Source organism: Roseomonas populi, assembly GCF_024594815.1.
In the GTDB taxonomy this organism is placed as follows: domain Bacteria; phylum Pseudomonadota; class Alphaproteobacteria; order Acetobacterales; family Acetobacteraceae; genus Roseomonas; species Roseomonas populi.
On sequence record NZ_JANJOU010000016.1, the window covers coordinates 1 to 55,435 of the forward strand.

Annotated in this window: 52 protein-coding genes and 1 pseudogene (1 of these 53 cut by a window edge); 23 read left to right on the top strand and 30 right to left on the bottom strand. The window is 70.9% G+C overall.

Going from position 1 to position 55,435, the window contains the following annotated elements; all coding sequences use genetic code 11:
- Both NRP21_RS16940 and NRP21_RS16945 read left to right on the top strand, forming a co-directional pair.
- A partial coding sequence (locus NRP21_RS16940; RefSeq protein ID WP_332844181.1) for an ABC transporter substrate-binding protein occupies positions 1-537 on the top strand: 537 nt, incomplete at its 5' end.
- A 116-nt stretch (positions 538-653) separates the two neighbouring features.
- A complete protein-coding gene (locus tag NRP21_RS16945) occupies positions 654-1,154 on the top strand; it encodes an amidohydrolase family protein (protein WP_257717409.1) in 501 nt (166 codons plus the stop codon).
- A gap of 201 nt (positions 1,155-1,355) precedes the next feature.
- Here NRP21_RS16945 and NRP21_RS16950 read toward each other — a convergent pair whose 3' ends face one another.
- The 4 genes from NRP21_RS16950 to rutA form a co-directional block, all read right to left on the bottom strand.
- The gene (locus NRP21_RS16950; protein WP_257717410.1) at positions 1,356-2,117 is read right to left on the bottom strand and encodes an ABC transporter ATP-binding protein; all 762 of its coding nucleotides are present in this window, start codon (positions 2,115-2,117) and stop codon (positions 1,356-1,358) included.
- Between the two features lie 19 nt (positions 2,118-2,136).
- Entirely contained in the window at positions 2,137-2,982 is an 846-nt protein-coding gene (locus NRP21_RS16955; RefSeq protein WP_257717411.1) for an ABC transporter permease, read from the bottom strand.
- A gap of 4 nt (positions 2,983-2,986) precedes the next feature.
- A complete protein-coding gene (locus tag NRP21_RS16960; RefSeq protein WP_257717412.1) occupies positions 2,987-4,042 on the bottom strand; it encodes an ABC transporter substrate-binding protein in 1,056 nt (351 codons plus the stop codon).
- Positions 4,043-4,131: 89 nt separating this feature from the next.
- Entirely contained in the window at positions 4,132-5,211 is a 1,080-nt protein-coding gene (gene rutA, locus NRP21_RS16965) for a pyrimidine utilization protein A (protein WP_257717413.1), read from the bottom strand.
- A 130-nt stretch (positions 5,212-5,341) separates the two neighbouring features.
- Between rutA and NRP21_RS16970 the strand changes: the two genes are divergently transcribed.
- A complete protein-coding gene (locus tag NRP21_RS16970) occupies positions 5,342-5,548 on the top strand; it encodes a hypothetical protein (RefSeq protein WP_257717414.1) in 207 nt (68 codons plus the stop codon).
- Entirely contained in the window at positions 5,545-6,936 is a 1,392-nt protein-coding gene (locus NRP21_RS16975) for an amidase (protein WP_257717415.1), read from the top strand. The genes NRP21_RS16970 and NRP21_RS16975 overlap by 4 nt, the downstream gene beginning before the upstream one ends.
- A 17-nt stretch (positions 6,937-6,953) precedes the next feature.
- Here the strand turns inward: NRP21_RS16975 and NRP21_RS16980 are convergent, their stop codons facing one another.
- The 6 genes from NRP21_RS16980 to NRP21_RS17005 all read right to left on the bottom strand — a co-directional run bounded on the left by NRP21_RS16980 (position 6,954) and on the right by NRP21_RS17005 (position 14,455).
- On the bottom strand, positions 6,954-8,567 hold the full coding sequence (locus NRP21_RS16980) for an ABC transporter substrate-binding protein (RefSeq protein ID WP_257717416.1): 1,614 nt from the start codon (positions 8,565-8,567) through the stop codon (positions 6,954-6,956).
- 103 nt (positions 8,568-8,670) lie between these two features.
- Complete coding sequence (locus NRP21_RS16985; RefSeq protein ID WP_257717417.1) at positions 8,671-9,648, bottom strand: isopenicillin N synthase family dioxygenase; 978 nt, start codon at positions 9,646-9,648, stop codon at positions 8,671-8,673.
- A gap of 112 nt (positions 9,649-9,760) precedes the next feature.
- Positions 9,761-10,642 (bottom strand): alpha/beta fold hydrolase, encoded by an 882-nt coding sequence (locus NRP21_RS16990; protein ID WP_257717418.1) that lies wholly within the window; start codon positions 10,640-10,642, stop codon positions 9,761-9,763.
- 34 nt (positions 10,643-10,676) lie between these two features.
- Positions 10,677-12,080: a CobW family GTP-binding protein gene (locus NRP21_RS16995; RefSeq protein ID WP_257717419.1), complete on the bottom strand. Its 1,404-nt coding sequence runs from the start codon at positions 12,078-12,080 to the stop codon at positions 10,677-10,679.
- On the bottom strand, positions 12,080-13,507 hold the full coding sequence (locus NRP21_RS17000) for an amidohydrolase family protein (protein ID WP_257717420.1): 1,428 nt from the start codon (positions 13,505-13,507) through the stop codon (positions 12,080-12,082). The genes NRP21_RS16995 and NRP21_RS17000 overlap by 1 nt, the downstream gene beginning before the upstream one ends.
- 42 nt (positions 13,508-13,549) lie before the next feature.
- A complete protein-coding gene (locus NRP21_RS17005; protein ID WP_257717421.1) occupies positions 13,550-14,455 on the bottom strand; it encodes an ABC transporter substrate-binding protein in 906 nt (301 codons plus the stop codon).
- Between the two features lie 144 nt (positions 14,456-14,599).
- On the opposite strand from NRP21_RS17005, the gene NRP21_RS17010 reads away from it, so the two are divergent.
- Positions 14,600-15,571, top strand: a complete 972-nt coding sequence (locus NRP21_RS17010; RefSeq protein ID WP_257717422.1) for a Bug family tripartite tricarboxylate transporter substrate binding protein — start codon at positions 14,600-14,602, stop codon at positions 15,569-15,571.
- Between the two features lie 12 nt (positions 15,572-15,583).
- Here NRP21_RS17010 and NRP21_RS17015 read toward each other — a convergent pair whose 3' ends face one another.
- Complete coding sequence (locus NRP21_RS17015) at positions 15,584-16,564, bottom strand: Bug family tripartite tricarboxylate transporter substrate binding protein (RefSeq protein ID WP_257717423.1); 981 nt, start codon at positions 16,562-16,564, stop codon at positions 15,584-15,586.
- Positions 16,561-17,544: a Bug family tripartite tricarboxylate transporter substrate binding protein gene (locus tag NRP21_RS17020; protein ID WP_257717424.1), complete on the bottom strand. Its 984-nt coding sequence runs from the start codon at positions 17,542-17,544 to the stop codon at positions 16,561-16,563. Before NRP21_RS17020 ends, NRP21_RS17015 begins: the two co-directional genes overlap by 4 nt.
- 165 nt (positions 17,545-17,709) lie before the next feature.
- On the opposite strand from NRP21_RS17020, the gene NRP21_RS17025 reads away from it, so the two are divergent.
- Positions 17,710-18,633: an ABC transporter substrate-binding protein gene (locus NRP21_RS17025; protein WP_257717425.1), complete on the top strand. Its 924-nt coding sequence runs from the start codon at positions 17,710-17,712 to the stop codon at positions 18,631-18,633.
- 55 nt (positions 18,634-18,688) lie between these two features.
- Positions 18,689-19,612: a LysR family transcriptional regulator gene (locus tag NRP21_RS17030; protein WP_257717426.1), complete on the top strand. Its 924-nt coding sequence runs from the start codon at positions 18,689-18,691 to the stop codon at positions 19,610-19,612.
- A gap of 4 nt (positions 19,613-19,616) precedes the next feature.
- Here the strand turns inward: NRP21_RS17030 and NRP21_RS17035 are convergent, their stop codons facing one another.
- The 4 genes from NRP21_RS17035 to NRP21_RS17050 all read right to left on the bottom strand — a co-directional run bounded on the left by NRP21_RS17035 (position 19,617) and on the right by NRP21_RS17050 (position 25,477).
- Positions 19,617-20,615 carry a Bug family tripartite tricarboxylate transporter substrate binding protein gene (locus NRP21_RS17035; RefSeq protein WP_257717427.1) on the bottom strand — a complete coding sequence of 333 codons (999 nt, stop codon included), beginning with the start codon at positions 20,613-20,615 and terminating at the stop codon, positions 19,617-19,619.
- 8 nt (positions 20,616-20,623) lie between these two features.
- Positions 20,624-21,589, bottom strand: coding sequence for a Bug family tripartite tricarboxylate transporter substrate binding protein (locus NRP21_RS17040; RefSeq protein ID WP_257717428.1), 966 nt, complete (start codon positions 21,587-21,589; stop codon positions 20,624-20,626).
- A 104-nt stretch (positions 21,590-21,693) separates the two neighbouring features.
- Positions 21,694-23,814, bottom strand: coding sequence for an acetate--CoA ligase family protein (locus NRP21_RS17045; RefSeq protein ID WP_257717429.1), 2,121 nt, complete (start codon positions 23,812-23,814; stop codon positions 21,694-21,696).
- A gap of 25 nt (positions 23,815-23,839) precedes the next feature.
- On the bottom strand, positions 23,840-25,477 hold the full coding sequence (locus NRP21_RS17050; RefSeq protein ID WP_257717430.1) for a thiamine pyrophosphate-binding protein: 1,638 nt from the start codon (positions 25,475-25,477) through the stop codon (positions 23,840-23,842).
- 201 nt (positions 25,478-25,678) lie between these two features.
- Between NRP21_RS17050 and NRP21_RS17055 the strand changes: the two are divergent.
- Together NRP21_RS17055 and NRP21_RS17060 are read left to right on the top strand one after the other, a co-directional pair.
- A pseudogene (locus tag NRP21_RS17055) lies at positions 25,679-25,933 on the top strand (IS3 family transposase); the annotation flags it as partial.
- 230 nt (positions 25,934-26,163) lie between these two features.
- Positions 26,164-27,081, top strand: a complete 918-nt coding sequence (locus NRP21_RS17060) for a Bug family tripartite tricarboxylate transporter substrate binding protein (RefSeq protein WP_257717431.1) — start codon at positions 26,164-26,166, stop codon at positions 27,079-27,081.
- A gap of 38 nt (positions 27,082-27,119) precedes the next feature.
- Here NRP21_RS17060 and NRP21_RS17065 read toward each other — a convergent pair whose 3' ends face one another.
- Genes NRP21_RS17065 through NRP21_RS17075 form a run of 3 tightly spaced genes read right to left on the bottom strand, consistent with a single transcriptional unit; the run spans position 27,120 to position 30,101 of the window.
- Complete coding sequence (locus NRP21_RS17065) at positions 27,120-28,322, bottom strand: FAD-dependent oxidoreductase (RefSeq protein WP_257717432.1); 1,203 nt, start codon at positions 28,320-28,322, stop codon at positions 27,120-27,122.
- The gene (locus tag NRP21_RS17070; RefSeq protein ID WP_257717433.1) at positions 28,322-29,518 is read right to left on the bottom strand and encodes an amidohydrolase family protein; all 1,197 of its coding nucleotides are present in this window, start codon (positions 29,516-29,518) and stop codon (positions 28,322-28,324) included. The genes NRP21_RS17065 and NRP21_RS17070 overlap by 1 nt, the downstream gene beginning before the upstream one ends.
- A gap of 1 nt (position 29,519) precedes the next feature.
- Complete coding sequence (locus NRP21_RS17075) at positions 29,520-30,101, bottom strand: amino acid synthesis family protein (RefSeq protein WP_257717434.1); 582 nt, start codon at positions 30,099-30,101, stop codon at positions 29,520-29,522.
- Positions 30,102-30,182: 81 nt separating this feature from the next.
- On the opposite strand from NRP21_RS17075, the gene NRP21_RS17080 reads away from it, so the two are divergent.
- Both NRP21_RS17080 and NRP21_RS17085 read left to right on the top strand, forming a co-directional pair.
- Positions 30,183-30,857 carry a DUF4286 family protein gene (locus tag NRP21_RS17080; RefSeq protein WP_257717435.1) on the top strand — a complete coding sequence of 225 codons (675 nt, stop codon included), beginning with the start codon at positions 30,183-30,185 and terminating at the stop codon, positions 30,855-30,857.
- Positions 30,857-31,522 carry a GntR family transcriptional regulator gene (locus NRP21_RS17085; RefSeq protein ID WP_257717436.1) on the top strand — a complete coding sequence of 222 codons (666 nt, stop codon included), beginning with the start codon at positions 30,857-30,859 and terminating at the stop codon, positions 31,520-31,522. Before NRP21_RS17080 ends, NRP21_RS17085 begins: the two co-directional genes overlap by 1 nt.
- A gap of 90 nt (positions 31,523-31,612) precedes the next feature.
- Here NRP21_RS17085 and NRP21_RS17090 read toward each other — a convergent pair whose 3' ends face one another.
- From NRP21_RS17090 to NRP21_RS17115, 6 genes are all read right to left on the bottom strand, one after another.
- Positions 31,613-33,871 carry a xanthine dehydrogenase family protein molybdopterin-binding subunit gene (locus tag NRP21_RS17090; RefSeq protein WP_257717437.1) on the bottom strand — a complete coding sequence of 753 codons (2,259 nt, stop codon included), beginning with the start codon at positions 33,869-33,871 and terminating at the stop codon, positions 31,613-31,615.
- A gap of 4 nt (positions 33,872-33,875) precedes the next feature.
- Positions 33,876-35,651 (bottom strand): thiamine pyrophosphate-binding protein, encoded by a 1,776-nt coding sequence (locus NRP21_RS17095; protein WP_257717438.1) that lies wholly within the window; start codon positions 35,649-35,651, stop codon positions 33,876-33,878.
- A 7-nt stretch (positions 35,652-35,658) separates the two neighbouring features.
- Positions 35,659-36,786: an alpha-hydroxy acid oxidase gene (locus NRP21_RS17100; RefSeq protein WP_257717439.1), complete on the bottom strand. Its 1,128-nt coding sequence runs from the start codon at positions 36,784-36,786 to the stop codon at positions 35,659-35,661.
- The gene (locus tag NRP21_RS17105) at positions 36,783-37,766 is read right to left on the bottom strand and encodes a Bug family tripartite tricarboxylate transporter substrate binding protein (protein ID WP_257717440.1); all 984 of its coding nucleotides are present in this window, start codon (positions 37,764-37,766) and stop codon (positions 36,783-36,785) included. The genes NRP21_RS17100 and NRP21_RS17105 overlap by 4 nt, the downstream gene beginning before the upstream one ends.
- 96 nt (positions 37,767-37,862) lie before the next feature.
- On the bottom strand, positions 37,863-39,371 hold the full coding sequence (locus tag NRP21_RS17110; RefSeq protein WP_257717441.1) for a 4-hydroxyphenylacetate 3-hydroxylase family protein: 1,509 nt from the start codon (positions 39,369-39,371) through the stop codon (positions 37,863-37,865).
- 25 nt (positions 39,372-39,396) lie between these two features.
- Positions 39,397-39,879, bottom strand: coding sequence for a flavin reductase family protein (locus tag NRP21_RS17115; protein ID WP_257717442.1), 483 nt, complete (start codon positions 39,877-39,879; stop codon positions 39,397-39,399).
- 168 nt (positions 39,880-40,047) lie between these two features.
- Here NRP21_RS17115 and NRP21_RS17120 point away from each other — a divergent pair, with 168 nt between their 5' ends.
- From NRP21_RS17120 to NRP21_RS17145, 6 genes are all read left to right on the top strand, one after another.
- Positions 40,048-40,644: a MarR family winged helix-turn-helix transcriptional regulator gene (locus NRP21_RS17120; RefSeq protein WP_257717443.1), complete on the top strand. Its 597-nt coding sequence runs from the start codon at positions 40,048-40,050 to the stop codon at positions 40,642-40,644.
- Positions 40,645-40,823: 179 nt separating this feature from the next.
- Entirely contained in the window at positions 40,824-41,903 is a 1,080-nt protein-coding gene (locus tag NRP21_RS17125) for a TRAP transporter substrate-binding protein (RefSeq protein WP_257717444.1), read from the top strand.
- The gene (locus NRP21_RS17130) at positions 41,900-42,448 is read left to right on the top strand and encodes a TRAP transporter small permease (protein ID WP_257717445.1); all 549 of its coding nucleotides are present in this window, start codon (positions 41,900-41,902) and stop codon (positions 42,446-42,448) included. Before NRP21_RS17125 ends, NRP21_RS17130 begins: the two co-directional genes overlap by 4 nt.
- Positions 42,449-42,454: 6 nt before the next feature.
- Positions 42,455-43,732: a TRAP transporter large permease gene (locus NRP21_RS17135; protein WP_257717446.1), complete on the top strand. Its 1,278-nt coding sequence runs from the start codon at positions 42,455-42,457 to the stop codon at positions 43,730-43,732.
- Positions 43,733-43,742: 10 nt separating this feature from the next.
- Positions 43,743-45,074, top strand: a complete 1,332-nt coding sequence (locus tag NRP21_RS17140) for an amidase (protein ID WP_257717447.1) — start codon at positions 43,743-43,745, stop codon at positions 45,072-45,074.
- On the top strand, positions 45,074-46,051 hold the full coding sequence (locus NRP21_RS17145; protein ID WP_257717552.1) for a Bug family tripartite tricarboxylate transporter substrate binding protein: 978 nt from the start codon (positions 45,074-45,076) through the stop codon (positions 46,049-46,051). Before NRP21_RS17140 ends, NRP21_RS17145 begins: the two co-directional genes overlap by 1 nt.
- Before the next feature lie 242 nt (positions 46,052-46,293).
- Here NRP21_RS17145 and NRP21_RS17150 read toward each other — a convergent pair whose 3' ends face one another.
- Both NRP21_RS17150 and NRP21_RS17155 read right to left on the bottom strand, forming a co-directional pair.
- Complete coding sequence (locus NRP21_RS17150; protein WP_257717448.1) at positions 46,294-46,686, bottom strand: GFA family protein; 393 nt, start codon at positions 46,684-46,686, stop codon at positions 46,294-46,296.
- Positions 46,687-47,194: 508 nt separating this feature from the next.
- Complete coding sequence (locus NRP21_RS17155; protein WP_257717449.1) at positions 47,195-48,157, bottom strand: GlxA family transcriptional regulator; 963 nt, start codon at positions 48,155-48,157, stop codon at positions 47,195-47,197.
- Between the two features lie 117 nt (positions 48,158-48,274).
- Between NRP21_RS17155 and NRP21_RS17160 the strand changes: the two genes are divergently transcribed.
- The 5 genes from NRP21_RS17160 to NRP21_RS17180 all read left to right on the top strand — a co-directional run bounded on the left by NRP21_RS17160 (position 48,275) and on the right by NRP21_RS17180 (position 52,414).
- Positions 48,275-48,946: an HD domain-containing protein gene (locus NRP21_RS17160; protein ID WP_257717450.1), complete on the top strand. Its 672-nt coding sequence runs from the start codon at positions 48,275-48,277 to the stop codon at positions 48,944-48,946.
- Positions 48,947-49,180: 234 nt separating this feature from the next.
- A complete protein-coding gene (locus NRP21_RS17165; RefSeq protein ID WP_257717451.1) occupies positions 49,181-50,218 on the top strand; it encodes a catalase family peroxidase in 1,038 nt (345 codons plus the stop codon).
- Positions 50,215-50,766 (top strand): cytochrome b, encoded by a 552-nt coding sequence (locus tag NRP21_RS17170; RefSeq protein WP_257717452.1) that lies wholly within the window; start codon positions 50,215-50,217, stop codon positions 50,764-50,766. Before NRP21_RS17165 ends, NRP21_RS17170 begins: the two co-directional genes overlap by 4 nt.
- Positions 50,767-50,863: 97 nt before the next feature.
- Positions 50,864-51,898 carry a ketopantoate reductase family protein gene (locus NRP21_RS17175; protein WP_257717453.1) on the top strand — a complete coding sequence of 345 codons (1,035 nt, stop codon included), beginning with the start codon at positions 50,864-50,866 and terminating at the stop codon, positions 51,896-51,898.
- 39 nt (positions 51,899-51,937) lie between these two features.
- Positions 51,938-52,414, top strand: a complete 477-nt coding sequence (locus NRP21_RS17180) for a cupin domain-containing protein (RefSeq protein WP_257717454.1) — start codon at positions 51,938-51,940, stop codon at positions 52,412-52,414.
- Positions 52,415-52,699: 285 nt separating this feature from the next.
- Here the strand turns inward: NRP21_RS17180 and NRP21_RS17185 are convergent, their stop codons facing one another.
- Together NRP21_RS17185 and NRP21_RS17190 are read right to left on the bottom strand one after the other, a co-directional pair.
- Positions 52,700-52,939 (bottom strand): hypothetical protein, encoded by a 240-nt coding sequence (locus NRP21_RS17185; protein ID WP_257717455.1) that lies wholly within the window; start codon positions 52,937-52,939, stop codon positions 52,700-52,702.
- 324 nt (positions 52,940-53,263) lie between these two features.
- The gene (locus tag NRP21_RS17190; protein WP_257717456.1) at positions 53,264-54,010 is read right to left on the bottom strand and encodes an SDR family oxidoreductase; all 747 of its coding nucleotides are present in this window, start codon (positions 54,008-54,010) and stop codon (positions 53,264-53,266) included.
- Between the two features lie 89 nt (positions 54,011-54,099).
- Here NRP21_RS17190 and gcvA point away from each other — a divergent pair, with 89 nt between their 5' ends.
- Positions 54,100-55,089, top strand: a complete 990-nt coding sequence (gene gcvA / locus NRP21_RS17195; protein ID WP_257717457.1) for a transcriptional regulator GcvA — start codon at positions 54,100-54,102, stop codon at positions 55,087-55,089.
- A gap of 83 nt (positions 55,090-55,172) precedes the next feature.
- Here gcvA and NRP21_RS17200 read toward each other — a convergent pair whose 3' ends face one another.
- On the bottom strand, positions 55,173-55,435 hold the final stretch of the coding sequence (locus NRP21_RS17200) for an anti-sigma factor family protein (RefSeq protein ID WP_257717458.1). Its footprint extends 511 nt past the window's final position; the window shows 263 of its 774 coding nt (coding positions 512-774); the start codon falls outside the window, past its right edge — the gene reads right to left on this strand; its stop codon occupies positions 55,173-55,175.

Below are 55,435 nucleotides of genomic sequence, written 5' to 3' on the forward strand. Positions count from 1 at the left end.
CCCAACCCGGAGACGGCGCGCCGCCTTCTGGCCGAGAGCGGCTATCGCGGCGAGCCGCTCGTCCTCACCACCTCCTACGACATCGCGCCGATCGGCCGCATGGCGGAGGTGGCGGCGGAGCGGCTGAGGCGGGCCGGCTTCAACATCGACCTGCAGGTCTCGGACTGGGGCACGGTCACCACGCGGCAGCAGAACCGCAACCCGCCCTCCCAGGGCGGCTACAACCTCTTCGTCACCTACTCCTCAGGCGCCACCATGCAGTCGCCCCTGACCAACATCGGCACCAACATGGGCTGCGACCGCGCCTGGGCGGGCTGGCCCTGCGACGCGGAGGCGGAGCGGCTCCGCGGCGCAGTGGTCGAGGCGGCGGACGAGCCCGCGCGGCTGGCCGCCGTGGAGGCCCTGCATCGCCGCCTGGCGGAGGTGCAGCCCTACCGGGTGCTCGGCCAGTTCGACCAGCCCTATGCCCGGCGCGCCAACGTCTCCGGCGTGCTGGACGCGCCGGTGATGCTCTACTGGAACGTCGAGAAGCGCTGAGCCCGGGAGCCCGGGAGCCCTGCGGGACAGCGGGGCTGGGTGAAGAGGCGCATCGCCGGCCGGCTCCGTCAGCTGATCTCCAATCCCCAGGCTCTGGAGCCGTCAGGTCAGAGTTGATGGCCAGCAGGGGGTCAACTCCCCTTGTCCGCTCGCACGGCATCGTCGCCCAGGTGCTCGCAGACCAGCCGCACCGCCTGTCCGGCACCGAGGCCCCCTGCCCCAGTCCATCCGCCGTGCTGCGCATGGCAACCGAGCATGGCGCCGGCAGGACGCCCTTCGCCGGGCGGATCGGCCAACTTCGGCCCGGCATGGCGGCGGACCTGGTCATACTCGACTGGAAGGCGATCACATGGCCCCACCAGAGCGCCGACATCTCGCCGGTGGACGTGCTGGTCCAGCGCGCGAAGACCTCTGCGGTGCGCACGGTGATGAGCAACGGGGACGTCGTGTACCGGGACGGCTGCTTCACCCGCGTTGACCGCGAGGCGGTGCTCGCCGAGATAGCTAGGTGCCTCAGCCGTCCCTTGATCCCGCACGAGGAGAAGAGGCGGTCCGTGGCAGATGCCGTCCTCCCCATCGTCTCTCGCTTCTACCAGGGCTACCTTGCCTGCGATTGACCGCTCTATCTCCCTGTCCCGTGATGACCGATCACGTTGTCAGCCGATCATCGCTCCTTCCCCCTCCTCGTCCCGCTTGGGGCACGGGAATGAGGACCGTCACAGCTTCCGAGGTGAAGCGCAGGTGCTCGCGGTTGACGGCCACAGTCTCGGAGCGACGCAGCGCACCTGCAGGAGGGACGGCGCAGCAGGACACCGCGTTCAGGTCACGCCGAGCTTCTGCACCTCGGCGCGAACCAGTTCCTTGATGCGGCGCTCCAGCGCCGTGAAGGCCGGGTCACTGCGGTCTCGCGGGCGGGGCAGGTCAAGGTCGATGACCTCCTTCACGGCGCCGGGCCGTGTGGCCATCACAACGATCCGGTCGGCCAGGAAGATGCTCTCCGAGATGCTGTGGGTGACGAAGACCACCGTCTTGCGGTGCCGTTCCCAGATGGCCAGCAGCTCCTCCTGGAGCACCTCCCGGGTCTGGGCGTCCAGCGCGCCGAAGGGCTCGTCCATCAGCAGCACGGAGGGATCGTTCGCCAGGGCGCGCGCGATCGCCACGCGCTGCTTCATGCCGCCGGAGAGGTTGCCGGGATACTTGTCCTCGTGCCCGGCGAGGCCGACCAGGGCGAGGTAGCGGCGCCCGATCTCGCGCTGCTCGGCGCGGCTGCGGCCCCGCAGCATCGGCCCGAAGGCTACATTGTCCAGCGCCGTGCGCCAGGGGAACAGCGCGTATTCCTGGAACACCACGCCCCGGTCGGCGGAAGGGCCGTGCACCGGCTGCCCGTCCACCAGCACCTGCCCGGCGCTCGGCTCGGCGAAGCCGGCGATCATGTTGAGCAATGTGGACTTGCCGCAGCCCGAAGGGCCGAGCAGGCAGGTGAAGCTGTTGGGCGCGAGGTCCAGGCCCACGTCCTGAAGCGCCACGGCGTCTCCGAAGCGCTTGCTAACTCCGCGGATGCGGATCTTGGCCGTTGTCACGACATTCCCGTCCACCGGATCAGCTCCGCCCGGTCTGACGCCAGCGGAGAAGCCAGTTCTCCGCCGCGCGCAGCAGGATGTTGAAGAGGAAGCCGATCAGCCCGATCACGACGGCGCCGAGCAGCATGTTGGAGACCATGAAGAAGGTCCGGGCATCGTTGATGAGATAGCCCAACCCGGAATCGGCGGCGATGAACTCGGCGGCCACGATGACGAAGAAGGACAGGCCGAAGCCGAGCCGCAGCCCGGTGATGATCCCCGGCAGGGCCGCGGGCAGCACCACGTAGCGGAACAGCTCCGTCCGCGTGGCACCGAGGCTGGCCGCGGCGCGGAGTAGCACGGGATCGACGTGCTTGATTCCCTCCACTGTGGTGGTGAAGACAGGGAAGAAGGCGGCGTAGGCGATGAAAACGATCTTGGAGGTCTCGCCAATGCCGAACCAGAGCACCATCATCGGCAGGAAGGCGAGTGGCGGGATCGGGCGAAGCAGCTCGATCATCGGCTCCACCAGCTTCTCCAACGGGCGCCAGGTGCCGACCGCGAGGCCGACGGCGACGCCGGCGATCGCCGCGATGGCGAAGCCCTGAAGGACGCGGGACAGGCTGGCGAAGATGTCGCGCTGCAGCTCGCCGGATTCGGCGAGGTCGATGCCCGCCTTCAGCACCGCCAGCGGCGAGGGCAGAAGGATCGGGTTGAAGAACTTCCAGACATAGGCGTTGCCGAGGCTGACCGCCGTCCAGATCGCAAGGAAGAGGAGAATGGCGAGGACGCGCATGCCCCCGTTCGCGAAGGCCGCGCGCCACCGGGTGGACGGGCGCCGGGCCGCGGGAATGGCCGCGGCCGGCAGGGGTATGGCCTCGCTCACGCGCTCAGGCGCTCGGGCGCCAGCTGGCGAGGGACGGATCGACCATCTCGGCGATCCTGGTGGTGAAGCAGTCCTCCGGCGGCGGGGCGGAGGGGATGCGGTTGATGTTCATCGCCCACTCCGTCTGGAAGCGGTGGCTGGCGATCAGGCCCGGGGTGATGCCGAGGCCGTACTTGTTCGCCGTGGTCATCACCTCCAGAGCCTCATTGTCGATCCGCAGCGTGCGCTGCAGGGCGGCCATGGCGCGAGGCTTGTCGGCCGTCATCATCTCCGTCGCCTTCATCAGGCCCCGCAGCAGGGCGGCCAGGGTGTTCGGCTTCGTGTCGATCCAGCTCTGCGTCGCCATCAGGGTGGAGTGGTTGTAGAGGAGGCGATCGTTCTCCGGCTGCACCTCCGCCTTGCCACCGTTCACGAAGAGCGTGCCGCCGGTGCAGTACATGCTGCCGCCCATGGCGACGAGGCGGTAGAGGTTGGGCTGCCAGCCCAGCAGCCCGTGCACGTCCCCGCGGGAGGCGGCGACGATGCCCTCGCTCTGGTTCATGTTCACGAGGGTGATCTTCGATTGGTCGAAGCCAAAGGTCTTCGCGAGCTTGGCGAGCAGCAGCACCTGGGAGTTGCCCTGGGTGAAGGCGAGGCGCTTGCCCTCCAGTTCCCGCGGGTGAGAGAGCCTCACGTTCGGGCCGAGGGCGAAGCCCTGGGTTTCCGCGATGTCGGCCAGGGCGGAGATGGTGCGGATGGGCAGTTTCTGGCCACCGAAGACCACCTGCGTGAAGCTGCCGCCCACGCCGACCGGCGCGGCGCCGCCCCCCATGACGGTGAGGGTATCGGCGGCCGATTGCAGCCAGCGGACCGTGACGTTCAGCCCCTGCTCCTTGAACAGGCTATACTGCTCGGCGATGGCGAATTGCGCGCCCAGCTGCGGATCGCGCACCACCACGACTTCGAAGGCCGGCGTCTCGATCTCCGCCGCCCGGGCGCGGCTTGCCGCCCCCATGACGCCGAAGCCGATCCCGCCGAGCACGGCGCGACGGGTGGGAAGGGCACGGAGCATGTCGGTCATGGCCACCTCGGGGAGCAGGCTGCGGACCGGATCGGACCCGGGCCGAAGGAGAGCTGGGCAGGCGTAGCAAATTCCATGCCGATGACGCATCAAGCGGGCAGCATCGCGCCCGTGCGGCTGCGCATCAGGGGCTGGATCCGCTCGCCGAAGTCGTCCATCCCCTGCACGAAGTCGTCGAAGGTCAGCATCACCCCGGAGAGGCCGGGCACCTCCGCCATCTCGTCCAGCAGGCGCGCCACGGTGGCGTAGGAGCCGACCATCACGCCCTGGTTGGTCGGGTACTCGGCCCCCTGCTTCTTGTGGCGGTTCGGCTGGGCATAGGGGTCCTTGCTCGGGTCCGCGCCCGCCGCCTGGTCTCGCCAGGCCAGGGCCTCGCGATCCACGCCGTCGCAGTAGAGCTGCCATTTCGCCATGGCAGCCTCGTCGGTCTCGTCCGCGATGACCATGGTCATCACCAGTGCGCCGACATCCCGGCCGCTAACCTTCGTGGCTTCCACCAGCCGCGCGATGCTCGGCGCCACGCTGTGGGGCTGGTTCACGCCGAAGCCGACGCAGAAGTTGTAGTCCCCGTACTCGGCAGCGAAGCGAGTGCCGCGGTCGCTCTGGCCCGCGCAGATGATCGGCAGGCGGGCGGACGGCTTCGGCAACAGGCGGCAGTCGTCCATCGTGAAGAACTCGCCCTTGCGGTCGGAGCGGCCTTCGTCCCAGAGCTCGCGCATGATCTCCACGTACTCGGCGCAGTACTCGTACCGGCGTGCGAAGTGCGCGGAACCCGGCCAGATGCCCATCTGGCTGTACTCCGCCTCCTGCCAGCCGGAGACGATGTTCACGCCGAAACGGCCGGGCGCGATGGAATCGATGGTGACCGACATCCGCGCCGTGATCGGCGGTGGCAGGGTCAGCACGGCCACAGAGGCGAAGAGCTTGATGCGGGTGGTGACGGCCGCGAGCCCGGCCATGAGCGTGAAGCTCTCCAGCCCGTAGTCCCAGAACTGCGACGGGCCGCCGAAGCCGTGCAGCTTGATCATGGAAAGGGCAAAGTCGAAGCCGTAGCGCTCCGCGCGCTGCACGATCGCGCGGTTCAGCTCGAAGCTCGGCAGGTACTGCGGCGACGTCGTCGAGATCAGCCATCCGTTGTTGTTGATAGGAAGGAAGACGCCGACCTGCATACCGCGCTCTCCGTCATCGCTGCACGCCGGCAGTGCCCGGCCATGCCGTCCGTGCAACGCAGCAAGCCCTGTGCCATGCTCGCATCCGAGGATCGCGGGAAGGAGCCACGATGCCATTCGAGGCCCGGCCATGAGCGGAAGCGCGGAAGGTCCCGATGTCCAGGAGCGCGCCCAGATCGCCGCCGCCGGCCTGGACGCCACCTTTGCCGCCCACCCCGCCGAGGTGCTGACCGCGCTGCGCAACGTCCGCTCCATGCGGGACCGCCTGCAGCGCCCGGAAAACCCGTCGCTCGAGCCCGCCACAGTCTTCCGGACGCCGGCAGAGACGACCCCGTGACGAACCCCGTCGATCTCACCCTAGCCGGAGCGGCAGCGGCCATCGCCGCGCGCCGCCTCTCGCCGGTCGAGTACCTCGAGGCGCTCCTGGCGCGGATCGCGGAACAGGATCCGGGGCTGGACGCCTTCATCCGGATGAACGAGGCGGAAGCGCGCGACGCCGCCCGCCGGGCAGAGGCGGAGATCACGGCGCGCGGCCCCCGCACGCCGCTGCACGGCATTGCCGTGGGGATCAAGGATATCATCGACCTGGAGGGCCACCCGACGACCTGCCACTCGCGGCTGTGCCTCGACCGGGTGGCAGACGCGGATGCCCGCGTCGTGGCGATGCTGCGGGCGGCGGGTGCCCTGTTCCCCGGCAAGCTGGCGACACATGAGTTCGCGGTCGGCGGCCCGGCCTTTGACGGCCCCTTCCCGCCGGCGCGCAATCCCTGGAACCGGGATCACCATCCCGGCGGCTCCTCCTCCGGCTCCGGCGCGGCCGTCGCGGCGCGGATGCTGCCGGCGGCGCTGGGCACGGATACGGGCGGGTCCGTGCGGCACCCGGCCAGCCATTGCGGCATCGTCGGGCTGAAGCCGACCTACGGGCTGGTGTCCCGCCGCGGCGTCTTCCCGCTCGCCTTCAGCCTCGACCATGTCGGGCCGCTGACGCGTACCGTGGAGGACAGCGCCATCCTGCTGAACGCCATCGCCGGGCCGGACGCGGCCGACCCCGGCAGCGCCATGCGGCCTGCGGAGGACTATGCCCGCCTGTTGCCGGGCGGCGCGAAGGGGCTGAAGATCGGGTTCGTCCGGCACTTCCACGAGCGCGACGAGCCCGCCGAGCCCCGCATGGCCGCCGCGGTCGAGGAGGCCGCGCGCACCATGGCGCGCGAAGGCGCGGAGATCCGTGAGGTGGTCCTGCCCTCCCTTGGTGACTTCTCCGTCGTCAACCGCACGATCATGGGGGCAGAGGCCGCTTCCGTGCACGCGCGCTGGCTGCGCGAGAGGCCCGGCGGCTACGCCAACATCACGCTGCGCCGCCTGTTGCCGGGCCTGTTCATCGCCGGTGAGGACTACGTGGCCGCCCAGCGCCGCCGCGCCGCGCTGGTCGCGGCGGTGGAGGCCGCCTTCCAGGAGGTCGACCTGCTGCTCACCGCCTCCTCAATGGACCCGGCCTGCCGGATCGACGATCCGGAGGCGGTGGAACGCACCTACCCCCGCCAGGCGCGCACCGTATTCAACGTGACCGGCCATCCCGCCATCACCCTGATGTGCGGCCTGGCCGAGCCGGAGAACCTGCCCCTCGCCTTCCAGCTCGCCGGCTGGTACTTCGGGGAAGCGGAACTGCTGCGCGGTGCGGCGGCCTATGAGCGTGCGTCGCCCTGGCGGGACCGGCACCCGGACTGAGACGGTGCCCGCGCGGCCTACTGGCGCTCCACGTTCCAGAAGACCGGGATGGCGAAGGGAACAAGGCCCTTCAGGTTGGCCCGATGCGCTGAGGCAGCGGAGAACTGCCCGCCGAAGATGACGTTGACGTGGCTGTGGAACTCCGCCTGGATCTGCCCGGCAAGGTCGCGCTGCTCCTCAGGCGTGGGTGCCTCGGAGTAGCGGCGCAGCAGCTCCGTCATCTTCGGGTCGCAGTAGGAGCCGGGGTAGCCAGGCACGCAGTTGTTGCCGGTGCCGAAATTGCCGATTGGGTTGATCAGGTCGATGCCGTTCCAGATCACGGCCGCCGCGCTCCATCCGCCCTGGTCCACGGGATTCGTGTTCAGGCGGCGCTGGGCGACGGTGGCATAGTCGGAGGTTCGGAGATCCACGTTGAAGCCGGCCTTGCGAAGCTGGTCCGCCATGACGAGGGCGGTGGGGTTGAGCGTGACGGAGTCCTGCGCGTGCAGGAAGACCAGCGGCTCGTTGTTGTAGCCGGCCTCCTTCAGCAGGGCCCGCGCGCGCTCCAGGCTGGGCTCGCGAAGTGCCTCCGTGCCCGCATCCGTCGAACCGGGCGCGTTGCACATGTAGATCGACCCGCACCAGGGCAGCGTCAGGTTCTCGGGCAGGCCGAGCGAGGCCATCACCTCGGACTGGCGGATCGCCTGCTGGGCCGCGCGGCGCAGCAGCAGGTTGTTGAAGGGTGGCTGCGCGTGGTTGATCTGGAGGATCGACATGATCTGGTCCGTCCCCTGCGGGCGGGAGACGGTGATGTTGCGGTCGCGCAGCAGCGCCGGGATGAAGTCGCCCGGCACGATCTCCAGGAAGTCCACTTCCCCGGTCTGAAGGGCGGAGAGGCGCGTGGCGGCGTCGGGGATGCTGATCAGCTCCACGCGGTCGAAGCGCACCACCTTGCCGCCGGCCAGCGCGTCGGCGGGCTCGGTGCGCGGGCGGTAGCGCGGGTTGCGGTCGAAGATGGCGCGCTCGCCGGGGCGCCACTCACCCCGGCGGAAGGTGAAGGGGCCGGACCCCATCACCTCCGGCACCGGGGCACTGGCGGGCAGCGAGGCAAGGCGCGCGGGCATCATGACCGGGATCTGGTTGCCCGGGCGGCCGAGCGCCTCGACCACGAAGGCGAAGGGGCGGCTGAGGCGGATCTCGAAGCTTTTCGAGTCCACCACGCGCATCTCGGTGGTGGCGCGCATGAGCTGGGTGCCGAAGGAGTCGCGGGCGGCCCAGCGGCGGATGGAGGCGACGCAATCCTCGGCGGTCACGGGCGTGCCGTCGTGGAACTCCAGCCCGTCGCGCAGGCGGAAGGTCCAGGTCAGGCGGTCCTCGCTCACCTGCCAGCCCTCCAGCATCTGCGGCCTGTACCCGCCATGGCTGTCGAGGGAGACCAGCGTGTCGAACACCATGTAGGCGAAGACGCGCGCGGCATTGGTGGTGGTGACGATAGGGTCGAGGACCTGCAGCTCGGTATTCAGTACCGCCCGCAGGACCTGCGGCTGCGGGCGGGTTTGCGCCTGGGCCTGGGCGGCGCCCAGGGCCATCAGGCCGGGGATCAGCAGGGCGCGGGAAAGATGGCGAAGGATCGTCTCGCGGCGCGATGGCATCCGGCGGGCTCCTTTGGGGGGCAGGCGGGGTGACAGCCGCGTGGGGCGGGTTCTTCTTGGGCGGTGCCAAAGGGCCGGCGCCGCCGCCACGGCGACGCGGGCGCTACTCCGCCGCGGCGGGCGGCTGGGCCTTGCGGAGGTGGTCGTAGTTCTGGCCGCGGAACCAGGCCATGTACTCGGCCACCGTCTGCTCCGGGAAGCGAGGCGGGTTGTTCGCGTCCACGCAGGTTGGCAGGGCCTTGATGAGCGTGTCCGGGTTCGGGTGAAAGAAGTACGGGATGGCGTAGCGGGGCGTCGGCGTCGTGTTGAAGGCGCGGTGCGCGGTGGAGAGGAAGCGGCCATTCGTCCAGCGGTGCAGCACGTCGCCGGTGTTCACCACGAAGGTGTCCTCGATCACCGGGGCGTCGATCCACTCCCCCTCCTGGGTGCGGATCTGCAGGCCCGGCACCTTGTTCTGGGCGAGAAGGGTGATGAAGCTGGAATCCGTGTGCGGCGCGATGCCGTACTCGTTCGCGCTGTAGCTGGCCGAGGGGTAGTGGGTCAGCCGCAGTGAGCTGAAGGGCTGGTTACAGAGGGCGTCGAAGTAGTCCGCCGGCAGATCCAGCGCCCGCGCGTAGATCGGCAGCATGCGCTTAGCCAGCGCTTCCAGCGCGCCGAAATAGGCCAGCGCGGTCGCGCGGAACTCCGGCAGGTCCTCGGGCCAGCGGTTGGGCGAAGTCTCCGCGCCGGGTGTCTCGCGCTTGACGAAGAAGGCCTCGTTCTCATTCGGCTTGTTGCCCTGGGCGATGGTGGAGCTGCGCGTGGTGCTGCCCCGCATCGGCAGGTAGCCCTGCATGTTGGCGTCGACCTTCAGCGCCAGCTTCCGCTCCAGCGGCTGCGCGTGGAAGCGCGCGGTCTGGGCGAAGGTCGCCTCGATGAGATCGGCCGGGACGCCGTGGTTCGCGATGTAGAGGAAGCCCACCGTTTCGTTGATATGGCGGAGCTTTGCCGCGGTCTCCTCCAGGGCGCCCGGGATCCCGGCGAAGGCTGGGCCGAGGTCGAGGACGGGGATGGCGGCCGCCGTGTCGGTTCGCGAGGACATGCGGGAACTCCGTAACGATCGACAGGGAGGGAGCGTCCCGCCCGTCGCGCGCCCCGTCAAGCCAGATCTTGCGGGGCGCACTCGTCGCCGTCGGGGCGCGATGCCGGCGGGGCTACTTCATGCCGGTAATGGAGGCCGCCATGCTGCGCGGGTCCCGCATCGGCCAGCGGCCGCAATCCACCTGCACGATGAAGTCCGACACGATGCGGTTGAAGCCGTCGGGATCCTCCCGGTTGATGCCGTGTCCGCAGTTCGGCATCACCGCCAGGGCAGCGCCCGGGATGGTCTGCTTCATCAGCACGCCCGGCAGGAGGCAGGGCCAGTCCTCGTCCCCGGTCAGGACGAGGGTGGGCACGGTGAGGGCCCGCATCTCGTCCACCAGGTCGTAGAGCGAGGGCCTCTCCCGCTGCACGCCGAGTTGGGTGTTCGCGGCGCCGACCGGGTCGTGAGCGGCGAAGGCCTCCTTGAACGCGGCGAAGCCGCGGGGATCCTTGTTCTCGAACTGCACGCGGGTGGGGCCGTAGGCGTAGCGCTCCGCAAAGGCGGCCATGCCCTTCTCGCGGATGGTGCCGACGATGGCATCGGCCTCCCCACGGAACTTCTCGCGCTGCGCCGGCTCAGCGCCGTAGCCGCAGCCGCCGACCGTCAGGGACAGGGCCTTCGCCGCGTGGCGGAAGCCGAAATGCAGCGTGGCGAAGCCACCCATGGAGAGGCCGACCACGTGGGCCTTTGCGATGCCGAGATGCCCGAGCACCGCCGCGATGTCGTCCGCCGCCCGCGCCTGGGAGTAGAGGGCGGGATCGGCCGGCACGTCGGAGGGCGGGTAGCCGCGGGCGTTGTAGGCGATGGCGCGGTAGCGCTGGCCGAAGTGACGGAGCTGGGCCTCCCAGCCGTAGAGGTCGTCCGCGTACTCGTGCACGAAGATCACCGGCGTGCCGGAGCCGGTCTCCTCGTAGTAGAGCTTCACGCCGTCATCGGCTGTCGCGTGGGGCATTCATGTCACTCCGGAAGGGGGAGGGCGGCATGGGTCAGGCGGGAAGCGTGGCCGGGGATGGCGGGGCGGGGACGGCGCGGTCCGTCGCCCGCCGGCGCGCCACCTCGTCCCGCACCTCCGCCGCGATGGCGTCGTAGAGGCGCGACGGCCAGCGCGGCGGCATGCCGGTCGCGATCAGGACGAGGCGGGTGCCCGCCCCGCCCTCCGGCCAGCTGTCCAGCCACTCCGGCGGCTCGAAGACATGCTGGACCCCCTGCACCAGGGCGGGCTGCGCCGGCCGCTCCGCGATCTGCACCAGTCCCTTCGTTCGGAGCAGCCGGCCGTCCGCCTGCTCTGCCAGGGCCCGCAGAAGCAGGGCGAGGGCGGCGGCCGGCACGGGTGCGGAGGGCGCCAGCACGGCGCAGCCCAGGCCGTCCGTGTGCTGGCTGGCCACGCGCTTGCCAACCGGGCGCGGCACCAGCGGCCGCTGTCCCGCGCCGAACAGGCTGGCCGGGGATACCGCGCCCCGCGTGACGGCGATCAGGCCCGCGTGCGGATTCAGCGCGACAAGCCCTGCGCGGAGCGAGGCGCCGGGCGCGGCAAGGTCCGTCTTCGTCAGGATCAGGAGGTCAGCGAGGGAGACCTGCTGGCCCGCCTCGACATGGGCGGCGAGGGATGCCTCCCCGTGCAGCGCGTCCACCAGGGTCACGACCCCGTCCAGGCGGAAGCGGGCGCCGACCTCCGGGTCCGTCATCAGCTCCTGCAGGACCGGCGCCGGGTCGGCGAGGCCCGAGGTCTCGATCACCACGCGGTCGAAGGGCGCCTCGCCCGCGCGGCGGCGGTCGTCGAGCCGGAGCAGGGTCTGCGCCAGGTCGCCGCGCACCGCGCAGCACAGGCAGCCCGTGGACAGCCGCACCAGGTCGTCCCGGCCCGTCGCCAACAGGTCGTGGTCGATGCCGACGGAGCCCCACTCGTTCACGATCACGGCGGTGCGGGCGAAGGCCGGGTCCCGGATCATGCGCGCGACGAGGGTGGTCTTGCCGCTGCCGAGGAAGCCCGTCACGACGAGGACGGGCGTCGCGCCGGCGGGCGGCGCATCGGAAGGTCCGGGCGGCCCTGCCTGGGGCTGCGGATGGTCCGTCGCGTCCGCGCGCTCCGCCGCACCGATCCGGAGCGGCTGCCTTGCCTGGGGTAGCCCGAGGGCTCGACGGAGGGAGGCCAGGAGCCCGACAACGGAAAGGTTGGGCCTGGGCGGTCGCGCCGGCCCGCCCGGCGCCGCCGCTTCCAGGAACCAGCGGACCGGATTATCCGCGGCTTCGGCGGGAAGAACGCGCGCGCTCCGCCCCTCCGCCGAGGTCACGACCAGGGCGCCGTCCCGCCACTCGGCCCCGCCCGCGACGCCCCAGAGCGCCAGGGTGTCGAGGACGATGGCGCGCAGCGCCGCCGGCGCGACAGCCATCACACGGGCCCCGCCAGGATTTCGCCGGCCACGCGGCGCGCCAGCCACTGCCCATCGCCGGGGTTGCCGTGGAAGCGGCCATCCTCCACGACGACCTTGCCGCGCAGCATCGTCAGGCAGGGCCAGGCATCCACCTGGTGGCCTTCCCAGGGCGTGTAGTCGGTCTCATGCAGGTCCTCGTTGCGGATGGTCCGCCGCAGGGCGGGATCGAGGATGGTGACATCCGCATCGGCCCCGGCGATGAGCGCGCCCTTGCGCGGGTACAGGCCCATGATGCGCGCCGCGTTGGAGGAAACGAGGTCCACGAAGCGCTCTAGCGTGTAGCCGCGCTTGCCGACCATTTCCGTGTACATCAGCGACACCCGCGGCTCGACGGCCGAGTTGCCGCCTGTCACGTCGTCGATACGGCGGCCCTGGGTCTTGGCGGCGAGGCTGCAGCACAGCTCGTCCGTCGCGATCGCACCGATGGAGCCGTCCAGCGTGCCGGCCCAGAGCGCGGCCTGGTCGGCCGGCGACTTCAGCGAGGGATAGGTGTGGTAGATCTGCCCGTTCGGCCGGCGGTAGTCGTCGCTGTTGTAGAGCATGTACTGGTGCAGGCTCTCGCCGTAGATCGGGAACCCCCGCCGGCGGGAGGCGCGGATCGCCTGCACCCCTGTCGCCGCGCTGACATGCATCATGTACAGCGCCGTCCCGGGCACGCTCTCCGCCAGCCGGATGATGCGGTTGAAGGACAGGTCCTCGGACAGGCTGTTGTGCACCTCGGCCATGTTCTCGAAGCCGGTGCGGCCCTCGCGGATCAGCTTGCCGTACATGTGCATGACGATGTCGTTGTCCTCGGCGTGGATCACGCCGAGGCCGCCCTCCGCCGCCAGGACCTGGAACACCTCCCAGATGTCGCCGAAATCCACCATCCGGCCGCGACGGCTCGGCGTGATGTCCGTGGTGAAGATCTTCACCGTGGCGTAGCCGGCCTGGATCGCCTCCGCCAGTTCCGCCGGCATGTCCGGCCGCAGGTCGCCCTCCACCATCATGTGGTAGGCGTAGTCGCAGTGGCACGCGCCCTTCCAGTCGGCGTCGCGCAGCGCGATCGAGGCCTGCACCGTGTCCGTCAGCCCGACGCGGGCGAAGTCGATGAGGGTGGTGGTGCCGCCGAACAGGGCGGCGCGGCTGACCACCGCGGGCGGCTCGGTGAGGGCGGAGACGCTGCCATCGGGCGCCGGCATGGGCCAGGCGCAGTGGACGTGCGGGTCGATGCCGCCGGGCATGACGATCTTGCCGGTGGCGTCGATCAGCCGGGCGTCCCCGGGCAGGTCCAGCGCCCCGGGTGCCGTCACCGCCGCGATCTTGCCGCCCGCGATGTGCAGGTCGAAGGCGCCGGTGCCCGTGGGGGTCACCACCCGGTCGCCGCGGATGACCGTCTCAATCATGCAAAGGCTCCTGCCGTGGCGGAGAGGACGGGGGTGCCGCCGTCACGCCAGCGCCGCCGCGGTGAAGGCTTCATCGACAAGCCCTTCGAAGCCAGGGCTCCGGCGGATGGCGCCGGCCGAGAGCATCGCCGTCTCCAGCCGCTCTAGCGCTTCGGGCGGGAAGCGCGGATCGGTGGTCCAGATCCCGAGGGCGCGGTAGCGCCGCAGGCTGCGCTCCAGCAGATCGCGGTCAAGCTCTGGGAAGAAGGGCGCGATCGTCTCCGCGATCTCCGGCACCGGGGCGGCGGCGAACCAGGCGAGCGTGTCGCGCAGCCCGCGGATCACGGCGGCGAACTCGTCTCTCAGCGCCGTGATGCGGTCCGTGCGCGCGTAGAAAGCGGTGTAGGAGGTGGGGCCGCGCGAGGCCGCGGCGTGCCACACATGGCCGCCGCCATCCCGCTCAAGCGCGCTGACGAAGGGCTCGAAGAGCTGTGCGACGTCGATCCGCCCCTTTTCCAGCTCCACGACGTTCTCGGCCATGCTGCGGTCCGTGACGCGCGCCACGCGATCGGGGTCGAGGCCCGCGCGGCGGATGTCGTCCTGCAGGGTCCACCAGGGCGTCGGCACCTCGCTGACGCTGCCGAGCCGCAGCGTCGCGAGATCGGCAAGATGGAAGTCCGGATTCGCATCCCGGCCGACGAGGAAGAAGGGATCGCCCATCACCACGGCGCCGAAGAGGCGCAGAGGGCAGTCATGGTCGGCATCATGCGCGAGGAGCAGGCGCATGGGACCGCCCCAGCCGAAATCGGCGTCGCCGGAGAGAACGATGTCCTTCACCGCCGCCGGCTGGTCCCCGGGCAGCAGCCGCACATCCACGCCCGCCTTCGCGTAAGCACCGCGCGCGAGGGCGGCGTAGAAGGGCGCGTAGAAGACGGCGCGAAAGGGTTCCCGCAAGGTGATCGGCCGCATCGGTTTTCCCTTGTTCTGCGCGCAGAATGGCAAGAATCTTGCGGTGCCACAACCAGCCGCGAAGCGCTGCAACGCGGGAATGCGCGGCCGTCCTGCGCATTGTTTCGCCTCTCTGATGCGGATTGCTGAAGGATGTCTCCTGTCATGCTGGATCGACGCCGCCTTCTCGCCCTTGCTGCCGGATCAGGACTCGTGCCGCGCATCGCGGCCGCGCAGAATGGCTTCCCGTCCCGCCCAATCCGCATGATCGTTCCCGTCGGTGTTGGTGGCGTCACCGATGTTGTCGGCCGCATCGTCGCGGACGGCATGACCGCGGCGCTGGGCCAATCCGTGTTGGTGGAGAACGTGGCGGGGGCCGGCAGCACCGTAGGGGCGGCAGCATTCGAGCGCACCGCGCCGGACGGCTACACGATCTTCATGGCCACCAACAATCACGCGGTCATGCAGCGCATGTACCCAAACTTCCCGCAGGACCCGGTGGCGGATTTCGTGCCGCTGGCGCTGGTGGGGCGGCAGCCCTTCATCCTGGCCGCGCACCCGGGCGTGCCGGCGCGCGACGTGCCGGAGCTGCTGGCCTGGCTTCGGCAGAAGGGCGACGCGGCGGATTACGGCGCCACGAACCCCGGCGCCACGAACCACTTGGCCGGCGAGCTCCTGAAGCAGCTCGCCGCGCTCTCCTTCACGGTGGTGCCCTACCGCACGGCCGCCAACGCCGTGACGGATCTCGTGGCGGGTCGCGTGCAGTTCACCATTGACAGCCCGACGATGCTGATCCCGCTCATTCGCGAGGGCAAGTTGCGTGGGCTGGCCGTGAGCTCGACCGAGCCGTCGGAGCTCGCGCCGGGATTGCCTAGCCTCGCCGGCGCCGGGGTCGCGGGGTACGACATGACGGCCTGGCAGGTGCTCTATGCCCGGCCCGGAACGCCGGATGGTGTCCTGGCCGTGCTGCGCGACGCCGCGGCGCGCAGCCTTCGCGACCCCGGCCTGCGGGCCAGGCTTCTGCAGGTCGGCGTTGAGACCTGGCCCGACAGCTCGCCCGCGGCGGCGGACCGGCACGTTCGCGCGGAGGTGGAGCGCTGGTCGCCGATCGTGGCGCGCATCAACCCGGGCCGCTAGCGCCCCGTCCGCTCAATCCGCTTTCGCCCCGGAGCGGCGCACGACTTCGGACCAGCGCTCCAGCTCGGCCGCGATGAAGCGGCCGAACCCGTCCGGGTCGCTTCCGATCGCCTCGACGCCGAGCGAGGCGAGGCGCGCTTCGAGGGTCGGGAGCAACAGGGCGGCTCGCACAGCGTCGCGAAGCGTCTCGATGATCGCGCCATCCGTTCCGGCCGGCGCGAGCAAGCCCTGCCAGACCGTTACGTCGAAGCCGGGCAGGCCGGATTCCGCGATCGTCGGCACCTCCGGCAGCGCGGGCGCCCGCGCCCGGCCGCTCACGGCCAGGGCGCGCAGCCGGCCGGCCGCGATATGCGGCGCGGCGGACAGGATGTTGTCGAACCCCGCCACGATGCGTCCGCCCATCAGGTCCGTCAGCATGGCCGAGCTGCCCCGATAGGGCACGTGCACCATGTCGAGCCCGAGGGACTGCTTGATCAGCTCCATGCCGAGATGGCCGGCGGAGCCGTTACCGGCCGAGCCGTAGGAGACCCGCCCGGGTTCGGCACGGGCGCGCGCGACCAGGGCCTTGAACCCGCCCTCGGGCAGGGCCGGCCCGGCCACGAGCACGTAGGAGGCGCTGGTGAGGAGCGAGACCGGGCGGAAATCCGCCACGGGGTCGAACGGCACGCGCCCGAAGAGGAAGGGGTTGATGACGTGGTTCGGACCGATCAGCAGCAACGTGTAGCCGTCGGCCGGGGCGCGTGCGACGAGCTCCGTCCCGATATTGCCGGAGCCGCCCGGCCGGTTGTCCACCACGAAGCCCTGCCCCATGGCCGCCGCGAGTCCCTCGGCCACCGATCGCGCCACGAGGTCCGCGCCGCCGCCGGCCGGGAAGGGAACGACGATCCGGACCGGGCGCGACGGGTAGCCTGGCTGGGCCCGGGCGGCGCGGGCGACCAGGGCCGGCGCGATCATCGCCAGCGCGGCGCGCCGGGTGGGGCGCCCGGTTGTCACGGCGTGCGGCCGGCGCCGGTCCGCAGCACCGGCTCCCACTTGGCCATCTCCGCCGTGATGTAGGAGATGGCCGTCGCCGGCGAGTTGTCCGTGAAGGGCTCCACCCCCACCTCGGCGAAGCGCGCGCGCGTCGCGGGATCGGCCATCACCTGCGCCAGCGCCGCGGCGAGCCGGGCCATGATCGGCCCCGGCGTGCCGGCCGGCGCGTAGAGCGCCTGCCAGGAGGTGGCGTCGTAGCCCTCCACCCCGGCCTCCTGCAGAGTCGGCAGTTCTGGCAGCATCGCTGAGCGCTCCCGCGACGTCACGGCGAGACCCCGGACCCCGCCGTCACGCATCAGCGGCGCGAGCAGGGTCTGGCTGTCGATCATCATGTCCACCCGCCCCGCCAGCAGGTCTGTCACGGCGGCCGGCGTGCCGCGGTAGGAGACCACGGTGAAGCCCACCCCGGCCCGCGCCTTCAGCAGCTCGCCCGAGAGGTGGGAGCCGGCGCCCACACCCGTTGTGCCGAAATTCGCGTCACCGCCCTTGCTGCGGAGCCAGGCCAGCAGCGAGCCCACGTCCCGCGCGGGCACGGAAGGATGCACGGCGAGCACGAAGGGCTGCTTCCCGATCAGGCCGACCGGCGCGAAGTCGCGGAGGGGATCGAAGGGGAAGTCGGGAAAGAGCACCCGCGTCACCGCGTGGCCGGTGCCGTTGACCAGCAGCGTGTGCCCGTCCGGCGCCGCGCGCGCCACGGTGGCGGAGCCGATCGTGCCGCCGGCCCCGCCCTGGTTCTCCACCGGCATCGGGCGCCCCAGCACGCCCTGCATCCGGTCGGTCACGGTGCGGGCGACCACGTCGATGATCCCGCCGGGCGCGAAGGGCACCACCACGCGCAGCGGGCGTGACGGGAAGTCGCCCTGCGCGCGCGCGGCAGGGGCGGCGAGAGCGAGGGATGCGGCGGCCGCGGAGCGGTGCAGGAGGGACCGGCGACAGATCATGGAGAGCACTCCCTCGCGGTGTCGGGCGCGGACGCGGCCCGAGGTTCCACCCTCGACACGTTCCGGGCAAGTCATGCAATCCCTGCGCCATGATGAAGGCGCGCCGGGGCTGTGCAGCGCACGGCACCCGGGCCTAGTCTCGCGCCGCTCCGCGCGAGAGGACCCATGTCGCCGATCATCCTGAACGAGCCGTTCCGCGCCGTCTTCTACGCCCCCTACTACGTCGCGGAGGCGCGCGGCGCCTTCGCGCGCCAGGGCCTCGCGCTGCGGATAGAGACGGCGGGCGATCCGAACGCCGCCGCCGGCAACCTGCTGTCCGGCCGCGCGGACGTGGCCTGGAGCGGTCCGATGCGCCCGATGCTGGAGCGCAGCCGCGATCCGGCCAGTCCGCTGCGGACCTTCTGCGCGGTCGTGATGCGCGATCCCTTCCTCCTCGTCGGCCGTGGCGAGCGGCCCGGCTTCCGGATCGAGGATCTCGCGACGCTCCGGATCGGCGTCACCGCTGAGGTTCCCACCCCCTGGTGGTGCCTGCAGGACGATATCCGCCGCGCCGGGCTGCGGCCCGAGGCGCTGGACCTCGTGCAGGGGCGGAGCATGGCGGAGAACGCGGAGGCGGTGCTGGACGGCGAAATCGACGTCGCGCTGCTCTTCGAGCCCTTTGCCAGCCGGATGGAGGCGCGCGGTGGGGCCGTGTGGTACGCGGCGGCGAATCGCGGCCCCACCGCCTACAGCGCGCTCTATGCCGCCGCGCCGCGGATCGAGGAGCGCCGCGACGCGATGCTCGGCATGGTGCGCGCCCTGGCGGAGGCGCTGGACTGGGTCGAGGGCGCCGCGCCGGAGGCGATCGCCGAGGCCATCGCCCCGCGCTTCGCCGATCTCGACCCGTCGATCCTCCTGGGCAGCGTGCGCCGCTACAAGGGGCTCGGCCTCTGGTCGACGACGCCCGTCCTTCCGCGGGAGGCGCTGGACCGCCTGGCCGGGGCCATGATCTCGTCCGGCGCCATGACGCACCATCCCGGCTACGAGTCCTGCATCGACCACGCGCTCGTGCGCGATGCGCTGGGTGCCGGCCGGGTCGGCGATCCGTGAGGCGCCTGGCGACGAGGAGGCCGGGCCTGGACCCGGAGAGCGCCCGACCCGCCCCATGACGCGCCCCCTGGCCGGCCTTCCCGATTTCTCGGCGCGGGAGCTGCAGGCGGTGGTGCTCGTCGCCCGCTATTTCAGCTTCATTGCCGCCGCCTCCGAACTGCGCCTGTCCCAGCCCGGCCTGTCCCGCATCATTCGCAAGGTGGAGGATGGGCTGGGCACGGAGCTGTTCCGCCGCACCACCCGCCAGGTCACGCTGACGGCCGCCGGCGCGCAGTTCGTGCCTATCGCGGAGCGGCTGCTCCAGGACCTGACCGCAGGGGTGGAGGTGGTGCGTGGCCTGCGCGACGAGGCACGCGGGCAGGTGGCCATCGGCTGCCCCATGTCCGTGGCCCAGTCCAGCCTCATCGGCATCCTGCTGGAGTACCGCAAGCGGCACCCGCAGGTGACCTTGGTGGTGCATGAGGGCCTGCAGAGCCTGATCCGGGAGGAGATCCTGAACGGGATCCTCGATTTCGGCATCGGCTTCATCCGCCAGCCGATCGACGACCTGCTGGTGGAGCCGCTGCACGACGGCAGCTTCCACGTGGCGTTCCACCGCGATCATCCCTTCGCGCAGCGCGAGAGCATCCCGCTGCTCGACCTGCGCGACGAGGTGCTGATCTCCATGCCCCCATCGGCCAACCTGCGGCAGATCTTCGACGGCGCGGCGGCCAGCGGCGGCTTCCGGCTGAACCATGCCATCACCGTCAACACCTATGCCACGCTCTACGCCCTTGTCAGCGCGCGGGCCGGGATCGCGATCCTTCCGGATCCCGGCGTCCCGCCGCCGGACGATGCGGTGCTGCTGTCCCGACCTATCGACGCGCCGCGCGTCGCCTCCCGGCTATCGGTGATGAGCCTGAAATCCCGCATCATGTCGCCCGCCGCCCAGCGGCTGAAGGAACTCGTGGTGGAGTACTTCCGGGATAAGCGGGGCTGACGGGCTAGTCCATCCGGATACCCATTGTCCGCACGATATCCTGATAGCCGGCGACCTCCGCCCGGATGAAGGCGGCGAACTCGCCCGGGGTGTTCGACGCCACCTCCAGCCCGAGGCCGAGGAGCCTCTCGCGGATCTGGGGCAGCGCGATGGCCGCGCCGGCGTGGCGCGCCAGCGTGTCGACCACGGCGCTCTCCATCCCGGCAGGGCCGACGAGGCCGATCCATCCGCGCGAGACGTAGCCGGGAAGTCCGGATTCCGCGACGGTCGGCAGCTCTGGCAGCCGCGTCACCCTCGCCGGCATGGTCACGGCGAGGGCGCGGAGCTGTCCGGCGGCGATCGGCTCCATCGCCGTGGGGATGGTCTCGAACATCAGCTGCACCTGGCCCGCGATCAGGTCGTTCAGCGCGGGCGCCCCGCCGCGATAGGGCACGTGGACGATCTCGACGCCGGCCATCCGACGGAACATCTCCGCCGCGATGTGCTGGGAGGATCCGGGGCCGGCCGTGCCGTAGTTCAGCTGCCCTGGCCGCGCCTTCGCGAGGGCGATCAGCTCGGCGATCGTCCTGGCCGGGACGGAGGGGTGCACCACGACGACGTTCGGCTGCAGCCCGACCAGCCGGACCGGGGCGAAGTCGCGCGTGGGATCGTAGGGCAGGTTGCGGAACAGCGCCGCATTCGCCGCGAGGGAGGAGGCGCTGCCCATGAGCAGCGTGTAGCCGTCCGGCGGCGCCTTGGCGACGAAATCCGCGCCGACATTGCCGCTCGCGCCGGGCCGGTTCTCCACGACGACGGGCTGGCCGAGGGATCGTGCCATCTCCCCGGCCATGATGCGGGCGACCACGTCGATGCTGCCACCCGCCGCGAAGGCCACGACCATGCGGATGGGCCGCGCGGGATAGGCCTCGGCCGCGCGGAGCGGCCGGGTCAGGGGAAGCAGGGCCGGGGAGAGCAGGACCGCGGCCGGCCAGGCGAGGAGACCGCGGCGTCGGATGACAGGCATGGCGGGCCTCAGTTCAGCGTGATCTTGGCGTCGGCCACGAGGGCGCGGTTGCTCGCCAGCTCGCGCGCCAGGAAGCTGCGGAAGCTCGCGGGCGTGCTCGGCACCACCTCGAGCCCGAGGTCGATCAGCCGCGCCTTCACCTCCGGCATCTCCGCGATCTCGCGCACGTGGCGGTCCAGCGTGGCGACGATCTCGTCCGGCAGGCCGCGCGGGCCGAGCAGGCCGAGCCAGGAGCGCGATTCGAAGCCCGGCAGCCCGGCCTCCGCCACCGAGGGCAGGTCCGGCATGGCGGGGGAGCGGCTGAGCGTCGTGACGGCGAGCGCCCTCACCTGCCCGCCGCGCACGGCCTGCAGCGCGGTGGGGATCGTCTCGAACATCAGGTCGATCTGGCCGGCGATGAGGTCGTTGAGGGCCGGGGCGCCGCCGCGATAGGGCACATGGACCATCTGCACGCCGGCGCGGAGCGCGAAGGCCTCGCCCCCGAGGTGCTGGGATGCGCCGATCCCGGCCGAGCCGTAGGTGAGCCGGCCCGGGTTGGCCTTCGCGTAGGCGATAAGCTCCTCCACCGACTTCACGGGCAGGGCGGGGCGCACGATCAGCATGCCCGGCTGCAGCGCGACGAGCGTGATGGGCACGAGGTCCTGCACGGGATCGAAGGGCATGCTGTTGCTCAGCGCGGGCGAGGTGACAATCGGCCCTGCCCCGGCCATCAGCAGCGTGTAGCCGTCCGGCGCGGCCTTGGTGACGTAGTCCGTGCCGACCACCCCCGCGGCGCCGCTGCGGTTGTCCACCATGAAGGACTGGCCGAGCCGGCGCGTCAGCTCCTGCCCGACCAGGCGCGCGAGGATGTCCACGCTCCCTCCTGCCGGGAAGGCGACGACGATCCGCGCGGGCCGGGACGGGTAGGCGTCAGCCGCCCAGGCCCGGGGCGCAGCAAAGGCCGCGACGAGCAAGATGATCCTGATCCACCACATCGACCTCTCCGTTCACTGCGAAGGCCGTGCGACCGCGTATGCTCCCCGTTTCGTCTCAGTCGGCGGGGCGCATTCTGCGCTCCCGGCCTGTCTTGTCGAGCACGCTAGGCCAGCAGGATCCGTGCGTCCGCGATGGTGGCGCCGGCTGGGCCGGCGATCACCGGGTTGAGGTCGATCTCGCTGATCCCGGGATGCGCCAGGGCTAGGCCGGACAGTTGCAGCATCAGCGCCAGGATCGCATCCCGGTCCACGCCGGCGCCGCCGCGCACGCCGTCCAGGATGGCGCTTCCCTTGATCTCGTCGAGCATGGCCTCCGCGTCGCCGCGCCCCAGCGGCAGGCGGCGGAAAGTCACGTCCTTCAGGACCTCGACGAAGACGCCACCGAGGCCGAAGAGCATCACCTTGCCATATTGCGGGTCGGTGGTGACGCCGAGGATGATCTCCACGCCGCGCGGCGCCATCGGGGTCACCAGCACGCCTTCCAGCCGGGCGTCCGGTTGCCTGGCGGCCACCGCGGCCCGCATCGCCGCGGCGCCTTCCGTGATGGCGGGCGCGCCGCTGAGGTTGAGGCGCACGCCGCCTACGTCGGATTTGTGCAGGATGTCGCGGGAGACGATCTTGATGGCCACCGGCACCTCCGTCAGCGCCGCCGGGGGAGCCTCGCCTTCGCGCAGCACCGCGAAGGGCGGCACCGCGATCCCGCTTGCTGCCAGCAGGCGCAGCGCCTCCGGCTCCAGCAGCGCGGAGCGGCCTTCGGCGCGCGCCGCGGCGATGATGGCGCGGGCCTCCTCCGTGGCGGCAGGCGGCGGCGGGGGCGCGGAGACGCGCTGGCGGGCCCGGTGGTACTCCTCGATGCCGGCCAGGCAGGCGGCCGCCACCTCGATGGAGCGCACCACCACGATCCCGGCGTCGCGCAGGATGCGCATCGCCTCGGTGTTCCACTCGGCATAGTGGTTCTGGACGATGATGGGCTTGCCCGTCTCCTGCGAGATCGCCGCCATCTCCCGCGCGGCCGCGTTCTCGGCCTCCCGGATCTCGTCGGTGTCGTTGCGGCACTGGTAGCCGCCGACATAGCCGACCGAGAGCATCGCATCGATGTTGGGGTCGGAGAGGATGGCGCGCGTGCAGGGCCCCAGGTAGCGCGGGTGCGGGTCCGTCGCGCCGCCATAGTCCACCGGGTTGTAGAGCTGGCTGGCGTTCGGCGTGGTGGCTTTCAGTGCCGCCTCGCTCTCCGGCTCCAGCCGCGGCATGGTCAGGCCGCGCTCCGCCAGCGCGTCCACCGCCTGCGAGATGACCCCGCCGCCCTCGGAGAGGATGCCGACGCGGAGCGCCGTCTTGCCGGCGTGGTGCGACAGCGCCTCGGCCACCGGGAACATCTCGTCGGAGCGCTCGACCACCACGATGCCAGCCTGGCGCATCACGCCCTTGCCCACGGCGTAGTCCCCGGCGAGGGACCCGGAGTGGGAGCGCGCCGCGCCTTCGCCCTGCTGCGTGCGCCCGGCCTTGTACAGCACGACGGGCTTGCGGGCGGTCACCTCGCGCGCGGCCTCGACGAAGGCGGCGCCGTCCTCGAACCCTTCGGCGTAGACGATGACGGAGCGGGTCTCTGCGTCCTCGCCGAAGTAGCGCAGGTACTCCGCGAAGCTGATGTCGCTCTCGTTGCCGACGCCGACGAAAGTCGTGAAGCCCGCCTGGCCGTTGCGGATGCTGGCCGTCATCAGCGACATGGCGACGTTGCCGGACTGGGACAGCACGCCGATCCCGCCCTTGTAGATGCCGGGCCAGCCAACGAGATTGAGGCCGGTATGCGCGTCGAAGATGCCGTTGGTGTTCGGGCCGATCAGCCGCACCCCGTGCCGCTTCGCCACCTCGATCGTGCGCGCTTCCAGCTCCGCCCCCTCGACGCCGGACTCGCCGAAGCCGCCGGCGAGCAGCACCGCGCCCTTCACCCCCTTCTCCCCGCATTCGCCGATCACGCCCGGCGCGGCGCGCGCCGGCGTGCACACCAGGGCCGTGTCGATCGCGTGCGGCACGGCGGCGAGGCTGGAGTAGCAGGGCAGCCCGAGGATTTCGCTCTCCTTCGGGTTGATGGGGATGATCATCCCTTCGAAGCCCTGCCGGAACAGGGCCTGGATCGCGCGGTAGCCGCGCTTCGCCGGGTCCTTGGAGGCGCCGATGATGGCGACCGACCGGGGCTTGAGGATGTCGCGGATGGGGCTGGGCATGGGCGGGCTCCTCAGGACGGCCGGTTCAGGTGCTGCTGGCCGAGAAGCGCACGGTCTGTGCCCGCGCCGCCCAGTCGGTCACCACGTTCACCAGGGCCGGCCGCCCCTCCGCCACTGCCTGCGCCGCCCGCTCCAGGGCCGGCCGGATCTCCTCCGGCCGTTCCACGTACTCCCCATGGCAGCCCAGCGCCTTCGCCATCTCGTCGAAGCGCGTGTAGCCGAGCTCGCGGCCGGGCTTCTCGCGCTTCGGGTCGCCGGTCCAGCCGCCGTTGAGGCTTATCACCGTGATTACCGGCAGCCCGTGCCGCGCGGCTGTGTCCAGTTCCAGCCCGTTGAGGCCGAAGGACCCGTCGCCGTGCAGCACCAGCACGGTCTTGTCAGGCTTGGCCGCCTTGGCACCGAGGCCGAAGGGCAGGCCCACCCCCATGATGCCGAAGGGGCCGGAGTTGAGCCGGTGGCCCGCGACGTGGGTGGGGATGGTCTGGCGGCCGTAGTTCAGGATCTCCTGCCCGTCCACGCAGAGGATGGCGTCGCGCGGCAGGAAGTCCCGCACCTCCTTGCAGAGGCGCAGCGGGTGGATCGGCATCTGGTCCGTGGCGAGCGCGGCCTCGGCGGCAGGCGCCTTGGCGGCGTCGATCCCGGCCAGCCGCTCCATCCAGGCGGTGTAGCGGTTGCCGCCCAGCGGGCCGGCCGCCTCCAGCAGCTGGCCCAGCGCGACGCGGACGTCCGCGCAGAGGCCGAGCGAGACCTGCGGCGTCGCGGCCAGCTCCCCCGGGTCGATGTCGATGCGGATGATCTTCGCGTCAGCCGAGAAGCGCGGCGGCCGGCCGTGGCCGAAGACGTAGTTCAGCCGCGTGCCGAGAACGAGCACCAGGTCTGCCTCGCGCAGCGCCGTGGAGCGCGCGTTGGGGAAGGCGCAGCGGTGGTCCTCCGGCACCACGCCGCGGCCCTGCGGCGTGGTGTAGAAGGGCATGCCCGTCCGCTCCACCCACTCCGTCATCGCGGCGGAGGCATCGGACCAGAGGACGCCGCTGCCGGAGATCACGACCGGCCGCTCGGCGGCCTCGAGCATCGCGATGGCCTGGGCGACCTGCGCCGGATCGGCGGCCGGGCGCGGGCGCTCGCCGAGCGGGGCCGGCCAGACCACGTCCGCCTCCTCTACGGAGGCGAAGAGCACGTCGCCTGGCAGGTCGAGATAGACCGGGCCCGGCTTGCCGGAGAGGGCGGTGCGGAAGGCGGCGGCGATGAACTCCGGGATGCGCCGCGTCTCGTAGACGCGCTCCGCCCACTTGGTAAGCGGCTTCATGGCGGAGAGCTGGTCGAATTCCTGGAAGGCGCCGATGCCGTACTCCCGCACGGGGCTGGAGCCGCCGAGCGCCACGACCGGCGCGCAGTCCACCAGCGCATTGGCGAGCCCCGTGCCGAGGTTGAGCGCCCCGGGGCCCGAGCAGGCCATGCACACGCCGGGCGTGTTGCGCAGCCGCGCGTAGGCGTGGGCCATCATGGCCGCCGCCTGCTCGTGCCTCACGTCGATGCCGCGGATGCCGAGGTTGAGGCAGGCCTTCTCGGCCTGCAGCATCGGGGCGCCCATCAGGTAGAAGAAGGTGTCCACGCCCAGCCGCTTTAGCGTCTGGCCCACGAGTTCCGCACCGGTCACCGCCATGCTGGCTGCTCACCCTTTCAAGAATAGTCGTCAAGTCGCGTCGCACTTCGAAGAGTGCGGCACTGCCGGATCGTTGGACCCAAGCCCTCGCGTCCTCATAGGAGCTGGCGTCCTGCAGACTTTCTCAGGCGCGGCATTTCATATCAATTCGTTTCTGATACCAATGTTTGATGCAGAAAATGCATCGGTCCGTAGAGTGGTCTGCCACAGAGGCTGCCCGGGACACTGGTGGGCCCGGCTCACCGGAGGCGCTGCGTCGAGCAAGTGAAGGAGAGGCTCGGCGTCGCCGAACGCCTCGCGTTTCGGATCCTGGGCCAGCACCGCTCGACACAGCAGAAGGTGCCCCGGGGACGCGACGACGAGGCAGCGCTGACGGCTGACATCGTCGAACTCGCGCGGCGGTACGGGCGCTATGGCTACCGGCGCATCACGGCGTTGCTGCAGTGGGCGGGCTGGCCGGCCAAGGCACGGCACTGCCGAAGTCCGGCAGCGGCACGGTCGAGATAATCGGCCACCTTGGGAGGCCATTCCAACAACCGGACAACCGCTAGGCGGCACGAATTCTGCATTGCGCGCCATCGCGCGATTGTCGAACAATTCATCAGTCCAGTTGTCGGGGTCATTACGGTATGAAATCTACGCTTAAAGTCGTGGTGGCCTGCCTGGGGGCTGTCCTGGCCGGCGGAATGTCTGTTGCACGCGCGCAGGAGGCCTGGCCTGACCGCCCGATCCGCCTGGTGGTGCCCTTCGCGCCCGGCGGCGTCACGGACAGCATCGGCCGGCTGAGCGCGGAATGGCTGAGCAACCGCCTTGGCAAGCCCGTGGTGGTGGAGAACCGCAGCGGCGGCAACGGCAGCATCGCGACCGAGTTCGTGGCCGCCAGCCGGCCGGACGGTTACACGCTGCTCGTCGCCAGCGCCTCCCAGTTCGCCGTGCTGCCCGCGCTGACGCCGGTGCGCTACGATCCCGTGCAGAGCTTCGCGCCGATCAGCATCGTCGCCAGCAACCCCTTCGCGCTGGCGGTGCCCGCGAAGCTCGGCGTCTCCAACCTGCAGGAGTTCGTCGCGCTGGCGAAGCGCGACGACACGCTGAACTACGCCTCGGCCGGCAATGGCTCGGGTAGCCACCTCACCATGGCGCTCTTCTTGCGCCGGGCGGGGATCGAGATGCAGCACGTGCCCTATCGTGGCGGCGGCCCTGCCACGCAGGACCTGCTCGCCGGCCGCGTGGCCGCCTATTTCGGCAACCCGGCCGAGGTGGTGCCGCAGGCGCAGGGCGGCACGGTGCGCATCATCGCCACGTCCGGCAGCACGCGCGTCCCGGAGTTGCCGGACGTGCCCACTGTGGCGGAGCAAGGGGTGGCGGGGCTGGTGACGGAAACCTGGAACGGCCTGGCCGCCCCGGCGGGCACGCCGCCCGCGGTCGTGGCCAGGATTGCCGAGGCGATGCGCCCGGCCTGCCAGGATGCCGCCTTCCGGGCCTCGCTCGCCCGGCTGGGCGTCGATCCCGTCTGCAACGGCCCGGCCGAGATGGGCGCGCGGGTGGCGGCGGACCTGCCGGTCTGGAAGGAGGCCGTGCAGATCTCCGGCGCGACGCTGGACTGAGACCAGGCGGGGGAGGAAGTGCCCTCCCCCGCTCCCCCTCAGGTCATCGCTGCCGCCCGGCGCGTGCTCTCGATCAGCGAGGTCCGCAGAAGGAACTCGCGCGCCTTCGCCGGATCGGCGGCCGTGGCGGCCAACTGGTCCAGGCTGGCCCGGCGCTTCTCCGGGTCCTTCTCCTCCAGCCTCTTCTTGTTCGCCACCGTCTGCTGCTGCACGAACTCGATGTTCAGCGTGCGCCGGCGGCGCTCATACCCGTCCAGCAGCGCGGAATCGGCGCCGCCGAATACATGGGCGGAGAGCGTGTCCGCCAGGTCCATCGCGTCGTGCACGCCGAAGTTCAGGCCGAGGCCGCCGATCGGGTTGTTCACATGCCCAGCATCACCGGCCAGGAAAACGCGCCCGCGCCGGAACTGTGCCGCCACGCGCTGGTGCACGCGGTAGAGGTTGCGGTGGACAAGGTCGTAGCGGCCGTCCTTCGGGCGCAGCCCCTGCAGCCGCATCTCCGCGGCCTCGTCCGAGAGAACGGCCTCGTCGCTCTCGTCCTGCGGTGCCGGGAAAACGGCGCGCCAGAGCGGGCCGTTGCCGTCGCCGGCCACCTTGAACAGGTTGGCCCACTCGTTGGGGTCGGCGAAGTAGTTTCGTAGGCAGCAGCCCAGCATCGCTTCGAAGTCGTCGCTCACCGTTAGCACCAGGAAGCGCTCGGGCCAGGTATAGCCCTCGAACTCGATGCCCATCGCCTTGCGCACGGCGGAGCGGCCGCCATCGGCGCCCACCAGCCAGTCCGCGCGCAGCGTCTCGCCGTTGGCCAGGGTCACGGTCACGCCGTCCGCGTCCTGCTCCAGCGCGGCGAGCGGGGCGTTCATACGCGCCGTGGCGTTGGGCAGCGTCGCCAGCCGGTCCAGGCCCATCCGGGCCAGCTTGTGCTGCTCGGTCTGCACCACGAAGGGGAAGGGCGTGTCGTTCTCCAGGATCTGGTGGTCGAACTCCGCCACCATCCGTCCCTCGGGACGGTCCCAGAATTGGAAGTAGCGGGCGACCAGGCCTTCCCGGATGAAGCGGTCGATCAGCCCCACGCGCTCGATCATCGCGAGGGTGGAGGGATGAGTGGTGGAGGCGCGGGGATTGCGGTCCACCTCCGCCGCTGCCTCCAGCAGCGTCACGGTGAAGCCCGCATCGGCCAGGGCCAGGGCGGTGACGACGCCGACCGGCCCCGCCCCCGCGACGATCACGCTCGGCGCAGCCATCAGTGCGCGCTCCCCGAGAAGTCCATGGGCAGCCGGCACTCGGCGACCCGCACGTTTCGGATGGAGGCCGGCGTGTTGCGGCTGCGGCCGACGAAGCGCGGCACGCCCGCGGTGAAGACGGCCGCCACCGCCGGCACGTCGCCGTGCGCGATGGCCGTCAGCGCCTCGTCATGGGCGCCGCCGGCGCAGGCGTCGATCAGCACCACGTCCGCCTCTCGCCCGACCGCCAGCACGCCGGAATCCAGGCCGTAGACGCGCGCGTTGTTGCCCGTCGCGGCCGCGATCGCCTGCTCCGGCGGCATGCCGCCGAGGCTGGCCAGGTGGGTGATGGTGTAGAACATGCCCAGCGGCATGATGCCGCTGCCCGTCGGCGTGTCGGTCGCGATCAGCAGGCGCTCCGGCTGCCCAGCCTCGTCCAGCAGCCGCGCGGTCTTCAGCGCGGTGCGGAGGTTCCCTGCCGTGCAGATCTGCATGGCGACGGAGCTTTCCTTCACCAGGCGCTCGAACCCTTCCTCCGGCATCGCCACCGGCCCGCCATTGACGTGGAAGGAGACGGTGGCGTCCGCCGCCAGGACATGCTCGGCCCAGATACCCGAGGAGCCGGGGATGGAGGACCCGCCCGTGTGCATGGTGGTGACCATGCCGAGCTTCCGGGCCGCCTTCATCAGCGGCGCGTAGTCGTAGGGCGTCGCGAAGGCGCCGAAGCCGGCCTTGGCCAGCCAGATTCCGGCCGCTCTCAGCTCCGCAAGATCCGCCTCCGTAAGCCCGGGCTCCAGGATCACCGATCCCGCGTGAACGCGCATCCCGCCCGGGCGGTAGTCCCGGAAGCAGGCCTGCGCGGCCAGGGCCAGGGCCTTCACCCCCGCCGGGTCCTTCGGGCGGCCGGGGACATGCACCTCGGAGGCGGTGATGGCGGTGGTGGTGCCGCCGTGCACGTAGCTCTCGAGGTAGCCCACCACCTTCTGCCGCGGCGTATAGTCGCCGAAGGTGATATGGACGTGGCTGTCGATCAGCCCGGGGATGGCGACCGTGCCCGCCGCGTCCACCACCACGTCGGCGCCCGAGACCTGCTCCGCCGTCAGCGTGCCGAGGGCGGCGATCCGGCCGCCCTCCAGCAGGATGGAATCCCCGGCGGCGAAGGGGGAGGCCAGCTCCCCCGTCACGATCCGCCCGAGATTGACGATGGCGACCTTCATGCTAGCGCAGCCCGTCGCGCGCGCTGATCTCCCCGGACTTCAGCCCGCCCACGCGCGCGTTCAGCCGGCCGCGGTTGGCCAGCACCACGATCAGCGCCACCTCGTCCGGCGCCGGGGCGTCCGGCGGCAGGGCCATCGTCACGCCGTCGTAGTGGGAGCGGACGTAGAGCGCGTCCTTGTGCGCCAGCGGCACGTCGATGATGCCGCCGGGGGCCGCGACCTTCGTGAAGCTGGGGATCCAGGCCAGCGCCCCGCCCACGGCCACCCGCAGCGGCTCGGCGAAGGTGGTGGTCAGCATGGCATTGGCGTGCTCCTGCTCGCCGCCCAGGCCGACCACGCCGCCCTTGCCGTAGCTCTCCACGGGAAGGCCGCCCATGGCCTCCACGGCCAGCTTCGCCAGCAGCGCGCCCACCGCCTCGCTGTCCGCGACCGCCTGGGACAGGTCCGCCTCGTAGCGGCCGACATAGGGGTTGGCCACGATGGCGAGGGCGGCCACCTTGCGCAGCGGCACATCGCTGCGCTGCCCGGCCTCCACGGCCTTCTCCTCGACCAGGGTGGACCAGCGGCGGATCTCGAGCGGCATGGGAAGCTCCGGAAGCGTGTTGCCGGATCATCGGTTCACATTATAGGATTGTCAAACAATCCATCGCCATAGGAGGCCTCCTTGCAGGGCACGACCATCCTCTTCTCCGAGATGACGCCGCCCCCGGGCCGGGAGGAGGAATTCCACGCCTGGTACGACGAGGAGCACATCCCCCTTCGCATGGCCGTGCCCGGCTTCGTCTCCGCCCGCCGCTACCGCGACACGGGCGAGGGGGCGAAGGGCTTCCTGGCCGTCTACGAGATGGACGCGCCGGGCGTGCTGAAGTCCGACGCCTATGGCGTGGTGAAGAACCAGCCGAGCGCGCTGACGAAGGACATGCTGGGCAGCGTCTCCGGCTTCACCCGCTATATCGGGCAGGAAATGGCCGTGCGCCGCCGCGCCGATGGCGATGCGCCGACCGCGCTGGACGCCCCGCTGCTCTACGCCGTGTGGTTCCAGGTGCCGGAGGACCGTTGCGCAGATTTCGACGCGTGGTACGAGCAGGACCATGTCCCCCTGCTGATGGAAAGCCCGGACTGGCTGATGGTGCGCCGCTTCCGTATCACTGATGGGGACCCGCTTCCCTATAACCGCCTCGCCCTGCACTACCTGGCGGACCGCGCGGCCCTCTCCTCCCCCGCGCGGGAGAAGGCGCGGGCCACGCCCTGGCGCGCGCGGCTGGCCGCCGAGCCCTGGTTCAAGGGCACATACAGCGTGTTCGAGGCGACGCGGCCCCGCCAGACACCGGCCCGTTGATGGACCTGCGCGTCGCCCCCCTCGGCGTCCAGTCCCAGGCGGTGGACAAGCTGCGGGAGGCGATCGTCTCCGGCCACTTCCAGCCTGGGCAGCGGCTGGTGGAGGCCGAACTGTGCCGCCTGCTGGGCATCAGCCGGGGTTCGGTGCGGGAGGCGCTGCGACGGCTGGAGGGGGAGCGGCTGGTCATCATCACCCCTAATCGCGGCCCCTCGGTCACGGAGCTGAGCTGGGAGGAGGCGGCGCAGATCTACGAGGTGCGCGCGCTGCTGGAGGGGGAGGCGGCCGCCCTCGCGGCCAGGCGCGCCACGGAGGTCCAGCGCACCGCCATGGCAGGGGCGCTGGCGGCTTTCGATACGGCCGTGGCGGACGACGACGCCCTGAGCCGCATCCACGCGACTGCGCGCTTCTACGACCTGATGCTGGCGGCCTGCGGGAACGGGGTGATCGAGGAGGTTCTGCGCGGCCTGCACGCGCGCATCAACCTGCTGCGCTCCCGCTCCATGTCCCGCCAGGGCCGGGCGCCGCAGAGCGCGCGGGAGATGCGCGCCATCCTGGACGCGGTCCAGGCCCGCGCGCCCGCGGCGGCCCGCAAGGCCGCGCTGCTGCACGTGCAGGCCGCCTGCGCCGCGGCGAAGGAGGCGATGGCCGAGCGGCAGGTGGCTTAGCGCCTCCGCCCAGCCGCCGCCCGGCGAGCGGGCGCGCGGTCTCCGGCTGCCCGCCCCAGGGCTTGCGGGCCCGCTACCGCCGCGGTCCGCTCAGCCCCCGGCAGCCTGCAGGCACGCCCAGATCCGTGGCGGCGTGGCCGGCAGGGGGAACTCGGCGATGCCGGCGGGGGCGAGGGCATCCAGCAGGGCGTTGTAGCCCGCGGCGAAGGCTCCGGTCGTTCCGGCCTCCCCCGCGCCCTTGGTGCCCAGCGGGTTGGTGCGGCAGGGCACCTCCACCAGTTCCGTCACATAGGCGGGCAGGTCCTCCGCGCGCGGCAGGCCGTAATCCATGAAGGACGCGGTGAGGGGCTGGCCGGTCTCGGGGTCATAGACCGCGCGCTCGCCGAGGATCTGCCCCAGCCCCTGGGCGATGCCGCCCTGCACCTGCCCGTGCGCCAGGGTGTGGTCCACCACCCGGCCGATGTCGTCCACCGCGACGAGGCGGATCACCCTCAGGTCGCCGGTCGTCGGCTCAACCTCCAGCTCGGCCACGTGGCAGCCGTTCGGGAAGGTGAGATCGGCCCGTGCGCGCTCCAGCACCTGGACGGCGCCGAGGCGGGCGGCCAGTTCGGCCAGGCCCAGGCCGCGATCGGTGCCCGCCACGACCACCCTCCCCGCCTCCCACGCCAGGTCGGCCGCGTCCGCCTCCAGCAACGGCGCCGCGCGCTCCTTCAGCACCTCGACGAGCCGCGCCGAGGCCAGGAGGCAGGCGGCGCCGCCCACCGTCATGGAGCGCGAACCGACGCTGCCGGTGCCCTCCGGAACGAGATCGGAATCACCTTCTCCGAGCCGCACCGCGGCGGGATCGATGCCCAGCTCCCTCGCGACCAGCCGCGGGAAAACAGTGGCATGGCCCTGGCCGTTGGACTGCATGCCGCCGCGAATTTCGATCACGCCGCCGGGCATGAGCTCGAGGCGAACATCCTCGAACGGCGTGCCGCCGGCGATCTCCAGGTAGCAGGCGATGCCGAGGCCGCGCAGCCGTCCTTCCCGCCGCGCCGCCTCGCGCCGGGCGGGAAAGCCGGCATGGTCTGCCAGCGCCAGGGCACGGTCCAGCAGGGCGGGGAAGTCGCCGCTGTCGTAGGTGAGGCCGTTCGGCGCGGCGTAGGGCATTTCGGCCGGGCCGATCAGGTTACGTCGGCGGAGCGCGACGGCATCGATCCCGGTCTGTCGGGCCGCCGCCTCCACCAATCGTTCCATGATGGCATTGGCCTCGGGCCGGCCGGCGCCGCGATAGGGGGCTGTGGGCACGGTGTTCGTGTAGAGGCAGCGCACCCGCAGGCTGATCGCGGGCGTGCGGTACACGCCGATGAGGCAGCGGTAGAGGTTGGAGGTCGCGGTGAAGGTGGCGTGGCTCGTCTGGTAGGCGCCGGTGTTCACCGTGGAGTCCAGCCGCACCGCGAGGAAGCGCCCCTCCCCGTCCAGCGCGAGCTCGCCCTCCAGCACGCTGTCCCGGCCCTGCGTGTCCGAGAGGAAGCTCTCGGACCGGGTCGCGGTCCAGCGCACCGCGCGACCGATGCGGCGCGCCGCCTCCAGCAGCGCCGCATACTCGGGATAGACGTGGGTCTTGGCGCCGAAGCCGCCCCCGACATCGCCCGAGACCACGCGCACGCGCGCGGTGTCCACCCCCATCAGCGCGGCAATCTGGTCCCGCAGCCCTGCTGCCCCCTGGGAACCGCCCGTCATCTCGAAACGGTCCGCTGCTGCGTCGAAGCGCGCCACGACGGAGCGCGGCTCCATCGGGCAGACGACGAGGCGCTGGCTGACGATTTTGGCCCGGACCACATGGGCGGCCGCGGCGAAGGCGGCCTCCGTGGCGGCCATGTCCCCCGCCGCGAAGTCAAGCGCCAGATTGTCCGGCGCATGGTCCCAGACCGGCGCGGCCGGGGTGGGGTCGTAGGTGGTGCCGGTCACGGCCGGCAGCTCCTCGTACTCCACCTCCACCGCCTCGGCCGCGTCCTGGGCCGCGTGGAGGGTCTCGGCCACCACCAGGGCGATGGGGTGGCCGACGAAGCGCACCCGGTCCGTCGCCAGCGGCGGCACCTCCGGCACCGTCATCGGCCGGCCATCCGCGTGGCGCTGCGGCGGCACGCCGGCCATGCGGCCGAAGCCCGGCAGGTCCGCCCCGGTCAGCACCGCCAGCACGCCCGGCATCGCGCGCGCCGCCGAGGCATCCACGCGCAGAAGGCGGGCATGGGACATGGGCGACCGCAGGAAGGCGGCGGCCGCTACCCCTTCCGGGGTCACGTCCGCGCCGTAGCGGCCCCCTCCCCGCAGCAGGCGGTCATCCTCGATCCGCGGACCGGCCACCGCCTCACTCCCCGCGCGACAGGGGCGGGCTGGCGTAGCCCGGCACGACATGGGCGTCGATGAAGTAGGGCCGCCCGGCCTCCACGGCGGCCAGGCCGCGGCGCAGCGCCTCCTCCAGCTCGGGCACCGTGCGCACCGGTCCCTCGGCCTCCACCCCTTGGGCACGGGCCATGGCGGAGAGGTCCACCTCCGGATCGGCGATGCGCTGGCCGATCCAGCGGTTCTCCGGCGGGCGACCGCGGATCTTCGCCACCGCCTCCTGGTGGATCTCGTCGTTGAAGTTGGAGCGGTTATTGGAGACGATGAAGAGCGCGGGGATGCGGTAATGGACCGCCGTCCAGAGCGCCGTGATGCCCTGCAGCGTGTCGCCGTCGCCGAGCACGGCCACCACCGGCCGTCCGGTGTCGCGCAGCGCCAGCGCCGCGCCCACCGTGAGACCGGGCCCCGCCGCGAGGCCGGCGCCGCCATCATGGCCGAGGAAGTCCAGCGGATCCCGGAAATGATAGGCGTTGCCCGCCCAGCCGATGGTGACATGCGCCAGCGTCAGCTTGCGCTCCCCGCGCAGCTTCACGAGCGCCACCTCCACGTCGCGCGGGGCGATCTCCTGCGCCGCGTTGTCGCTGTACTCGGCGGCCGGAGCGGTGTTCCGGCTGGCCCCGTCCCAGCGCCGCGCGCCGCCGAGCAGCCTCTCCAGCGCCGGCAGGAGCTGGGCGACGAAGGTATCGGCATCGGCCATGACCGGTAGATCCGCCGGCGGCAGGCCGAAATGATCCATGCTCCAGCCATTGTGCAGCACGCTGTCGAGCGAGACGTGGGCGATCTTCGCCGCCACCTTCTCGGTCCGGCGGGTCACCTGCAGCAGGAAGCCGTTCAGGTCCACCCAGTCGAAGCTGACGATGACGTCCGCCTCCTTCACCGCCTGCTTCGCGGCGGCGTTCAGCCAGTAGAAGGGCGGCACCAGGTGCAGCGGGTGGTCGGTCGGGAAGGCCGCGCGCTCGCGGATGGAGGTCATGACGGAGGCGCCCGCCAGCTCCGCCAGGCGCACGCGGCGGTCCCAGGCCTCCTGCGCGCGGGAGCCGCGGCCGAAGAGGAAGAGCGGCCGCTCGGCCCCGGCGACCAGGGCGGCAATCTCCTCCACCAGCGCCTCCGGCGCGGGCGGCGGGGCGGGGGGCGCGTAGCGGGCGACGGGCGGCAGCTCCATCTCCCGCTCCAGCTTCTGCTCCTGCAGCCCGGCATCCAGGCAGACATAGACCGGCGCGCGCGGCAGCGAGGAGGTGAGCTGGTGGGCGCGCAGGATGCTCTCCGGCATCGCCTCGGCCGATCGCGGCTCGTCGTCCCACTTGGTGTAGCCCCGCACCAGGGCGCCCTGGTCCTTGGCGGTGTGGATCCAGTCGATCCAGGGGCGGCGCTTGGTGGCGTCCACCGGCCCGGTGGCGCCGAGGATCATCATCGGCACGCGGTCGCACCAGGCATTGAAGATGCCCATCGTGCCGTGCAGCAGGCCCACGTTGCTGTGCAGCACCGCCGCCATCGCCTTGTCCGTCACCTTCGCATAACCGTGCGCGATGGAGACCACGTGGTCCTCGTTGAGGCAGAGCAGCATCTGCGGCGTGGCATTGCCGAGGTAGTTCACCAGGCTGTCGTGGAAGCCGCGGTAGCTCGCGCCCGGGTTCAGCGCGATGTAGGGGATGTCCAGCGCCCGCAGCATGGCGGCCGCGACGTCGCTGCCCCATTCGAGGCGCGGGTTGCCGCCCACCGCCGGCCGTTCCAGATCCTGCATGGTTCGATCAACCTTCCGCATTGAGGCCTTGCCCTTCGCGCAACCCGCGAAAGGCGGAGAGAGGACCCGGCATGAAGGGGGCCGGGAGGGAGCGGAGCAGGGCGGGGGAGAGGTCCGGGAGGCGCGCGCAGCCCAGCAGGGCCATCGCCGTCCGGATCTCCTCCGCCAGGAGAGCGAGCAGGTGCCGCAGGCCGGCCTCGCCCCCGGCCGCCAGGGCCCAGCCCTGGAGCTTGCCGAGGCCGACCGCCCGCGCGCCGAGGCAGAGCGCCTTGAGGATATCGGTGCCTCGCAGGAAGCCGCCATCGACCAGCACCTCGGCCCGCCCCGCGACCGCCTCCACCACGGGCGGCAGCAGGTCGAGGGCACCGAGGGTGAAGTCGAGCTGCCGGCCGCCATGGTTCGAGACATAGACGGCATCCATCCCCGCCTCCACGGCCAGCGCGGCGTCCGCGGGCGAGGCAATGCCCTTCAGCACCAGCGGCAGCCGCGTCATGCCCCGCAGGGCCGCCACCATGTCCCAGGTCAGGCCGGACTGGTGCGCGGTGATCTGCGCGCCGCCCCCCGCACCCAGATGCGCGCGGTCTGCCGCCATGGAGGAAGAGTAGCGGTTGATCAGGTCGCGCTCGCGCCGCCCGTAGACGGCGGAATCAACGGTGAGACAGACCGCGGCATATCCGGCCGCCTCGGCGCGGGCGACGAGGTCGCGCAGCCAGGCGCGGTCGCCGCGCATGTAGACCTGCAGGACCAGCCCCGGCGCCTCCCGCGCGATCGCTTCAGGCCCCGGCTCCGCCATGAGGCTGACGAAGGCGGTGGTGCCGGAAGCGGCTGCCGCCCGCGCCGCGGCGGGAGCGCCTCCGGGATGGAGCAGCGCGAGCGAGCCGATGGGGGCGAGGAAGACAGGCAGTGCGAGCGGGCGCCCGAGCAGCACCGTCCTCTCCTCTACCCGCGACACGTCGCGCAGGACGCGCGGAACGAACCCCATGCGCTCGATCGCGGCGCGGTTCGCGGCGATCGTCGCCTCCGATTCCGCACCGCCGGACAGGTAGTCCCAGACCTCCCGCCGCAGGCGCCCGGCGGCCAGGCGGACCAGTTCCTCCGCCGTTCGCCCGAGAGAGTCGGCCGCGCCGTCGCTCATCCGTTCGGCGTGATGTTCAGGTCGGTGATGAGCGGCCCCCAGCGCAGCCGCTCCGCCGCCCAGAAGGCCGAGGCCTCCGTGGGTGATGAGCCGACGAAGACGGCGCCCTGCGCCTCCATGCGCTGCCGCACCTCAGGCTGGCGCGTGATGGCGGCGATGTCGGCGCTGACCTTCGCCACCATGGCCGGCGGCGTGGCGGCCGCCATGGCGACCGTGGTCCAGGAGGAGGCGTCCAGCCCCTCAAAGCCGCTCTCCCTCGCCGTCGGCACGCCGGGCAGCACGGCGGAGCGCGCCTCGGCCAGCACGGCGATGGCCTTCAGCCGGCCGGCCTGCACATGCGGCACCACCTCCGTGGTTGGGCCGGCGTAGAATTGCAGCCGCTCCCCGATCAGGTCGGCGACGCCCTGGCCGCCGCTGCGATAGGGAACATGGGTTAGCTCCAGCCGCTCCCGGCGGGCCAGGAGTTCCCCGAAGAGGTGGGGCGTCGTGCCGGCACCCGGCGAGGGGTAGGCCATGCCGGGCCTGGCGCGCGCGGCCGCCACCAGCTCGCCCAGCGAGTTGACCGGGGAGGCCGCGGGCACCACCAGAACCAGCGGATAGAAGGCGACGAGCGAAACGCCGGTGAAGTCCCGGACCGGATCGTAGCCGAGGTTGCGGTAGATGAAGGGCGCGATGACGAAGGGTGGCGGAGCCAGCAGCATGGCGTGCCCGTCCGGCGGCAGGCGGGCCACGTATTCCGTGCCCACCGTGGTGGTGCCACCGCCGCGGTTCTCCACCACCACGGGCTGGCCCCAGGCCGCGTTGAGGCCGTTCGACAGGATCCGGGCCATGATGTCGGACGACCCGCCGGGCGCATAGGGCACGACGAGCGTCACGGGACGGGAGGGGTAATGCCCTTGTGCCCGGGCGGGGTCCGGCAGGGCGGATCCCGTCCACACCGCACCGGCGAGGCTACCCAGGCAGAACTGACGTCGAAGCATCGCTGTCCCCCTTCGTGCTGGCTCTTCCCCAGTGCGGCCTGTTCCCGGCCTTGCCCCGCGGCCTATCCGCCGCGGGGGATGGTACGCAGCGCTCTCCTACTCCGCGGCGAGCGGCGGAAGTGACAGCGCCGCATCGACGAGGCCGGTCGCGCGGTCGAAGTCATAGTTGCGGAAGACGTTCATCTTCACGAGGAAGGACGCCCCGCCATAGAACTTCTCGTACTGCTGGTGGCGGTTTCCGAATTCCGTGCCGATGAAGTCCCAGGCCAGCTTCATCAGTGCCACCTTGTCTCGCGCTGCCTGCTTCGGGGTGCCGAGGAAGCGGTCCAGGTCGGCCGCGATCTCCGGGTTCTCGAAGTCGCGCTCGGAGGAGGGGAGCGTGATCATGCCGGCGCCGGTGATCTCGCGGACAATGTCGATCATGCGCGGGTTGATTTCGGACTGCAGCGCCATGACGGAGTAGAGGGTGTTACGGGACGGCCAGAGCACGCCGTCATCCTCGACCTTCGCCATCACCTCCTGCGCCTGCACCATGCTGTCCACGATGGTGGCGAGGGAGGCGAGCTCGCCCATCTGTACCATCACCGGCGGGTTCTTGTCGTGGCCGGTGGCCTCGTTCATGCGCTTGGCGAGGCCGAGGAGAAAGCGCAGCTTCGTCGCGTAGCGCGCCTGGGCCTGCAGGTTGCCGTAGACGTGGGAGGGCGTCTTCCACCACTGGTCGAAACAGATCTGCGTGTTCCGGTAGATGAACACGTCCTCCCAGGGAACGAAGACATCGTCCAGCACGACGAGGCTGTCGGTCTCGTCGAAGCGGCTGGTGAGGGGGTAGTCGAAGGCGTTCTCGGCCTTCGCCGCGAAGCCGCGGCGGGAGAGAAGCTTCAGCCCCGGTGCGTTCATCGGGATCGCGACGCCGATCGCGTAGTTCTCGTCCCCGGGCTGCAGGGGGTGGATGCAGCTGAGATAGAGGTAATCGGAGAAGACACCGCCGGTGGCGAGCTGCTGGGCACCCCGGACGACGATGCCGCCATCCTTCTCCCGCACGACACCGGCATAGAGAGAGGGGTCACTCTGCTGGTGCGCGGGCTTGGAGCGGTCGATCTGCGGCGGCACGATCGCGTAGCTGGCGTAGAGGTGGTTGTCGCGCAGCTTTTCATAGAAGCGCACGACATTATCCGCGAACTGCTGCCCGCCCGCGGCGAAGACCGAGGGCTTGGCGGCGTAGCCCGCGAAGAAGCCTGCCACATGGTCCGGCGTGCGGCCCATCAGCCCGAAGGTGGCCTCCGCCCAGGCCTCGGCAGCCAGCCGCTTGGCGCGGATATCCGCATGGGTGCGCGGGATCTGGTAGGCACGCAGGACGGGTGCGCCGTCCGCGGGGGAGGCGTAGGTCAGGCGCTCCCGGTTCGCCGGGTCGGCGGCCATGTCGTAGAGGCGGGCGATCGAGCGCGCGCCCTCCCGGAAGGCGGGGTGGCGCGTCACGTCGCGCACCAGCTCACCGTCGACATAGACACGGCGGCCGTCATCGGCGATGGCGCGCAGGTACTCCGCGCCGGTGCGAAGCGGCGCGGTACTTCCGGTGGTGGTCCGCGGCGACAGGATAGTGTCCATGGGGCGGCTCCTGGGGGGATGAGGATCAGGCGGCGAGGTCGGCGAGGCTGCGGTAGCCCCCGCGCCAGAAGAGCAGCGGCGGCTCGTCCGAGCCGACGACCTCCGCGCGCAGCACGCGGCAGACGAGGATGAGGTGGTCGCCCCCGTCATGCGCGCCGTGCAGCGCGCACTCGAAGCCGACCAGGGCGCCATCGATCAGCGGGCAGCCCTCGGCCCCGGGACGCCAAGCGGTGCCGGCCCACTTATCCCCGCCCCGGGCCGCGAAGCGGGAGGACAGCACATCCTGCCCCTCCGCCAGCACGTTGATGCCGATGCGGCTCGCCGCCGCGAAGGCAGGAAGGCCGAGCGAGCGCCGGTCCAGGCTGAACAGGACGAGCGGCGGGTCCAGGGAGACGGTGTTGAAGGAGCTGACCGTCATGCCCACCGGCCCGCCGTCCGACAGCGTCGTGACAATGGCGACCCCTGTCGGAAAATGCCCGAAGGCATCGCGGAGCTGACGAGGTTCCATGACCCTCTCCGGCATCGATAGCTACAACTTGTATGCTTCTCGGGAGGTACGCAAGCGGAATTTCGTGGTGCGGCCGAAGCCCGGCGAGACGGCGCGGCCGGGCGTGGCGGAGCAGCACTCCACCCCGGCAATTTCCCACGCGCCGATCACGGTTTACACTCATGCCCCATGACTGAACCGAAGCGCCGACGCGCCGCCACGACGGGCCAGAAGATGGAGGCCGGGACCGTCGCCCTGACAGTATCCTTGCCGGAGATGCTGCAGGACGGAACCGACCATGCTTTCCGGGAGACGGTCTTCGGGCTCGTCCAGGCACTAGGCTACCTGCAGGCATGCCGGGACGCCTTCGGCCGCGCCATGGGGCTGACCGGAAGCCAGTTCGCGGTGCTTGTCGGCGTCGGCCATTGCCAGGGCGAGAACGGGACCTCGATCCGGGCGATCGCGGACCACGTCCAGATGGCCGCCACCCATGTCACAACGGAAGTTGGGCGCCTGCTACGCCGCGGCCTGCTGCTGAAACGCCCGAATCCCGAGGATCGGCGTGGCGTGCTCGTTTCCCTCTCCGCGCGCGGCAACCGCGCAGTGACCGAGGTCGCCCCCTTCATGCGCATGGTGAACGACCACCTCTTCGCCGGCTACACGGCGGCGGATATCGAGGCGCTGAACCGCTTCGTCCGCCGCTTCCATGCGAACGGCGAAGCGGCCCTGGCGGCAATCCGCGGGGTAGAGTCCGAAACGCCGCGCCGGGCGCGAAGGATCGTTTGACAATCCCGCGGCACAGCCCGAAGATACCGACATAATGTAGGCAATCGGCAGCGTTCCGCGCGGTGATCCGCCCCGGACCGCGCCGCTGCCAGAACAGCCGCGCGGCCAGGCACCACCGCAGCCGTGCGGACCGAGGAAACATCAGTGCCGCAAGGGCACGGCAGGTTACCCGACACGGCGTGCCCCTCTCGGCGCAGCCGCGGAGGGGCACGCACAACCTTTGCCATCGGTCCGAGGAGTGGGGCGCCTTGATCCAGAAGATTACCCGTCGCGGTGTCATCGCGGCCGCCGGGCCGCTGATCGCGCGCCCCGCACTGGCGCAGGCGGCGCCGATCGTGATGAAGATCGGCACGGCCACGATCAACGACTCCCAGCATCAGTGGATGCGCCTGTTCGCTGAGACCGTGCAGGCGCGGAGCAACGGCGCCATCAAGGTGGAATTGTACCCGACGAGCCAGCTCGGATCGATTCCGCGGATGATCGAGGGCACCCAGTTCAACTCGATCCAGGCCTTCGTCGGCCCACCGGAATTCCTGAGCGGCGTCGATTCGCGCTTCGAGCTCCTCGGTGCACCGGGCGTCTTCACCGACATCTCGCACGCGCACCGGGCGATGCACGTACCGGAGTTCCATCGCGCCTTCCTCGACATCGGCCTCGGGAAGGGCCTGAGGGGCATCGGGTTGTTCATCAATGCCCCGACTTGCTTCAACACGCGCAACCGCATTGATCGGCTGGCCGACTTCGAAGGGCGCAAGATCCGCGTTCTTGCCTCGCCGGTGCAGACGGAGCAGCTCCGCCGGCTGAAGGCGACCGCCGTCCCGATGTCGCTCGGCGAGGTCCTGCCCGCACTGCAGCAGGGCACCATCGACGGTGTCATGAGCGCCATGCCGGTCCTGACCGCGCTGCGCTTCTACGACGCGGCGAAGTTCCTGGTGGAGACGAACCAGGCCGCCGTGACTGTCGTCACCGTCGTCAGCAAGATCTGGTACGACGGCCTGCCCCCCGCACTGCGCACCGTGGTGGACGAGGCCGGGCGCAAGGCGGACGACGACGTGTTTCCCTGGGCCCTCGACTTCATCGCGCAGCAGCGCAAGGTCTGGACCGAGGCGGGGGGCACCATCACCAGCTTGCCGCCCGAGGACCAGGCCAGGCTTGTCGAGTTGATGCGCCCGATCGGGCAGGAGGTGACGGCCCGCCGGCGCGACCAGGCCACGCTGTACGAGGCCATGCTGCGCGCCGCCGCAGCCACCCGCGGATGAGCGCCGTCGTCACCAGCCCGCCCGCGCGCGCGGCGGGCCTCCGGGCCGTTCTCCTCCGCCTCGGCGACGCCATTGCGGCGGGCTGCCTGGCGCTCTGCGCGGGCGCCCTGCTCGCGATCGTGCTCATTAACGGGGCGAACGTCGTCGGCCGCTACTTCCTCAGCGCGCCCCTGGAATGGGCGGAGGAGCTGATGCTCTTCCTGCTCGTCCTCATCGTCTTCGCCGGCGCCGCTGCCGTCACCTGGCGGAACCAGCACATTCGGGTGGACATCCTGCTGGGCTACCTGCCGCGCCCGATGCGGCGGGCTGCCACCCTCGTCACGGCCGCCGTCACGGTGGCGCTCTGCGTCGCCATCGGCCGGGCGAGCCTGGAGGTGGTGTCCATGCTCCTTCTCTTCGACCAGCGGAGCGACGCCCTGGAATTCCCGGTCTGGATCCCCCAAGGCTTCGTGCTCGCCGGCCTCGGCCTGATCGCCCTCCTCACCCTTCTCCGCCTGGCCGCCACGGGACTCGACCTGCCCGAGAGCGGCCATGGCGAGGCCTGAGACCCCATGGCCCTCCTCATCTTCGGCGCATTGCCGGTGGCGCTCCTGGCGCTCGGCCTGCCCATCTTCGTCATGCTGCTCTGCGCCACCGTGCTGGGCCTCGGCTATCTCGGGGAGGCGCCGATCCGCGCGGTCCACACCGCGATGTTCGGCAGCCTTGACAGCTTCGCCCTCCTGGCGGTGCCGCTCTTCATCCTGGCCGGCGACATCATGGCGCGTGGCGGGATCGCGCAGCGGCTGATCAACCTCGTGCTCTCCCTCGTTGGCGGCATCCCGGGTTCCCTCGGGGTCGCGACCATCGGCTCGGCCTCGATCTTCGGCGCGATGTCCGGCTCCTCGGTCGCCTGCGTCGCGGCGATCGGCAAGCTCACCTTGCCCTCCCTGGAGCGCAACGGCTACGGCCGCACGCACTCGGTCAGCCTCATCACGGCGACGGGGGTGATCGACGTGATCATTCCGCCCTCCATCCCGATGATCATCTACGCCATCGCCGCGCAGCAATCGGTCACCGAGCTCTTTTTCGCGGGGATCGTGCCGGGCCTCCTGGTCGCCGCCACCCTCGCCGGCTACGTGATGCTGCGCGCCCGCCGGATGGGCATCCCGGCCGGCGCACCCCCGCGCTGGGCCGTCATCCGGGAGGCTTCGCGGGGCGCGGGCTGGGCAGTGGCGGCGCCGGCCGTCATCCTCGGCGGCATCTATGGCGGCGTCTTCACGCCCACGGAGGCGGCGGGCATCGCCTGCATCTACGCCGCGCTGGTCTCCGTCCTCGTCTACCGCTCCCTCAGCTGGGGGCAGCTTTGGCAAATCACGCTCGACTGCGCCGTGCTCGTCGGCCAGATCATGATCGTGGTGGCGGCGGCCGGGGCCTATTCCTGGCTGATCACCACCAGCGGCGTTCCCGCGCAGCTGATCGAGGCGATCCGGGGTCAGGACATGCCGGTCTGGCTGCTCCTCCTCGTCATCAACCTCGTCCTGCTCCTCGTCGGCAGTGTGCTTGAGCCGCCGGCCGCCATCCTGCTCCTCACGCCCCTTCTCACGCCGATCGCGCAGCAGGCCGGGCTGGATCCGATCCATTTCGGGCTGGTGGTGACCGTGAACCTCGCCATCGGGATGTTCCTGCCCCCCTTCGGCCTGAACCTCTTCGCGTCCCACGCCCTGTTCGGCACGCCGCTGCCGCAGCTCTACCGGGGCGTGCTGCCCTTCCTCGTCCTTTACCTGATCATCCTGGGCCTGATCACCTACGTGCCGGCGATCACGCTGGCGCCCCTGGCCTTGTATCGCTGAGGCAGGGCCCATGACCCTCATGCCCTATGTGGAGCTCTCCGATGCGTTCCGGCGGGGCAGGACGACGCCCCTGGCGGTGATGGAGCAGGTGCTGGAGCGGCTGGACGCGATCGAGCCGGGTCTCCACGCCTTCGTGTATCTGGAACGAGCCGGCGCCCTGGCGCGGGCGGCCGAGTCTGCGGCGCGGTGGCGGGCCGGCCGTCCTCTCTCCCCGATCGATGGCATGGCGATCGGCGTGAAGGACATCATCGAGACGGCGGACATGCCGACGGGCCAGGGCAGCCCTGCCTGGGCCGGCACCCGCACCGGCCGCGACGCCGCCTCGGTGCAGGCGCTGCGGGAAGCCGGCGCAATTATTCTTGGCAAGACCACAACCACCGAGTTCGCCTCCACCGAGCCCTTCCACGACACCCGTAACCCGCACGACCCCGCGCGCACCCCGGGCGGCTCCAGCAGCGGCTCCGCCGCGGCGGTGGGGGCGGGCATCCTGCCGGCGGCGATCGGCTCGCAGGTGGTCGGCTCCACCCTGCGTCCGGCGAGCTACTGCGGCTGCGTGGGCTTCAAGCCGAGTTTCGGTGCCCTGAACCGTGGCGGCTCCTTCGACCACCTCAGCCAGAGCTGCGTCGGCCTCCTCGCGGCCTCGCCGGAGGATGCCTGGTGCGTGGCCGCCGCCATCGCCCGGCGCGTGGGCGGCGATCCCGGGCACGCGGCGCTGGCGGGCCCCGAGACACCGCCGGATATCCGGAGGCCGGCCCGCCTCGGCGTGCTCCGCACCGCCGGCTGGGCGCGGGCCACCCCCGGTGCCCAGGCCGCTTTCGAAGCCGCGCTGGATCGCCTCCGCGCGCGCGGCGCCGTGGTGGTGCAGAACGGCCATGCCGCGCTGAGGGAGGCGGAGGACGCGCTGCGGGACGCCCTTCCCCTCACCTTCCGCATCTTCGACTGGGAATGGCTCTGGCCGCTCGGCGCCTATGAGCGCGAGCGGCCCGGCAGCGTCAGCGCCCCCATGCGCCAGTGGCTGGAGCGCGCCCGGACCATGTCCCCCGCCGACTACGGAGCGGCGCTCGCTGAGCGCGAGGCGATCCGCGGCCGCTACGCCGCCCTGCGCGGCAGCTTCGATGCGGTGATCGCGCTGGGGGCGACGGGCGCCGCGCCCGCGGGGCTGGGCTGGACCGGCGATCCGGCGGCGAATGTGCCGGCCTCGCTCCTCGGTATTCCCGCCATAACCCTCCCACTGCTCGAGGATGAAGGCCTGCCTCTCGGGCTTCAGCTGCTCGGGCAGGCCGGGGACGACGCGGCCCTGATCTCAGTCGCCCGATCCATCTGGCAGGAGTGGAATGCGTGATGACGATCCCTTCTCGCCGCGTGCTGCTCGCTGCGCCCCTCGCGCTGCCGTTCCTCGGCACGCCGGCGCTTGCCCAGCCCTACCCTGCCCGTTCGATCCGGATGGTCGTTCCCTACGCGCCGGGGGGTGTCAGCGACATCGCCGCGCGGCTTCTCGCCGAGGGACTGACCCGCCGGACGGGCGCTGCGGTCGTCATCGAGAACCGGCCGGGCGCCGGCGGTATCGTCGGAACGGATGTTGTCGCCAAAGCTGCACCCGACGGCTACACCCTGCTCGTCGCCACGAATGGAGAGGTGGCCATCAACCCGGCTGTATACCCCACCCTTCCCTATGATCCGCAGCGCGACCTGCGGCCGCTGGCCATGCTGACGGAAACACCGCTCATGTGGGCCGCCTCCACCGCGTCCGGCCACACACGTCTGCAGGACCTGTTGGACGCCGCCCGCGCTCGCAGCGGGGAGGTCAACTACGCGACGCCTGGCAACGGCACAATGAATCACTTGACCGGAGAGTGGTTCGCCATGGCCGCCGGCATCCGGCTGCAGCACATTCCCTATCGCGGCGGCGCGCCGGCCGCCATGGCCGTGGCGGGCGGGGAGGTACCGTTCGGAGTTCTCGCCGTATCCTCCGCGCTGCCGCACGTGCAGGGCGGCCGCATGCAAGCCCTGGCCGCAACCACTTCGGCGCGCTCCACCCTACTGCCCGATATGCCAACGGTGTCAGAGAGCGGCATCCGAGACTTCGATGCTGCCATCTGGGTCGGCCTGTTTGCTCCGTCGGGCGTGAGCGACGAAGCCGCCGCTTGGCTTGAGAGGGCGGCACTGGATGTAGTAGGGCAGCCGGAGTTCCTTGGTAAACTCACCACCGTCGGGGCGGTCGCCAGGCCGTTGGCGGGGGTTGCGTTGGGTCAGCGCCTGCGAGAAGATGCTGCGCGGTTCCAGGACATTGCCCGTCGCTCGAATATCAAGCCGGGATAGATCCCTGCTCGGCGCCTCGGTCCTGCCGTCGCTCGCACTGCGCCCGCCAGTTCCGGGAACACAGTGTCACCCGCTCCGCCCCACCCTCTCGCGGCAGCTCGCCACCGTGCCGTGGTGGGAGAAGACGCGCGACCGCGGCCTGCGCGCGCTGCTCGAGGCGCTGAAACGGCTGAAGTAGGCCGACCAGGCCGGGCCGAAGGGAAGATTGGCCTGCCTCGAAGCGGCTCCAGCACCTACGGCCCCTACGCCGGCGGTCCCTCGGGGTACTGCGGCAGCCCATCGTCGAAGCGAAGCCAGGGTTGGCGCGAGGAGGTCCAGAAGTGCATGTCGGGCCGGAACTGGCCCGGGTCATCCAGCGAGCCCGCCGTCAGGCCCATCAAGCCCGCGCTTTGACGGGCTGAGAAGATTGTCGTCCCGCAGTTCCGGCAGAAGCCGCGCTCCAGCGCCGGGGAGGAGTGGAACCGCCCGGCCGGGCCGCTCAGGCGCACGTCGGCGGCGCGGAATAGCAGGCGGGCGTTGAAGGCGGCGCCCAGGGCCTTCTGGCACAGGCGGCAATGGCAGATCCGCTCGTTGATGGGCGTGCCCTCGGCCACATAGCGGACGGCGCCGCAGAGGCATCCCCCCTCGTACCGCATCGTTGTCGTCCCTCACCAATAGCTGCCGGGCCATACTCGGGGCTGGCAGTAGCGGCGACCAGGGTCGGATTTGAGAATGGCCAGCCAGCTACTCGCAGTCAGGGATCAAGTTTTCTCTCCTCGGATCGAGGAGAAACCAGGGACAGACACCCTGCCCGTGAAGCACACCGGGACCCCAATTCCGGAGCCGATCCAAGCCTCTTTTACCAGCCTCACCCTTCTGATTCGCGCCCATCTCGGACATTCAAGTGCCGGCGTAGCCGTCCGAATAGCGGCCATTCATCCTCCGGCTGGTCTCCTGCTCACGGCCTGGCGTTCCGAGCCCAGTTCCTACGCTGTCTCGACAGAGGACCGGACGATCAACCCGGACCTACAGCGCTTCACGGCCTCCCGCATGGGAGCGCGGGCGGTGGAGCTGCAGTCCAGCCATATCTCGCTGACCGCCCATCCCCGGCCGGTCGCGAACCTGATCTTGGAAGCGGCCAGCCGCTGATGCGCCGAACCTCCGTCAGTCCTTTCCCTGGCGACGCCGGTACTCCACGGGCGTCGTCCCGACCCGCCTGAAGAAAGCGCGCCGGAGGGTGTCGGCGTCCCTGAACCCGCAGGCGCCGGCCACCTGCTTGATGGCGATGTCGCCGCGCTCCAGAAGACGGCGCACGGCCTCGATCCGCACGCCCTCGACATACGCCGCCGGGGTCAGTCCCGTTTCGGCCCGGAACAGGCGCGCGAAGTGCCGCGGGCTCATCCCGGTCCGGGCTGCAAGGCGCTCGACGCTGTGGTCCTCCGCAGGGTGAGAGGCGACCCAGCGCTGGACCTCCTGCAAGGCGGAACGCCCAACGGGAGCGCCGACGCCGTGCCGGCTGAACTGCATCTGGCCGCCGCCGCGCTTGAAGAACATGACGAGTTGCGCCGCGACCTGCCGCGCCAGCTCCGCCCCCAGGTCCTCTTCCACCAGCGCCAGGGCGAGGTCGAGGCCCGCCGTGACCCCGGCGGCCGTCCGGAGCGGACCGTCGAAGATGCAGATAGCGTCGGGTTCGACCCTCGCCCCGGGGTAGCGGGCGGCCAGAGCCTCTGCCACGGCCCAGTGCGTCGTCACGCGACGCCCCTCCAGCAGCCCGGCCTGCCCCAGCAGGAAGGCGCCGCTGCACACCGAACCATAGCGCCGGCACCGGCGCGCGGCGGCCCCAACCCAGTCCAGCAGTGCGGGTTCCCCCTCCTGCTCATGCATCCTCGGTGCCCCGGCGACCAGCAGCGTGTCGAAGGCCGTCGCCCCTGCCTCGGTTGCGACGAGGTCGGGCAGGATCCGCCGGCCCGACGAGGTCTCGACCGGCCCCGGCCCGGCCCCGACGACAGCGAGGCTGTAGGCCGCCTCGCCGAACTGAATGTTCGCCTCGGCGAAGACGTCGAGAGGACCGGCTACGTCCAGCAACTGGACACCCGCGACTGCGAGAACCGCGACAGAACGGGCCATGGGACCTCCGTGGCAGTCTTGGTGCGATCGTTGTCCGGAATCGTCGTTAAACGTCGATTGCTGCCATGCCCTCGCGTCAGTAGCTCATGGAGCACTACCGGTAAAGGAGATCCGACCATGGCCATCACCTGCGAGGCCGCAATTCCCGACAGCAGGCTCGCCCGCACCATTACCGAGTTCGTCCGCGACACCGAGACCGAGCTGCTCTTCAACCACTCGAGCCGGGTCTACCATTTCGGCGCACTGGCCGGCCTGCATCGCGGGCTGACCTTCGACCGCGAACTGCTCTACGCCGGGGCGATGTTCCACGACGTGAGCCTGATGCCGGCCCACAGCAGCCCGGACGAACGCTTTGAGGTGGACGGCGCCAATGCCGCCCGGGACTTCCTCCGCTCCCACCGCGTGCCGGAGGAGGACGTCTACACGGTCTGGACGGCCATCGCGCTCCACACCACGCCCGGCATCCCCGTCCACATGCATCCCGTCGTCGCCCTCGTCACGGCGGGTGTCGAGATGGATGTGCTCGGCCTGACATACGGGGACTACACGGACGCGGAGCGCGAGGCCATCACCGCCGCATTTCCGCGCACGCCGGACTTCAAGGAGGACATCATCCAGGCCTTCTACGACGGCATCCGGCACAAGCCCGAAACCACCTTCGGCAACGTCAAGGCCGACGTCATCGCCGACAAAGAGCCGGGCTTCCGCCGCGGCAACTTCTGCAGCGTGATCCGGAACTCCCGCTGGCCGGGCGGCCATGCACCGGGTTGCGGCTGCGGGCAAGCGTGATCCCTGCACGCTGACGGACGGCGACGTTCCTGCCGCCGACTCAGGCAGGACCGCGATGCCTGGGGACGCAGGCTTGCGGCCTGATCCGTACCTGCTCAGGACCGGCAGCCCGGCAGATTTCTTTCGGCGCCGCGGGAATAAGCCGCGGCGGCGGTTGTCTCAATCCAGGCCACCGCGACGAAACGGAACCGAACGATGCGAAGATCGCGACAAACCCTAATTTGGCCTTCCGCAGTGATCGGTGCGACCGTCCTCCTGCTCGCCGGAGGCTTCGCCTGGAGTGCGGGCTGGGTTGGTGCGGAACGCATCAGCGGCGGTGACGTCGTCGCGGCGCTAGACGATAGCGGTGGAGAGCATCCGGGGTATCGCCGCGCCCACGCGAAAGGCATCTGCTTCACGGGGGTGTTCGAGGCGAACGGGGCAGGTGCCGAACTGTCGGTCGCGCAGGTCTTCCAGCGCGCGGCCTACCCGGTGATCGGCCGGTTCTCGATCGGCGGCGGCAACCCGCTGGCTGTCGACGGGCGCAACGTGTTCCACTCGATGGCTCTCGTGATCAGGACGGAGAACGGGCAGGAATGGCGTCTCGCGATGGACCACACGCCGATCTTCCCGGTCGCCGATGTCGCCTCCTTCGTCGCCCTCCAGCGCGCGACGAAGCCCGATCCGAGGACGGGCAAGCCTGATCCCGAGGTGATGAAGGCCTTCCTGGCAGACCATCCGGAGGTGAGGGCGTTTCAGGACTACATGGCCCAGGCGGTGCTACCCAACAGCTTCGCCAACGCGACCTACTACAGCATCAACACCTTCCGCTTCACCAATGCGGGCGGCACCGCACGCCCCGTGCGGTGGCAGTTCGTGCCGGACACGCCGCTGGCCGGCCTGGACAAGCAGCACCTCGACGAGTTGCCACGGGACTATCTGTTCGACGAGGTGACCGCGCGAACCGCCGACGGACCCTCACGCTGGCACCTGCAACTCGTCGTCGCCAATCCGAGCGATGTGACGGACAAGGGGACGGTCGCCTGGACGGGCCCGCACCGGACGATCGACGCGGGAACGCTGGTCATGACCGCCGTCCGGCCAGAGGAGACCGGCACCTGCCGCGACCTCAACTTCGACCCGACCATTCTCCCGCCAGGGATCGATCTCTCCGACGACCCGCTCCTCGCCGCGCGTTCGAAGGCCTACTCCACTTCCTTCACTGATCGCGCCACCGAAGGGGCGGGCCCGAGCGCCGCGGGCGAGAACCTGGCGCGGAGGCAGGCCCGATGAGCCGCCGGTCGCCCGACTTCCACCCGGTGCTGCGCGCCGTTCACTGGCTCATGGCCGCCATGGTCCTCGCCATGCTGTTCATCGGCGTCGGCATGGTCTCCACCACCGGGCCGCTCTACCCGGCCCTGCTGGCGCTGCATCGCCCCTTGGGCATTTCGATCCTCCTGCTCGTGCTCATCCGCCTGCCGCTGCGGCTAGCAACTGGCGCACCGGCCCTGCCCGCCGACCTGCCGCGAATGCAGAAGCTGGCGGCGAAGGCCTCGCACGTCCTCCTCTACGCGAGCATGGTCACCTTGCCGCTCGTCGGCTGGGGCATGCTGTCCGCGGGGGGCTACCCCGTGCAGCTGACGAAGGCGCTGATCCTGCCGCCGATCCTGCCGCACGATCTCCGCCTCTACGCCGTCCTCCGCGCCATGCACACCGTGGTGGCGCTGCTGTTCTTCGCCCTGATCCTCGCGCATCTGGCCGCAGCGTTGGCGCACGGGCTGATCCGCCGGGACGGCGTGCTCCGGAGCATGACAGCCGGCCATCCCGCCAGTCGCCCCTGAGATGAGGCAAGGCCTCCCACGGCCGTCAATCCACGGTGCGGCCCTGTGCAGAGCGCGGGTCGGTCGCCGTGGCAGATAAGCGTGAAAGGCAGTCACCATGCGTAGGGTGTGCATCTTCGGAGCCGGCGCGATCGGCGGCGAACTCGCGACGCATCTGGCAATTGCCGGTGCGGAGGTGTCGGTCGTGGCGCGGGGCGCCCTCCTCGACGCGATCCGGGCGCGCGGGATCACCGTCCGCACCCGGGACGGCGCGATCCTCCACTGCTCCCCCTATGCCGCGAGCGACGATCCCCGGGATCTCGGGCCGCAGGACGCGGTCGTCGTCGCGGTAAAGGCGCCGGCGCTTCCCGGCGTCGCCGCCAGGGTCGCGCCGCTGCTCGGCAGCGAGACCCCGGTCGCGTTCGTGATGAACGGGCTGCCCTGGTGGTACGGAATGGGTGCCGCCGGCCCGCCTGCCGAAGCCGTGCTTCCCGACCTTGATCCGGGCGGCGTACTGCACGCCGCCGTCGGGGAGGCGCGCGTCATCGGTGGCGTCGTCTACTCCGCCTGCACGATGGTGGAGCCCGGCGCGATCCACTCGGGGCACGCTTCCAACAAGCTCGTGATCGGCGAGCCGGATGGGCAGCTCAGCGACCGCGCGCTCTCTCTCGCGGCCCTTTTCGAGGCGGGCGCGATGCCGTGCCGGGTGACGCGCGACATAAGGGCCGAGGTCTGGGGCAAGCTGATGACGAACCTGGCGAGCGGCCCGATCTGCCTCCTCAGCCGGTCCGGCCTGAGCAAGAGCTTCGCGGACCCGGTGGTGCGCGCCGCCGCGATACGGGCGGTGCAGGAGGGCATGGCGATCGCCAATGCCGTGCTGGGCCGCCCGCTCGGCGGAACCGCCGAGGCCCGCATCGACCGTCTCGCCGCCACGGACCACAAGCCCTCGATCCTCCAGGATTTGGAACACGGCCGCGCCCTGGAGCTGGAGGCGCTGCTCCTCCATCCGCTCCGGCTGGCGCGACGTACCGGCGTGGAAACCCCGACGCTCGACCTTCTGACGGCGCTGGCGAGCCAGGCGGCGGAGAGGGCCGATGTGTACCGGCCGCGCCGGTCGGAAATTGCCGCCTTGCCGGAAGAAGGCGGCGGCTGACGCGCGACGTGATGGAGCGCCAGAACAGGAATTATGACCGTGAGCGAGAGATCACAGCCCAATTCCCGGGATTTAATGGATATCATGGGACCACGGGTGGCCTTCCTCACTCCGAAAGGTGACACGGGTGATTACTGCGTTCTCAGGGCGATCGTTCCCGTAGGCGTCGTCGTCCCGCTCCACAGCCACCCGGACCGCGAGACGATGTGCGTCCTCGACGGCCGGATCGAGGGATTCCTTGACGAGACCTGGCGCAGCTACGGACCGGGCGGCGCCATCGACATCCCTGGCGGCGTGAAGTACGCGCTGAGGAACACGTCAGGCCAGGACGTCACGCTTCTCCTCGTCAGCACGGCGAGAATGGGACAGTTCTTCGCCGAGATCGGGGAGCCGGTGGCGAGATCGGGCGGTGCTCCTCCAACGCCGGAGCGGGTCGCGAGATTCATCGACGCGGCGCGACGATACGGGTTCTGGCTCGGCTCGGAGAAGGACAACGCGGCCGTGGCTCTGGCCTGAGCTACGCAGTGCCCGTCGGAGGCGATCCCGGTCGCCTCCGCTTCCCCGGAACAGACGGTCCGGGCTGCCTTGGTGCCGCGATGTCGGCCAGTGGGCTCGTCCCGCGACGGCATCCAAGTTCCAGAATGATAGCCCTACATGGTCCACGCAGATCGGGCGCCCGCTGCAAGGTTGGCCGGCCTAGCGCCGTTCGGCGCGTCAAGCGCGGTACCCGAGTTGGAAGAGGCCGCCGGGCGCTCCGGCGGCCTCTTCCAGCGGACGTCGTGCTGACCGGGCGGCGGCAGTTCAGGCGTGCTGGCCGTCACCGCCGGTCGCGCCGCTGTCCTCCAGGAACTTCAGCGCGGCCTGGCCCTGGCTGATGGGCATGCTGGCGAGCGGGGTGCGGCCCGTGGTGGGCACCCAGGCTCCGTAGGCGGTCGCGCCCGGGGGCACCATCGCCCGTTCGGCCGGCGCGGCGCTTGCGCCCAGCGAAGCGGTCATCACGGCAGCGAGCGCCAGCGAACGGAAGGCGTTCATGGTGGACATGCGATCAACTCCTGAATGGTTAGTGCCGGCACTCTGTCGTCTTGTCTGGCCGGTCACGGGAGTAAGACACCTGGGAGCATCGACTATTCCCGAGCGGCCGCGAGAATTCGCGCGACGGAGAGGCACTTCGTGCAGCGGCTACGGCCCGGCGTTCAGCGAACGTCGGTGACTGACGAGGCCTTTCTCCGCGCGCGCCGTCGCAAGCGCGTGTTGGCTTCCAGCTGCGTGCTTGCGGCCCGCCAACCCGGATGAGAAGGCTAGAGGTCTCCTCATCCGGGTGTGGAGCAGCCCAGCCGCCTACCTGTTCGATGCTAACGCAGTCGCTCAGATCTGCGTCAGCCCGCCATCGACGACGAGCTCCGTGCCCGTGACGTAGGACCCATCCGGGCCTGCCAGGAACAGCACGGCGTTGGCGACCTCGTCCGCCTCACCAAAGCGTCGGAGCGGCACCTTCGCCTCGGTGTGCTCCGCAACCTTCTGCAGGTCCTGCTGGCTCAGGCCCAGCTTGCCGGCGAAGGGCGTGCTGATCGGGCCGGGGCTCAAGGCATTGACCCGGATCCCGCGCGGCGCGAGCTCAGCGCCCAGCGTTCGCGCCAGGGATCGCACCGCTCCCTTGGTGGCGGAGAGGATCGACAGGCCCGGCGTGCCCACCGTGTTCAGGTAGGAGGTGGTCAGCACGATGCTCCCGCCCCTCTCCATTAGCGGCACCGCCTTCTGGACGGTGAAGAACAGGCCCTTGAAGTTGACCGCGAACTGCTCGTCGATCTGAGCCTCCGTCACCGCCTCGAGCGGTGCGGCCAGGCCGAGGCCGGCATTGGCGAAGAGGATGTTGAGCCGGCCATACCGATCCCGCACCGCCTCGACGAGCCGATCGATCTCGGCCGGCCGGCGCAGATCGGCCTGGAGCGCGATGCCGTTCCCGCCGAGGGCCGCTGCGGCCGCGCTGAGCCGACCCGGGTCGTTCCCGACGGCGACGACCTGCGCCCCCTCCCGGCTGAACAGGGCCGCCGTTGCGAGGCCGATGCCGGACGTGCCGCCTGTGACGAGGGCGACCTTGCCGCTGAGCTTCATGAGATTTCTCCAGACGTTCGTGGATCGAAGCCGGAGCGCGCGTTCCGTGCGGGGGATATGGCGGCACTGGTGCGTGGCGGACAAACGGGATGATCTGCACTGCCGAAATAGTTTATCTTTACCGCATGCGCGCCCCGGACCACCTCAATGCCCTCCGAGCCTTCGAGGCCGCCGCCCGCCATCTGAGTTTTGCCCTCGCCGCCGAGGAACTGAGCGTGACGCCGGCGGCCGTGGGCCAGCTTGTCCGCCGGCTGGAGGACGTCCTCGGGGTCGAGTTGTTCCACCGGTTCCAGGCAGGCCCGGCTCGGCTGGTCCTGACGGAGGCCGCTAAGGCCGCCCTCCCGGACCTGCGGGCCGGCTTCGGGCACCTGTCCGCGGCCATGGATTGGCTGCACTCCGCGCGGGAGCGTCGGACACTCGCCGTCACGGTGCCCTCCGCCTTTGCCGACAAGTGGCTGTTGCACCGGTTGGAGGGTTTCGGCCGTGTCCGGCCGGACTACGCGCTGCGGATCGACACGAGAACCGGCCTGGCCGACTTCGCGGCGGAGGCGATCGATGTCGGCATCCGGTATGGCGCCGGCGTGTGGCCGGGGCTCACGGCGAGGTATTTGGCGCGGGACAGGTTCTTCCCGGTCTGCAGCCCGGCGCTCCTGGAGGGGCAGCATCCCCTTGCCGCGCCGGAGGGGCTGCGCCGCCACCAACTGATCCACGACACGTCGATGGGTTCCGTGGCGGAGTTTCCGACGTGGCGGGACTGGCACGCGCGCGCCGGCCTCCCCGTGGTGGAGAGCGAGCGCGGCCTGCACGTCGATGACTCGGCGGCCGCATTGCGCATGGCCATGGCCGGCAACGGTGTCGCCCTCGGGCGCAGCATGCTGGTTGCGGAGGATCTGGCGGAGGGGCGCCTCGTCAGCCCCTTCGGCCCGGCGCTCGATTGTTCGCTCGCCTACTACGTGGTCTGCCGTTCCGGGGATGCGGACGATCCGGCGATCGCCGCCTTCCGCGACTGGGTTCTCGAGGAAGCCGGGAGCGACGGCCATAGCGCGGCCGGCGCGGCGAGGAGCCGCCCGGCGTCCTGAGCGCGACGCCGGCCTCCCGTGATCCAGGGCGCGCCCGAGAGAGCGGGCAGGTCCCCGGGGGTTGCCGCCGCGGCGGGGCGCTCTCAGACGCGGCGCATCTGCTGCCGCACCTCGTCCGCGATCGGGTGCAGCGTCGCGGGCGGCAGGCTTCCCACGAGGCTGTAGCCATTCCCCTCCGTGGCCCAGGTGAAGGCCTGGACGGTGCCGTCGTCCCGGTGTGCCATGGGGGTGTCGCGGTCCACCGCCATCGGACGGGTGAGAAGGACAAGGCGGCTTCCGCGGTCGTCGTCGAACATGAACATCACCGCCGCGCCCTGCGTCGTGGGCACCAGCCGCCCTCCCATCA

Bases quoted from the DNA above. Each gene is read 5' to 3' on its own strand.
- NRP21_RS17075 (WP_257717434.1), bottom strand. From the start codon at position 30,101: ATGCCGCTCGAGATCCGCCGCTGGTCCACCCTGGTCGAGGAGAAGGCC.
- NRP21_RS17145 (WP_257717552.1), top strand. From the start codon at position 45,074: ATGACGATCCCTTCTCGCCGCGTGCTGCTCGCTGCGCCCCTCGCGCTG.
- NRP21_RS17005 (WP_257717421.1), bottom strand. From the start codon at position 14,455: ATGCGGCCGATCACCTTGCGGGAACCCTTTCGCGCCGTCTTCTACGCG.
- NRP21_RS17110 (WP_257717441.1), bottom strand. From the start codon at position 39,371: ATGGACACTATCCTGTCGCCGCGGACCACCACCGGAAGTACCGCGCCG.
- NRP21_RS17105 (WP_257717440.1), bottom strand. From the start codon at position 37,766: ATGCTTCGACGTCAGTTCTGCCTGGGTAGCCTCGCCGGTGCGGTGTGG.
- NRP21_RS17115 (WP_257717442.1), bottom strand. From the start codon at position 39,879: ATGGAACCTCGTCAGCTCCGCGATGCCTTCGGGCATTTTCCGACAGGG.
- NRP21_RS17155 (WP_257717449.1), bottom strand. From the start codon at position 48,157: ATGGCCCGTTCTGTCGCGGTTCTCGCAGTCGCGGGTGTCCAGTTGCTG.
- NRP21_RS17065 (WP_257717432.1), bottom strand. From the start codon at position 28,322: ATGGCTGCGCCGAGCGTGATCGTCGCGGGGGCGGGGCCGGTCGGCGTC.
- NRP21_RS17135 (WP_257717446.1), top strand. From the start codon at position 42,455: ATGGCCCTCCTCATCTTCGGCGCATTGCCGGTGGCGCTCCTGGCGCTC.
- NRP21_RS17020 (WP_257717424.1), bottom strand. From the start codon at position 17,544: ATGATCTGTCGCCGGTCCCTCCTGCACCGCTCCGCGGCCGCCGCATCC.
- NRP21_RS16970 (WP_257717414.1), top strand. From the start codon at position 5,342: ATGAGCGGAAGCGCGGAAGGTCCCGATGTCCAGGAGCGCGCCCAGATC.
- NRP21_RS17040 (WP_257717428.1), bottom strand. From the start codon at position 21,589: ATGTGGTGGATCAGGATCATCTTGCTCGTCGCGGCCTTTGCTGCGCCC.
- NRP21_RS17050 (WP_257717430.1), bottom strand. From the start codon at position 25,477: ATGGCGGTGACCGGTGCGGAACTCGTGGGCCAGACGCTAAAGCGGCTG.
- NRP21_RS17185 (WP_257717455.1), bottom strand. From the start codon at position 52,939: ATGTCCACCATGAACGCCTTCCGTTCGCTGGCGCTCGCTGCCGTGATG.
- NRP21_RS17170 (WP_257717452.1), top strand. From the start codon at position 50,215: ATGAGCCGCCGGTCGCCCGACTTCCACCCGGTGCTGCGCGCCGTTCAC.
- NRP21_RS17000 (WP_257717420.1), bottom strand. From the start codon at position 13,507: ATGATTGAGACGGTCATCCGCGGCGACCGGGTGGTGACCCCCACGGGC.
- gcvA (WP_257717457.1), top strand. From the start codon at position 54,100: ATGATCTGCACTGCCGAAATAGTTTATCTTTACCGCATGCGCGCCCCG.
- NRP21_RS17190 (WP_257717456.1), bottom strand. From the start codon at position 54,010: ATGAAGCTCAGCGGCAAGGTCGCCCTCGTCACAGGCGGCACGTCCGGC.
- NRP21_RS17070 (WP_257717433.1), bottom strand. From the start codon at position 29,518: ATGAAGGTCGCCATCGTCAATCTCGGGCGGATCGTGACGGGGGAGCTG.
- NRP21_RS16985 (WP_257717417.1), bottom strand. From the start codon at position 9,648: ATGTCCTCGCGAACCGACACGGCGGCCGCCATCCCCGTCCTCGACCTC.
- NRP21_RS17045 (WP_257717429.1), bottom strand. From the start codon at position 23,814: ATGCCCAGCCCCATCCGCGACATCCTCAAGCCCCGGTCGGTCGCCATC.
- NRP21_RS17175 (WP_257717453.1), top strand. From the start codon at position 50,864: ATGCGTAGGGTGTGCATCTTCGGAGCCGGCGCGATCGGCGGCGAACTC.
- NRP21_RS17150 (WP_257717448.1), bottom strand. From the start codon at position 46,686: ATGCGGTACGAGGGGGGATGCCTCTGCGGCGCCGTCCGCTATGTGGCC.
- NRP21_RS16945 (WP_257717409.1), top strand. From the start codon at position 654: ATGGCCAGCAGGGGGTCAACTCCCCTTGTCCGCTCGCACGGCATCGTC.
- NRP21_RS17060 (WP_257717431.1), top strand. From the start codon at position 26,164: ATGTCTGTTGCACGCGCGCAGGAGGCCTGGCCTGACCGCCCGATCCGC.
- NRP21_RS17100 (WP_257717439.1), bottom strand. From the start codon at position 36,786: ATGAGCGACGGCGCGGCCGACTCTCTCGGGCGAACGGCGGAGGAACTG.
- NRP21_RS16995 (WP_257717419.1), bottom strand. From the start codon at position 12,080: ATGGCTGTCGCGCCGGCGGCGCTGCGCGCCATCGTCCTCGACACCCTG.
- NRP21_RS17085 (WP_257717436.1), top strand. From the start codon at position 30,857: ATGGACCTGCGCGTCGCCCCCCTCGGCGTCCAGTCCCAGGCGGTGGAC.
- NRP21_RS17030 (WP_257717426.1), top strand. From the start codon at position 18,689: ATGACGCGCCCCCTGGCCGGCCTTCCCGATTTCTCGGCGCGGGAGCTG.
- NRP21_RS17160 (WP_257717450.1), top strand. From the start codon at position 48,275: ATGGCCATCACCTGCGAGGCCGCAATTCCCGACAGCAGGCTCGCCCGC.
- NRP21_RS17035 (WP_257717427.1), bottom strand. From the start codon at position 20,615: ATGCCTGTCATCCGACGCCGCGGTCTCCTCGCCTGGCCGGCCGCGGTC.
- NRP21_RS16990 (WP_257717418.1), bottom strand. From the start codon at position 10,642: ATGCCCCACGCGACAGCCGATGACGGCGTGAAGCTCTACTACGAGGAG.
- NRP21_RS17095 (WP_257717438.1), bottom strand. From the start codon at position 35,651: ATGCAGGATCTGGAACGGCCGGCGGTGGGCGGCAACCCGCGCCTCGAA.
- NRP21_RS17120 (WP_257717443.1), top strand. From the start codon at position 40,048: ATGACTGAACCGAAGCGCCGACGCGCCGCCACGACGGGCCAGAAGATG.
- NRP21_RS17130 (WP_257717445.1), top strand. From the start codon at position 41,900: ATGAGCGCCGTCGTCACCAGCCCGCCCGCGCGCGCGGCGGGCCTCCGG.
- rutA (WP_257717413.1), bottom strand. From the start codon at position 5,211: ATGCAGGTCGGCGTCTTCCTTCCTATCAACAACAACGGATGGCTGATC.
- NRP21_RS17025 (WP_257717425.1), top strand. From the start codon at position 17,710: ATGTCGCCGATCATCCTGAACGAGCCGTTCCGCGCCGTCTTCTACGCC.
- NRP21_RS17140 (WP_257717447.1), top strand. From the start codon at position 43,743: ATGACCCTCATGCCCTATGTGGAGCTCTCCGATGCGTTCCGGCGGGGC.
- NRP21_RS16980 (WP_257717416.1), bottom strand. From the start codon at position 8,567: ATGCCATCGCGCCGCGAGACGATCCTTCGCCATCTTTCCCGCGCCCTG.
- NRP21_RS17010 (WP_257717422.1), top strand. From the start codon at position 14,600: ATGCTGGATCGACGCCGCCTTCTCGCCCTTGCTGCCGGATCAGGACTC.
- NRP21_RS16960 (WP_257717412.1), bottom strand. From the start codon at position 4,042: ATGACCGACATGCTCCGTGCCCTTCCCACCCGTCGCGCCGTGCTCGGC.